Genomic DNA, 54,594 nt, shown 5'->3' with positions numbered 1-54,594 from the left:
GGCCGTTCCGGACCGGACGATGAACGAGGCTCGTGCGCCATGGCCCTGACCGTCGCGGTTCAGATGGACCCGATCCGGGCGATCAAGATCGCCGGTGACACCACCTTCGCCCTGCTCCTCGAAGCGCAGGCGCGAGGGCACGACCTCCTGTTCTACACGCCCGACCGGCTCTCCATGCAGGGGCAGGTGGTGACGGCGCGGGTCGAGCCCCTCCGGGTCCAGGACGTGGAGGGCGCTCACGCGACGCTCGGCCCCGTGGAGCGGGTGGACCTCGCCGATGTCGACGTGGTGCTGATGCGTCAGGACCCGCCCTTCGACATGGCCTACATCACCGCGACCCACATGCTGGAGCGGATCCATCCGCGCACGCTCGTAGTGAACAACCCGGCCGAGGTGCGCAACGCGCCGGAGAAGCTGTTCGTCCTCGATTTTCCGAAGCTCATGCCGCCGACCCTGATCACCCGCGACAAGGCGGAGATCGAGGCGTTCCGGGCCGAGCACGGCGCCATCGTGATGAAGCCGCTCCACGGCCACGGCGGTGCGGCGGTGTTCCGGGTGCTGCCGGAAGACGCCAATTTCGGCTCGATGTTCGACCTGTTCTCGGTGACGTTCCGCGAGCCGTGGGTGGTCCAGCGCTTCCTGCCCAAGATCACCGAGGGCGACAAGCGCATCATCCTCGTGGACGGCGAGCCGCTCGGCGCCATCAACCGGGTGCCGGCCCTCAACGACATCCGCTCCAACATGGTTCGCGGCGGGGCCGCCTCGGCTTCCGATCTCACCGAGCGCGAGCGCGAGATCTGCGCCACGATCGGTCCGGAACTCCGCCGCCGCGGCCTGATCCTCGTCGGCATCGACGTGATCGACGGCAATCTCACCGAGATCAACGTCACCTCTCCCACGGGCATCCGCGCGATCAAGCGGCTCGGGGGGCCGGACCTCGCCGTGTCCGTCTGGGATGCGATCGAGGGACGGCTCGCCGCCTCGGCCCGACGGGATTAAGCCGCCTTTAAGCGCGGGCGCCTAACCATCGGGGCCGGTATCCTCATCCGCCAGCCCGGTCGGTTCATCCCATGACGCAGAGTCTGCATTCCGGCCGGACGTGCGGATTCCGTCGGTGACGACCCCGAGCCTGACGATGCGGCTGGCGCGGATGATCCTGGTCGGAGGGATCGCGACCCTGCTCTATGCCGGGTCGAGCCTGGCGATGACGACGCTCGCCGGCCTGCCCCTCACCCTGGCCTCGCCCCTGTCCTACGGGCTCGCCTCGATCTGGTCCTATGCCGGACATCGCTGGCTGACCTTCGGCGACAGGCAGCCCGCGCCTCGTTCGGCCCTGCGGTTCTCCGCGCTGACGATGGCCGGGTACGGCGCGGCCGCGGCGATTCCCGCCCTCGTGACCGACACCTTCGGCGGACCGCCCTGGCTCTCCATCCTCGTCGTCTGCATCGCCATCCCGGCGGCGAATTACATGATCTTGAGCCGGCACATCTTCTCCGGCTCCTCGCCGGCAACGCAGGCGGGAATGGGGCAGCCGGGATGAGGTCCGACGTGGTGTCCTTCTCGGCCGAACCGCAGCCGGATTCCCTCCCGTCGCGGGCGTTGCCGCTGGGATCGAGGGCGGCTTCCTCGATCCTCGTCTTCCTCGTGCTGGTCTTCGCTCTCGCGACCCGGGCCGGGCAGCTTCTCAACGATCCCGACAGCCAATGGCACATGGCGGTCGGCCGCTGGATCGTCGCCCATCGGGCGGTGCCGTGGACGGACCTGTTCTCGCACACCTTCGCCGGCGCGCCCTGGATCGCCAAGGAATGGGCCTCGCAGGTCCTGCTCTACGGCGCCTATGCCGGCGCCGGCTGGTGGGGGGTCTGCATGCTGACCATCCTGGTCATCGCCGCCTCGCTCGCCGGCCTGCATCTGTGGCTGGCGCGCCGGATCTCCGCCACGGCCGCCCTCATGGTCGTGACGGCCGCCTTCATCGTCCTCGGCCCCCATCTCCTCGCCCGGCCGCACGTCTTCACGGTGCCGATCCTCCTCGTCTGGACAATGGGCCTCGTGACGGCACTGGAGCGGGGGAGGACGCCGTCACTCTGGCTCGCCCTGGCGATGGCGGCCTGGGCCAACCTGCACGGCAGCTACCCGATCGGCCTCGTCATCGCCGGTAGTCTCGCGGGGGAAGGCGTCTTCTCCGGCCCTCGTCCGGAATGGATCGGCAGGGCGGTGCGCTGGGCCGGCTTCCTGGCGCTCGCCACGGCGGCATCCTCCCTGACGCCCTACGGCTATGCCCCGTTCCTGGTGAATCTCGGCCTCTTCAACAGCGGCGAATCCCTGCCCTTCATCTCGGAATGGCAACCGCTCGGCCTCGACGGCGCGGGTGTGATCGCGGGTGCGATGCTCATCGGCGGCATCGTCATCCTGTCGGCTGCGCCGCGACGGAACCTGTTCCGGCTCGGTCTGATCGCGCTCCTCGGCGTGATGATGATTCGCCACTCCCGGTTCGCGGACCTGTTCGTCCTGGCCGCGCCGATCCTGGTGGTGGGTCCCGCTCTCGCGCGCTTCCCGAGGCTGCGCGCCGAGCCGGCGCGTGCCGTCTCGATGCGCTGGGGCCTCATGATCTTGGCAGGTGCCCTCACCGCGTTCACCACGGCGCTGCTGGTCTCGCCGCGCCTGAGCGCCGAGATGACTCCGCTCGCCGCCCTCGATGCGGCGCGGTCGAAGGGGCTCACCGGGCCGGTCTACAACGACTACGATTTCGGCGGCTTCCTGATCCGGTCCGGCGTGCCGACCTTCATCGACGGGCGCAGCGACCAGCTCTTCCTCGGCGGCTTCATGAACGGCCTCCACCAGGCCCTCGACGCACCTGGGAACGAGAGATTCGCCGCCCTGCTGGCGCGCCACGGCGTCACCTGGGCCCTGGTCCGGAGGGAGGGCCTGAGCGCCGATCACCTGCGTCGCCTGGAAGGCTGGCGCCTGCTCCATCAGGACGAGGTCGCGGCGGTCTATTACGATGCCGGCCCCGCACCGACCCAGCCGTGAGTTTCCCTGCGTCCCCGCATCGTATCGTGGAGGCTGCCCGATCGGGTGGGGTTCCACCGCACCCGTCCGAGACAGCAGGGCGAGGTTGAAGAGGGCGAGCCCGGCCGATCAGCCCTTCGACGCGCTCACCGCCAGTTCCGGCTTGTGGTTCAGGGTCTGGAACACGACGCAATAGCGCTCGGTGAGCTTGAGCAGCTGGTCGAGCTTCTCCTGCGGCGCGTCGGTGTCGAGGGCGAAGTTCAGGCGGATCGCGCGGAAGCCCACGGGCGCTTCCTTGTCGACGCCGAGGGTGCCGCGGAAGTCGAGGTCGCCCTCGGCGCTCACGGTACCGGCGCGCAGCTCGATCTCGAGGGCGGTCGCCACCGCCTTGATGGTCACGCCGGCGCAGGCGACCAGCGCTTCGAGCAGCATGTCGCCCGAGCAGAGTTCGAGGCCCGACCCGCCGGTGGCGGGGTGGAGGCCGGCGACGGCGAGGGCCCGGCCGGTCTCGACCTTGCAGGCGATGGACGTGTCGTCGAGGGTGCCCCTGGCCTTGAGAGTGATGACCGCCGATTCGGGCGTGTTGCGGTACTGGTCCTTCAGCGGGGCCTGGAGCGAGCGCAGGGTGGTGGCGTCCATCGGGTGTTTCCTCGATCGTCTTGGTGCGATGATCTCGGCGTCTAACGTGGGATGCGCGCGGACGCCAGAGAAGCCCTCACCACCATTGCGCCGCCTCGGTGGGAGCGGCGGCCTGGGCCGGTTTCAGGGACCGGTCGAGGGCGGCGAGGATGCGGCGGGTCGCGGCCTCGCTATGGGGCGAGGCCGGATCGCGGGGCCGGGCGAGCGCGAGGGGAATCGCATCGTCGAGGCGGCCGGGTTTCGGGCGCATCACCACCGCCCGGTCGGCGAGCGCAACCGCCTCGCCGACATCGTGGGTGACGATGAGGATCGTCGGCTTCGTCTCCTGCCACAAGGCGAGGAGGTGGCGGTGCAGATCCTTGCGGGTGAAGGCGTCGAGCGCCGAGAACGGCTCGTCGAGGAGGAGCACGCGCGGGTTCGCCACGAAGGCGCGGGCGATCGAGACGCGCTGCTGCTGCCCGCCCGAGAGCTCGCGAGGCCATCTGCGGCCATGTTCGGCGAGCCCCACCATGTCCAGGGCGTGGGCGATGCGCCCCCGGCGCTCCGCTCTGGCGAGATGGGCGAGGCCGAAACCGACATTGTCCGCCACATCGAGCCAGGGCAGCAGCCTCGGTTCCTGGAAGACCAGCCCGACGCCGGGATGCGGCTCGACGATCGCCTCGCCGTCGAGGACGATGCGGCCCTCGCTCGCCCGGTCGAGCCCGGCGACGAGCCGCAGCAACGTGGTCTTGCCGCAGCCGGACCCGCCGATGAGCGCGACGATCTCGCCCTGCGGCACCGAGAGGTCGATGCGCTCCAGCGCCCGCGTGCCGTCGGAATAGGTCTTGGACAGACTATCGAGGGTCAGCATCGAACTCTTCCAGCATCCGGACGATCACCGGGTGCAGCAACGGCAGGTGCACGGTGGCGATCTCCCACATGTCGCGCGAACGGATGCGGTAGTATTCGTGCCGAAGCAGGTTGCCGATGCGGATGATCGGATCCCAATGAATATCCGGATAGCGGCCGCGCAGATCGGCGGGCAACTCCTTGGCGGCTTCCGAGATGATCTGGACTGCCCGCTCCACCGCCCGCTCATACAAGAAGTTGCCTTGGACCTCGGTGAAATCCTTGTCCTTCGTGGCAGCGACGATGCCATCGATCTGGTCGAGGATGTGCCGAAGGCGGATGTCGGGAGCCTTGGCCGAGCTCATCAGAACACGCGGATCGCGTCGCGCTCGATACGCGCCCGATAGACGGGCACGAGCCCTTCGCGCGTGGAGTAACCGATCTCCACGTCGGGAAGTGCCTCCTCGATAACGTCGTAAGTCTCGCTGTAATCGGTCAGGGAGAAGACGCTGTCGTCAGCGGGATCGATGAACACGTCGATATCCGACCCTGCCGCAGCCTCATCGCGGGCATGGGAGCCGAACAGGTATAGGGCGGCGATGCCGCTCGAGCGAAGCCGCTGCTCAAGGGATGACAAGCGGGCGATGACGTCTTCGCGGGTCACTCGGGGGTCCGATCCTGTGGAAACCGATCCATCTTCGAGCCTACAACGTCTCCCGCGCCGTGTCCTGCCAGCGCGTGAGCGGCCGCGTCACGGCGACAAGGATCGTGTCGGCGAGCTTGCCCAGGGCCGCGAAGGCGATGATCGCCGCGAGGATCTGGTCGGCCTTGCTGAATTGCTGGCCGTCGATGAGGAGGTAGCCGAGCCCTTCCGAAGCGCCCATCAGCTCGGCCGCGACCACGAACAGGAAGCCGAGGCCGAGGCCCGTACGCAAGGCGGTCAGGGTCGCCGGCAGGACGGCGGGGAGCAGGATGCGCCGGGCGAGCTGCAGCGTCGACAGCCGGAAGATGCGGCCGACCTCGATGAGCTTGCGGTCGACGGAGGCGATGGCCCCCGCCACGCCGACATAGACCGGGAAGAACACGCCCACCGCGATCAGCGCCACTTTCGGCGTTTCGAGGATGCCGAGCCAGAGGATGAACAGCGGCACCCAGGCGAGGGACGGGACCGCGCGCAGCGCCTGGAGGGTCGGATCGAGGATGTGGCGGGCGGTGGGAAGCGCCCCGGTGAGGGCGCCGGCCGCGATGCCGGCCAGGGCGCCGAAGGCGAAGCCGAGGGCCACGCGCACCAGCGTCGCCTGGACGTGCATCCACAGATCGCCCGATGCGGCGAGGTCGTAGAGGGTCACGGCGATCCGGCTCGGCGGGGGCATCAGCCGCCCCTGGGCGAGGCCGGTGCGGACGGCGAACTCCCAGCCGATCACCAGGGCCAGGGGCAGGATCAGGCCGAGCGCGGTGCGGCCGCCCCGATCCCATAGCGTCTCTCGCCGAGGCTTCGACGCCGTCTTCGCGTCATCCGCTTCGGGCACGGCTGCATCCATCGGTTCGGTCGCAGCGAAGTCGGCCACGGCTCAGCGGGCGGCGGGCGCGAATTGCGGATCGATCAGCCCGTCCACCGCCGCCTTCACGTCGGTGCCGGCTGGGATGACCCCCGCCTGCTGCAGCGCGATGCCCGCGGCACCGATCGACTCGGCCTGGGCCTTGCCGATGGCGGGCCGGGTCAGGTCGGTCCGTTCGATCTGGCGGGCGATCACCGGCTCCGGCAGCTTGGTCACGGCGACGAGGGCGCTCTTCAGGGCTTCGGGGTTCTTGATCGCGTAGTCGCGCGCGGTCTCGTAGGCCGCGATCACGGTGCGCACGAGATCCGGGTTGGCAGCGGCGAAATCCTCGCGGACGTCGAGGACGCCCCAGGTATTGGCGGCGGCATCCCGATGGAACAGCACGTCGTCGTTCTCGATCTCGCTGGCCGCCATCATCGGGTCGAGGCCGGCCCAGGCATCGACGTCGCCCCGATCGAGGGCGGTGCGCCCGTCCGCGTGCTGGAGCAGGACGAGCTTGGCGTCCTTCTCCGTCAGCCCGGCGCCCTGGAGCGCGCGGATGAGGAAGATGTGCGGATCGGTGCCGCGGGTCACCGCGATGCGCTTGCCCTTGAGATCGGCGGGCTTGGCGATGCCGCTGTCCTTGCGGGTGACGAGGGCGGTCCATTCCGGCCGCGAGAAGACGTAGACCGCCTTGATCGGGTTGCCGTTGATCCGCGCCAGCAAGGCCGCTGCCCCGGCCGAGGAGCCGAAATCGATGGCGCCGCCATTGAGGAATTCCAGCGCCTTGTTGGAGCCCAGAGACTGGGTCCAGCGGACCTTGATGCCGCGCTCCTTCAGTGCTTCTTCCAAGAAACCCTTCTCCTTGAGGACCAGGCTCACCGGATTGTAGGTCGCCCAGTCGAGGCGGATCTCCTTGACGTCCGCCGCCTCACCCTGGCGGGGCATCAGCAGAAGCGACGCGACGCCGCAGATTGCACTGAGGATGGCACGACGGGTCAGAAGCATCGGTCGAAGGATCTCCGTGGTCCCACAGTGACGCGGGGCATCCGAGGTAGCCACGACCGTTCGTTTCGTCAAACGATTTTTCCGCCACAGAGAACGATGTCGAGGCGGCTGCCCATCACATCTACGCCTCTGCCTAGCGTTGTCGCTGGCGTCCCTACGGGAACATGATAACGGGTTTGCGCATGTTCGACGCTGGCGCCGCCCTGAAAACGGTCCTCACCAATCTCGACCGCGATGTGCGCGAGGCGACGCAGCTGCGCGCGCTTCTCGTGCCGGAGCTGCGTCGCATCATCGAGCTCGGTCATGCCGATGCCGAAGCCCGGCTGATGGAGGAGCGCAACGGCACCGCCTGCGCCCAGCGGATCAGCAACCTCACCGATGCGGTGATCCGCACGATCCACGACGCGGTGGTGTGGCGGCTGTACCCGAACGACAATCCCTCCACCGGCGAGCAGCTCGCGGTGGTGGCCACCGGCGGCTACGGCCGGGGCACCATGGCGCCGGGCTCTGACATCGATCTCCTGTTCCTGCTTCCCTACAAGCAGACCGCCTGGTCGGAGAGCGTCGTCGAGGCGATGCTCTACGTCCTGTGGGACCTCAAGCTGAAGGTCGGCCACGCCACCCGCTCGGTGGAGGAATGCCTGCGCGAAGGGCGGGCGGACATGACCATCCGGACCTCCCTCCTCGAAGCGCGCTTCCTGTTCGGGGCGCGGGCGCTGTTCGAGGAACTGGTCACGCGGTTCGATATCGAGCTGGTCATGTGGACGGCGCCGGAATTCGTCGAGGCCAAGCTGCGCGAGCGCGACACGCGCGTCTCGAAATCGGGTGCCTCGCGCTATCTCGTCGAGCCCAACGTCAAGGACGGGAAGGGCGGTCTGCGCGACCTCAACACCCTGTTCTGGATCGCGAAATACACCTACCGCGTCCGTGACCAGAGCGAGCTCGTCCCCGCCGGCCTGTTCACGCCGGAGGAATACCGGGTGTTCGAGCGCTGCGAGGAGCTTCTCTGGCGCGTCCGCTGCCATATGCACTTCGTCACCGGCCGGGCCGAGGAGCGGCTGTCGTTCGGGCTGCAGCCGAGGATCGCCGAGCGGTTCGGCTACGAGCCGCGCGGCGGCCTGTCGGGCGTCGAGCGCTTCATGAAGGCCTATTTCCTGATCGCGAAGGAAGTGGGTGACCTCACCGCTATCGTCTGTGCCGCCCTCGAGGCGCGGCACGCCAAGCGCACGCCGGTCCTCGACCGCTGGATCGGCCGCTTCAGGGACCGTTTCCGCGCCACCGCCATCGAGGCGGAGGATTTCATCGACGATCACGGCCGCATCAACCTGCGCACCGCCGACGCGTTCTCGCGCGATCCGGTGAACCTGATCCGCCTGTTCTGGCTCGCCGACCGCCACAACCTGCCGATCCATCCGGATGCGACGCGGGTCGCCACGCGCTCGCTCCGGCTCATCGGCCATTCGCTGCGCTCCGACACGGAGGCCAACGCCCTGTTCCTCGACGTGCTGACGTCGAAGAATTCGCCGGAGACGATCCTGCGGCTGATGAACGAGGCCGGCGTGCTCGGCCGCTTCATCCCGGATTTCGGCCGCATCGTCGCGCTGATGCAGTTCAACATGTACCACCATTACACGGTGGACGAGCACCTGCTGCGCTCCATCGGCGTCCTGGCATCCATCGATTCCGGGCAGGTGACGGAAGATCACCCCATCGCCTCGCGCCTCATCGAGACGATCAGCCATCGTCGCGCGCTCTACGTCGCGGTGCTCCTGCACGACATCGCCAAGGGGCGCCCGGAAGACCATTCCATCGCCGGCGCGGCCATCGCCGAGAAGATCGGCCCGCGATTCGGGCTCACCCAGGCCGAGACGGAGATCGTGGCCTGGCTCGTCGAGCATCACCTGCTGATGTCGATGACGGCGCAGAGCCGCGATCTCTCGGACCCGAAGACGATCCAGAGATTCGCGTCCGTGGTGCAGACCATGGAGCGGCTGAAGCTGCTGATGATCCTCACCGTTGCGGATATCAAGGCGGTGGGGCCGGGCGTGTGGACGGCCTGGAAGGGAACGCTGCTGCGCACCCTCTACGACGAGACCGAGGTGCTGCTCTCCGGCGGCCATTCCGAGATCGCCCGGACCGACAGGGTCCGTCTGATCCAGATGGGCCTGCGCGAACAGCTGACCGACTGGGACCCGGATTTCTTCGACGCCTATGCCGCGCGCCACAACCAGGCCTACTGGCTGAAGGTCGACGCCGTCCGGCAGTTCAAGAATGCCGGTTTCGTGCGCGGGGTCATGGAGGACGGGCGCACCGTCGCCACCGTCTACGAGACCGACCCGACGCGGGGCGTGACCGAGATCACGGTCTACTCGCCCGACCATCCGCGCCTGCTCGCCATCGTCACCGGCGCCTGCGCGGCCCTGGGCGGCAACATCGTCGACGCGCAGATCTTCACCACCACCGACGGTTTCGCCCTCGATTCGATCTTCATCTCGCGCGCCTTCGAGCGGGACGACGACGAGCTGCGCCGGGCCAAGCGCATCACCACCGCGATCGAGCGGGCGCTCAAGGGCGAGATCCGCATCGCCGACCTCGTGGCCGACCGCCACCCGCCGAGCGCCCGCTCCACCACGTTCCTGATCCCCCCGGACATGGCGATCGACAATGCCCTGTCGAGCCGCGAGACCGTGGTCGAGATCACCGGTCTCGACCGGCCGGGTCTTCTCTACGAACTGACCAGCGCGCTCGGGCGCCTCAGCCTCAACATCACCTCGGCCCATGTGGCGACCTTCGGCGAGCGGGCTGTGGACGTCTTCTACGTCACCGACCTCACCGGCACCCGGGTCACCCAGCCCGACCGGCAGGCCGCGATCCGGCATGCGGTGATGGAGGTCTTCGCCGGGGACGTCGCCGCCCTCAGGGCGGAGGGATTGGAAGCGCTCGTGGAGTCTCCGCCGCCGCGGGAAGCCTGAGCCCCCTGCAGGCTTGAATCTCGCGGGGGGCTGAGGGGGAGGGAAGGCGGATCGGCGCTCGGCTTGATTTCGTCCCGCGCGCGTCTGATATCAACGCCGACCCCGGAGCATGACGCCGAAGCCCCTCTTACGGGTCTCGGCATCGTGGCCCGATCCCTATTCCGATCGCCCCTGTGCCGATCGTCTCCGGCGAACCCGACCGGCGGCAGGCGCGGAGCGAGCAACCTGCGATCGACGAAGAGCGATGATGGCGAACGAGATGGAGCATGACGGGCAGCGCGCCGAAGCGGCGGCCGACACCGACGTGACGTCGGAAGCGCGCGTGACCGAGGCGGCGGAGGCCTTGGCGAGCCTGAGCGCCGAGCGCGACGAACTCAAGGACCGGGTCCTGCGCACGCTGGCCGAGATGGAGAACCTGCGACGCCGCACCGAGCGCGAAGTCGCCGATGCCCGGACCTACGCGGTGACGAACTTCGCGCGCGACATGCTGAACGCGGCCGACAACATCCGCCGGGCCCTGGAAAGCGTGCCGGCCGATGCGGCCTCGGCGGCCGAGGGGCCGTTCAAGGCCCTGATCGACGGGATCGAGCTGACCGAGCGCGACCTCGCCAAGACCCTGGAGCGCCACGGGGTGAAGCTCATCGAGCCGCAGGGCCAGCGCTTCGACCCCAACCGCCACCAGGCGATGTTCGAAGTGCCCAATGCCGAGGTCCCGAACGGCACGGTGGTGCAGGTGATGCAGTCCGGCTACGTCATCGGCGACCGTGTCCTGCGTCCGGCCCTCGTCGGTGTCGCCAAGGGCGGCCCCAAGGCCGCGGCTGCCAATCCGGCCGACGCGGCCTGATCGGGAAGCCCGAAGAGCGAGCGTCGCTCTTCAGGTTCGGGTTTCCCCGATCGACGCGTCGGGGCGGCTACTTCACCTCGACGCTGTCGATGACCTCGCGGAATTTCGACAGCATCGCGCTGCGCTGATCGGCACGCACGACGCCGAGCGCACGGAGATAGCCGTCCGGCGCGAACCGGATGGTCTGCGAGACGACGACCGGCGTGTTCGAGGGCGCATCGACGGCGCGCGCCACGATCTCGTGCCAATCGACGCCGTTCTGCCGATAGGTCTGCGAGCGCTCGACCGCGAAATCCTTCATCGTCTGGTTCGAGTAGAGCGCGGCGCGGGCGAAGGCGTCGCGCTGCTCCGGCTGTGGCGGCTGCTGCACCGCCTGGGCCAGGACCAGGATGGGCTGTTCGAGATTCAGCATCTGGTCCTTTGGCCCTTGCGTCATCAGGACCGAATTGCCCGCGAGCACCCGGACCGGGCGGAACCCGGCTGTCTCGCGGATGCGGAAGGGCAGGGCCTCGACCTGCTGGTCGAGGGTCAGTTCCGGCCGGATCTTCACGCTGGTCAGCATGTTCCGCATGGTCTCGGGCGTCTCGGCGTCGGGTACGCTCTGCCCGATGATGATGCCCGTGACGGTGGTGTCACCGACGAGCAGCAGCCATTTCTTGATGGTCGGGGTGCCGGCCCCTTCCGGCGCCGGCTGCTCTCCGGTGAAGAGCACCGCGTCGACGTCGCCCGCGACCTTGATGGCCTCGCGCGTCGTGACGACGAATCCCTGCGTGCGCAGGTTCTCGTCGGTGAAGCTCTTCTCCAGGTCGACGAAGGCCGTGGACGGCAACTCGACGACGGACAAAGTCGCGCCACCCTCCAGCCGCTCGAAACCGGAGAAGCGCTTGGACAATGCCATGTCCGAAGGGGGCGTGAAGCCGAAGCGCGAGCTCGGCGGAAAGACCGGATCGGCCGCCAGGGCCGCGGAGATGGCGCCTGACGAGAGCCCGGCGATCAGGGCCAGTGCCGCGACCGGACGGACGAGGTTACGCAGACGCATCGGATCGGTTCTCCGCGACGGAGCCCGCTGACGGGGCTTCGGTTCAGGTGTTCGAACGCGAGAATTCTCCGGATAGGGCGAAGGGCTCGCGCGGCCTTCGGGCGGAAGGCTCACCGACGATGGGTCGGCTCACGCCCTCCCGCTGTCAAGCGTTCCGGCGTGCCGACCGCGCGACCGCAGGGCCGCACTCGTGGAATCGGATCGGGCAATGGAGGCCGGCTTTCGGAAAAGCCGTTGCGGTGCGAGACCCCGCCGCGACGTCGCATGGTCCGTCGCCGTGGCGGCACCCGCATTCAGGCGTCGTGGTCGATGTCCCGTTCGAGCACGGCCTTGCTCTCCACCGTGGTGTCGGCCTTGAGCTGGTAGACCAGCGGGATGCCGGTGGCGATCTCGAGGCTCGCGATGGTCTTCGTGGTCATGCCGTCGAGCACCATCACCAGCGCCCGCAGGGAGTTGCCGTGGGCGGCCACGAGGACGCGCTCACCGGCCATCACCCGCGGGAGGATCGTCTGGATGTAGTAGGGCAGCACGCGCGCGGCGGTGTCCTTCAGGCTCTCGCCGCCGGGGGGCGGGATGTCGTAGGAGCGGCGCCATTGATGGACCTGGGCGTCGCCCCAGCGCTCGCGGGCATCGTCCTTGTTGAGGCCCGACAGGTCGCCGTAATCGCGCTCGTTGAGGGCCTCGGAACGGATCGTCTCGAGTCCGCCCTGGCCCATCTCTTCGAGGATCAGGGAGCAGGTGTGCTGCGCCCGCTGCAGGTTGGAGGTGAAGGCGACGTCGAACCCATAGCCCTGCCGCTTGAGCCAGCGGCCGGCGGTCCTGGCCTCCGTGACGCCGAGTTCGGTGAGCTCAGGATCGCGCCAGCCGGTGAAAAGCTTCTTGAGGTTCCACTCGCTTTGGCCGTGGCGAGCGAGGACAAGCAGGCGCTCCATCGGACGTCCATCCTATTTCATGGTGAATGGTGCGGCGCAGCAAAAGTGGCGCCTGCGTGGCTGTTGTACGCGCCAACCTGAATGATCGATGACCAGGCGCTCGTATCAGAGACCGAGTACGTCGGCCATGCCGTAGAGGCCGGGCGGCTTCGCGTGAGCCCACAAGGCCGCGCTTACGGCGCCGCGGGCGAAGATGGCCCGATCCTCGGCATGGTGGCTGATGGTGATGCGCTCGCCGGGGCCGGCGAAGGTCACGCTGTGATCGCCGATCACCGTGCCGCCGCGCAGGGTGGCGAAGCCGATATCGCCCGGCCGCCTCGCGCCGGTATGGCCGTCCCGGGTCGAGACGCGGGTTTCGGCGAGGTCGACCCCCCTTCCTTCCGCCGCCGCCTCGCCGAGGAGGAGCGCCGTGCCCGAGGGGGCATCCACCTTCATCCGATGGTGCATCTCGACGATCTCGATGTCGAAATCCTCACCCAGCGCGGCGGCGACCTTGCGCACCAGGCCGGCGAGCAGGTTCACCCCGAGGGACATGTTGCCCGAGCGCACGATGCGGGCATGGTGCGCTGCGGCGGCGAGCTTGCGGAAATCCGCCTCGGCGAGACCGGTCGTGCCGATCACGTGGACGATGCGGGCCTGGGCGCTCAGTTCGGCGAAGACCGTCGTCGCGGCCGGCGTGGTGAAGTCGAGGACGCCGTCGGTTGCCGCGAAGACCGTCAGCGGATCGTCGGTGACGGTGACGCCGAGGGGCGGGAGGCCGGCCAGCGTCCCCGCATCCTGGCCCAGCGCCGACGACCCTTCGCGTTCCACGGCACCGCTCAGGGTGCATCCCTCGGTCTCCGCGACCGCGCGGATGAGCATCCGCCCCATGCGCCCCTCGGCGCCGACCACTGCGAGCCGCATCCTGTCGCCTTTCCTCGAGAATTCGAGCCTGCGGTACAGGCTCGGCCCGGCGATGCCAAGGCAGGGTGATCGAGGCGAGTGCTGCCTCGATGGACTTCAGCGTCTGCCGGCGGCGAGGATCGGCCCAAGCACGTCGCCGACGCCGTTCACGGTGATCTGCGTGCCGATGCACAGCAGCAGGAAGGCGAAGAGCCGTCCGAGGACCCGCGCGCCCACCGGGCCGATCGCCATCACCACCCTGTCGGCGGAGCCGTAGGCGAACCGCACGAGGATCGCGATGGCGAGGGCCGCCAGGGACATGCCGAGATAGAAGCCGATGCGGTCGGGCCCGGAAGCAGGCCGGTTCGAGCCCAGAGCGATGGCGACCGCGATGGTGCCGGGGCCGGTGGTGAACGGCAGGGTCAGGGGAAAGAAGGCGATGTCGGCGACGCTGTCGGGCGTGTCCTGGGTCGCTTCGGCATGTTTGCGGGCTTCGCGGGCCTCGGGGGCGGTGAGGAGGGTCCAGGCGGAGGCCGCCACCACGAGCCCGCCCGCGATCCGCAAAGCCCCCAGTGAAACGCCGAAGAAGTTGAGGATCGGCGCTCCCGCCCATAGGGCCGAGAGCATGATCAGCGCGGAATAGAAGCCGATGCGCTTGGCGATCTCCACCCGCTCCGGATGGGAGTTCCGCGCGGTGATCTGGAAGAAGATCAGCGCCGAGCCGACCGGATTGACGATCGAGAACAGGCTCGAGAAGGCGAAGACGAAGCTATGGAGCGCCGCCTCCGGGGCGATGAGGCTCAACATGGAGCGGGTGCCTTGACGAGAGGGGCCTGCACGCGGGCGGCCTCGGGGTCAGCCGGGGGAGGGGGCGGGAACGAGCACCCGCGCCGGCGCGAGGCGTGTCGCCCGTTGCACGTGCCGTACCGTCACCGGGCGATAGAGCTGCTTCGTCGCGTCGATGACGTGCAGGCCGGCGAAGGGCAGCGAGAGGCGGGTGCCGAACCGCTCCCAGGCGCCGGCGGTCCTCAGCCAGAGCCGGCTCTGCACCGGCGGCATGTAGAGCGCCTCGGCCCATCCTTCCGGCGAGAACTGGGTGGACCGCATCAGGCGGCTGAGCTGGGAACGGCTGTAGGGCTGGCCGTGGCCGAACGGCGTCGCGTCGCGGCGCGCCCAGACACCGCGCCGGTTGGGTACGACGAGGATCATCCGGCCGCCGGGCGTCAGCACGCGCCAGACGTCCTGGAGCAGCTCCGTCGGGCTCTCGACCGATTCGAGGGCGTGGACCAGGATCACCCTGTCCACCGCCGCTTCCGGCAGGGGCATCATCGTCGGGTCCGCGAGCGCCGAGCAGGAGCGCCCGCTGCCGGGCCAGTTCACCACCCCTTGCGTCGCCGGCATGAAGGCGAGGGTGCGCTCGGCGATCACGTGGACCGGCCCGAGATAGGGCGTCGCGTAGCCGAGGCCGAGGACCCTCAGGCCCGAGACCGAGCCGAGGAAGCCGTGGATCGCGCGCCCGACGATGCGATGCGTCACGCCGCCGAGCGGACTGGCATAGAAGGCGCGCAGATCGGTCACGTCGAGGCGCATGAATCGGCTGGCTCCGGCGCGGCCGGACGTTGTCGAGGTTACAGGGTTCTTTGACGCAGGGCACGGATCGGATCAATGGGGACGAGGCCCGTCGCCCACAGGCCGGAACCGCCGTGAGCCGGAACTCCTCGACGCCGCATCCGGTTTTGCCTCACGCCACCCGCGCCATCGACAGGAACGCCCCGTGACAGCGTCCAGCCCCGAAATCCGCACCTTCCTCTGCCGCAGCGACAATATCGGCGTGCTGATCCGCGATCCCGCCACGGGCGCCTGTGCCTCGATCGACGTGCCCGAGGCCGGTTCCGTGCTGAAGGCGCTCGAAGAGACGGGGTGGACGCTCACCGACATCCTGGTGACCCACCGGCATCTCGACCACGTCGAGGGCATTCCGGAGGTGAAGAAGCGCACGGGGGCTCGGGTGACCGCCCCGCGCAGGGCCGGAGCCCACGTGCCGGAGGTGGATGTGGCCGTCGTCGAGGGCGACCGCGTCCGGGTCGGTGACCTGGAGGCGCAGGTCTGGGAGACGCCGGGCCATTGCAGCGATCACGTCACCTACTGGTTCCGGGAGGCGAAGATCGCCTTTGCGGGCGACACCCTGTTCACCCTCGGCTGCGGGCGCGTGCTGGAGGGACCGCCCGAGACGCTCTGGCATTCGCTGGAGCGGTTCCTCGCCCTGCCCGACGACACGCAGGTATTCAGCGGCCACGATTACGTGCTCTCCAACGGCCGTTTCGCCCTCGCCGCCGATCCCGACAACCAGGCGCTGCAGAATCGCATGACCGAGGCGGAGGCGGCCAAGGAAGCGGGCCGTTTTCTCGTCCCGTCGACGATGAGACAAGAGCGGGAGACCAATCCTTTTCTGCGTTCCACCGAACCCGCACTCGCTAAAGCAGTGAATCTTCCCCCTAATTTACCAGCACAAGCAATCTTCATTGCATTAAGGGCCTGGAAGAACACGTTCTGACCGGGTATGGGCCTCTGGCTGTCTCGGTCTCAGCGGGACAAGCGGTGGCGACGCCGACTCCGGATACGGCCCGCCATCCTTATCAGCGCCGGCTGGAGTATCGATGGAGACGGCAGGTACGTCCTTTGTGGTCGGCTTTGATTTTGCTGGCGGCGACGATGCTACACTCATGACGGGTGTCCGCCCGCCCGATAGGCCCAAGGCCCGACTTGGCCGGGCCAGTCCTGCACCGCTCTCGGTGGATGCGCGCCTTCTCGCGATCGCGACCGAACATCTCGCGCGACTCGGGCACAAACGTGTGACGGTCGTCGCCGTGGCAGCCGAAGCCGGCATGACCCACGCCAACGTCTATCGTTATTTCCCATCGAAGGACGCTCTGCTCGATGCCGTGGCAGGGCGCTGGTTGCGGGAAGTGGAAGGGGAGCTCGCTCGCATCGCCGATGCACCCGACCCCGCCGACGACAAGATCGAGCGCCTGCTGATGGCGCTGGCGAGCGCCCAGCGCGAGGTGCTCGCACGGGAACCCCATCTCTTCGCCGTCCATCTCGATGCCACCGTGGCGGCACGGCCCATCGCCCGGCGGCACCGGGTCCGCCTGCGCAGTCTCGTTGAGCGGGTGGTGGAAGAGGGAATCGCCGCAGGCGCCTTCGTGGCGCGCGACCGGGAGCGGGCGATCGCCTACATCTTCGATGCGAGCTACCGCTTCACCCATCCGCTCGCCATGCAGCACGATTCCGATCTGCCCGCCGACCTGATCCGGGCCCGCTTCGGCGCGGTGATCCAGGCGATCCAGAAAGTGCTGAGAACGGGTGCATTTTAGGCGAAGTGACAATCACCATCGGGTGTCACTTGGACTTTGCCGCCGAACCAACTGACCGTGATCCTTCCTAAATCCTTCGTGGTGCTGAACTTTATCCTGACGGTTCGTCCGGCCGTCGTCCGGAGCCTGGCCTGAACTCTGCATTGCGCCGAGCTTGTCGGGTTGAAGCATGGAGACTTTTCCGCCACACCGGCGCGGCGAAATCAACATGCGATCGTGAGCCCGACACTCGGCCCGTCCCCGGGGACGGAGCATCGCGGATCGGCATCGAATACCGGAGGTTCGTTTTCCATGGCACGTAGCAAGATCGCGCTCATCGGCGCCGGGCAGATCGGCGGAACCCTCGCGCATCTGGCCGGGCTGAAGGAACTCGGCGACGTCGTCCTGTTCGACATCGTCGACGGCGTGCCGCAGGGCAAGTCGCTCGACATCGCCGAATCGGCTCCGGTCGACGGGTTCGATGCGAGCTATACGGGCGCCAGCGACTACTCGGCCATTGCCGGAGCCGACGTGGTGATCGTCACCGCCGGCGTGCCGCGCAAGCCCGGCATGAGCCGCGACGACCTCATCGGAATCAACCTCAAGGTCATGGAAGCCGTGGGTACGGGCATCAAGGAGCACGCTCCGGACGCCTTCGTCATCTGCATCACCAACCCCCTCGACGCGATGGTCTGGGCCCTGCAGAAGTTCTCCGGCCTGCCCACCAACAAGGTCGTCGGCATGGCCGGCGTGCTCGATTCGGCCCGCTTCCGCCACTTCCTCGCCGACGAGTTCAAGGTCTCGGTGGAAGACGTCACCGCCTTCGTGCTCGGCGGCCACGGCGACGACATGGTGCCGCTGGTGCGCTACTCCACGGTCGCCGGCGTGCCGCTCCCCGATCTGGTCAAGCTCGGCTGGACCACCCAGGAGAAGCTCGACGCCATGGTCGAGCGGACCCGCAAGGGCGGCGGCGAGATCGTGAACCTGCTCAAGACCGGCTCCGCCTTCTACGCGCCCGCCGCGTCCGCCATCGCCATGGCCGAGAGCTACCTGCGCGACAAGCGCCGGGTGCTGCCCTGCGCCGCCTATCTGAGCGGCGAGTACGGCATCGACGGGATGTATGTCGGCGTGCCGATCGTGATCGGTGCGGGCGGCGTCGAGCGCGTCCTCGAGGTGGAATTCAACGCCGACGAGAAGGCCATGTTCGACAAGTCGGTCGGCGCCGTGAAGACGCTGATCGAGGCCTGCAAGGGCGTGAATCCGGCCCTGGCTTAACCCTCACGGAGAAGCATCGCATGCCGGCCTCCGCGGCCGGCGTGAACGATGTCGGTGTCGTGTCTTCCAATCCCGCGCCCGGCGTCGGGACGAGGCGAGGAAATTTCCATGAACATCCATGAATATCAGGCCAAGGCGGTGCTGAAGGAGTTCGGCCTGCCCGTCTCCCGCGGCGTCCCGATCTTCAAGCCGGAGGAGGCGGAAGCCGCCGCCAAGGAACTCGGCGGCCCGGTCTGGGTGGTGAAGTCGCAGATCCATGCGGGCGGCCGCGGCAAGGGCACGTTCAAGGGCGCTCCCGCCGGCGCCAAGGGCGGCGTGCGCGTCACCAAGTCCATCGACGAGGTCAAGCAGTTTGCCGGCGAAATGCTGGGTCAGACCCTGGTGACGATCCAGACCGGCGAGGCCGGCAAGCAGGTGAACCGCCTCTACATCGAGGAAGGCGCTCAGATCGCCGCCGAGTTCTACCTCTCGATGCTGGTGGACCGCGAGACCGGGCAGGTCGCCTTCGTCGTGTCGACGGAAGGCGGCATGGACATCGAGACCGTGGCCCATGACACGCCGGAGAAGATCATCACCTTCTCGGTCGATCCGGCCACCGGGATCATGCCGCATCACGGCCGCGCCGTGGCCAAGGCCCTCGGCCTCACCGGCCCGCAGGCGAAGGAAGCCGGCGAGCTCACGGCAAAGCTCTACGAGGCGTTCACCGCCAAGGACATGAGCATGCTGGAGATCAACCCGCTGGTCCTCACCGGCGACGGCCACCTCAAGTGCCTCGACGCCAAGATCTCCTTCGATTCGAACGCCCTCTACCGTCACCCCGACATCGTCGCGCTGCGTGACGAGACCGAGGAGGACGCCAAGGAGATCGAGGCTTCCAAATACGACCTCGCCTACATCGCCCTCGACGGCACCATCGGCTGCATGGTCAACGGCGCCGGCCTCGCCATGGCGACGCTCGACATCATCAAGCTCTACGGCGAGGAGCCGGCGAACTTCCTCGATGTCGGCGGCGGCGCGTCCGAGGAGAAGGTGACGGCGGCGTTCAAGATCATCACCGCCGATCCGCAGGTGAAGGGCATCCTCGTCAACATCTTCGGCGGGATCATGAAATGCGACGTGATCGCCAACGGCGTGATCGCGGCGGTCAAGGCGGTCGGCCTCCAAGTGCCGCTGGTGGTGCGCCTGGAGGGCACCAACGTCGAGAAGGGCAAGGAGATCATCCGGAATTCCGGCCTCAACGTGATCCCCGCCGACGACCTCGACGACGCAGCGCAGAAGATCGTCGCCGCCGTGAAGAAGGGCTGAGAGTACCCATGTCCATCCTGATCGACGCGAACACCAAGGTCATCTGCCAGGGCTTCACCGGCAAGAACGGGACCTTCCATTCCGAGCAGGCCATCGCCTACGGCACCAAGATGGTGGGCGGGACCTCGCCCGGCAAAGGCGGCGCGAGCCATCTCGGCCTGCCGGTCTTCGACACCGTGGCCGAGGCCCGCGAGGCCACGGGCGCCGACGCTTCCGTGGTCTACGTGCCGCCGCCGGGCGCCGCCGATGCCATCTGCGAGGCGATCGCCGCCGAGATCCCGCTCATCGTCTGCATCACCGAGGGGATTCCGGTCCTCGACATGGTGCGGGTGAAGCGCTCGCTCGAAGGATCGAAGTCGCGCCTCATCGGCCCCAACTGCCCCGGCGTCGTCACCGCCGGCGAGTGCAAGATCGGCATCATGCCGGCCAACATCTTCAAGCGCGGCTCGGTGGGCATCGTCTCGCGCTCCGGCACGCTGACCTACGAGGCCGTGTTCCAGACCTCGAATGCCGGCCTCGGCCAGACCACCGCGGTGGGGATCGGCGGCGATCCGGTGAAGGGCACCGAGTTCATCTCCATGCTCGAACTGTTCCTCGCCGACGACAAGACGGAGTCGATCGTGATGATCGGCGAGATCGGCGGTTCGGCCGAGGAAGAGGCGGCGCAGTTCATCGCCGACGAGGCCAGGCGCGGCCGAAGCAAGCCGATGGTTGGTTTCATCGCCGGCCGCACGGCCCCTCCGGGCCGCCGCATGGGCCATGCGGGTGCCATCATCTCGGGTGGCAAGGGCGGCGCCGAGGACAAGATCGCGGCGATGGAAGCCGCCGGAATCCGGGTGTCGCCGTCGCCGGCCCGCCTTGGCAGCACCCTGGTCGACGTCCTCAAGGGTTGAGACGGACGTCGATCTGTCACCATGTTGCGGTGCAAACTCGCACCGCGACACCTAGATAGACGAGGCGGCGCGGCACGATTGCCGCGTCGAAACGGAAAACCTCACCCCACGCCGTCGGCGCGGCGCGGTGGGAGCAGGGGCCGGTCGCAGGGGCGGCTTCCCCCGACAAGCGGTAGGATGATCGACGATGGCACGCCAGGACGCGCTCCTCGAAACCTCGTTCCTCACCGGCGGTAACGCCGCCTATATCGAGGAATTGCAGGCGGCCTATGCCCGCGATCCGCACTCTGTCGATCCGCAATGGCAGGACTTCTTCAAGTCGCTCGGCGACGAGAGCGGCCTCGCCGAGAAGAACGCCGCCGGCGCCTCTTGGGAGAAGCCGAACTGGCCGGTCCATGCGAATGGCGAGATCGTCTCGGCCCTCGACGGCAACTGGGCCGTGGTGGAGAAGGCGGTCGGGGACAAGATCCGGGCGAAATCCGACACGGCCAAGATCGATGGCGCCAAGCTCGCCAACGGCGCTGCGGTCGCCGCCGCCAGCGGCGTGTCAGTGGAGCAGGCGACGAAGGATTCGGTCCGCGCGATCATGCTGATCCGCGCCTACCGCATGCGTGGCCATCTCCATGCCAAGCTCGATCCCCTCGGGCTCGCGCCGCGCGGCGACCATGAGGAGCTGCATCCCCAGCATTACGGCTTCGAGGAGAAGGATTGGGACCGCCCGATCTTCCTCGATAACGTGCTCGGCCTCCAATATTCGACCATCCGCGAGATCGTCGAGATCTTGGAGCGTACCTACTGCCAGACGCTCGGCGTCGAATTCATGCACATCTCCAATCCGGAGGAGAAGGCGTGGATCCAGGAGCGCATCGAAGGCAAGGGCAAGGAGATCTCCTTCACCCCCGAAGGCCGGCGCGCGATTCTGAACAAGCTGGTGGAGGCCGAGGGCTTCGAGAAGTTCCTCGATCTCAAATACACCGGCACCAAGCGCTTCGGCCTCGACGGCTCCGAGTCGATGATCCCGGCGCTCGAGCAGATCATCAAGCGCGGCGGCGCCCTCGGCGCCAAGGAGATCGTCATCGGCATGGCCCATCGTGGCCGGCTGAACGTGCTCTCCAACGTCATGTCGAAGCCGTTCCGGGCGATCTTCAACGAGTTCAAGGGCGGCTCGGCCTCTCCCGCCGAGGTCGAGGGCTCCGGCGACGTGAAGTACCATCTCGGCGCCTCGTCCGATCGCACCTTCGACGACAACAATGTCCACCTCTCGCTGACCGCGAACCCGTCCCATCTCGAGATCGTCGATCCGGTGGTGCTCGGAAAAGTGCGCGCCAAGCAGGACCAGCGCGCCAAGCCGAACGTGCAGCGCACCAGCGTCGTGCCGCTGCTCATCCACGGCGATGCGGCCTTCGCCGGCCAGGGCGTGGTGGCCGAGTGTCTCGGCCTGTCGGGCCTGAAGGGCCACCGCACCGGCGGCTCGATCCACTTCATCATCAACAACCAGATCGGCTTCACCACCGATCCGCGCTTCTCGCGCTCCTCGCCCTATCCGTCCGACGTCGCCAAGATGGTGGAGGCGCCGATCTTCCACTGCAACGGCGACGACCCGGAGGCCGTGACCTTCGCGGCCAAGATCGCCATTGAGTACCGCCAGAAATTCGGCAAGCCCGTCGTCATCGACATGCTGTGCTACCGCCGCTTCGGCCATAACGAGGGCGACGAGCCGGCCTTCACCCAGCCGAAGATGTACCAGCGCATCCGCAAGCACCCGACCGCGCTGGAGACCTACGGCAAGAAGCTCGTCGCCGAGGGCGTGCTGACGCAGGAGCAGTTCGACGCGCGCAAGGCCGAGTTCCGCGCCGTGCTCGACGGGGAGCTGGAAGTCGCCGGCACCTACAAGGCCAACAAGGCCGACTGGCTGGACGGGCGCTGGTCCGGCTTCAAGGCGGTGCGCGAGGACGTGGACGATCCGCGCCGGGGCAAGACCGGCGTTCCGGCCGACATCCTGCGCGAGATCACCCAGCGCATCACCACCCCGCCGCCCGGCTTCCACCTGCACCGGACGATCCAGCGCTTCTTCGATAACCGCGCCAAGGCCGTCGAGACCGGCAAGGGCATCGATTGGGCAACCGCCGAGGCCCTGGCCTTCGGCTCGCTCCTCATCGAAGGGCACCGGGTCCGGCTGTCGGGCCAGGACGTGGAGCGCGGGACCTTCTCCCAGCGCCACGCCGTGGTGATCGATCAGGAGAACGAGCAGCGCTACACCTCGCTGAACTCGATCCGCGAGGGACAGGCGAGTCTGGAGGTCATCAACTCGATGCTCTCCGAGGAGGCCGTGCTCGGTTTCGAATACGGCTACTCTCTGGCCGAGCCCAACTCCCTGGTGCTGTGGGAGGCGCAATTCGGCGACTTCGCCAACGGCGCGCAGGTGGTCATCGACCAGTTCATCTCCTCCGGCGAGCGCAAATGGCTGCGCATGTCGGGCCTGACCCTGCTGCTGCCGCACGGCTACGAGGGCCAGGGGCCGGAGCACTCCTCCGCGCGTCTCGAGCGCTTCCTGCAGATGTGCGCCGAGGACAACATGCAGGTCGCCAACTGCACGACGCCCTCGAACTACTTCCACATCCTGCGCCGGCAGCTGAACCGCGAGTTCCGCAAGCCGCTGGTGCTGATGACGCCGAAGTCGCTGCTGCGCCACAAGCGGGCCGTCTCGACTCTCGACATGCTGGCCGAGGGATCGACCTTCCACCGCGTGCTCTGGGACGATGCCGAGCACGAGGACGACACCATCAAGCTCGTGAAGGACGACAAGATCCGTCGCGTCGTCCTGTGCTCCGGCAAGGTCTATTACGACCTCTACGACGAGCGCGAGAAGCGCGGCGTCAACGACGTCTACCTGATGCGCGTGGAGCAGCTCTACCCGTTCCCGCTCAAGGCACTGGCCAACGAGATGGCGCGGTTCCGCAACGCCGAGGTGGTGTGGTGCCAGGAAGAGCCCAAGAATATGGGCGCCTGGTCCTTCGTCGACCCGTATCTCGAATGGGTGCTCGGCCAGGCCCAGTCGCAGGTGAAGCGCGCCCGCTATGTCGGCCGCCCCGCCTCGGCCTCGACGGCGGTGGGCCTGCTCTCCAAGCACCAGGCCCAGCTCCAGGCCTTCCTCAACGAAGCGCTGGCGGTCTGACGATCCCGGCATTCCCCTCATCCGACGCGACCAAATCATTCGGGCGGACAGAACACCATGGCAACCGATATCCTCGTCCCCACGCTGGGCGAATCCGTGAGCGAGGCCACCATCGGCCGCTGGTTCAAGAAGCCGGGCGACGCGGTGGCGGCGGACGAGCCCCTGGTGGAACTGGAGACCGACAAGGTCACCCTCGAAGTCAACGCGCCTGCGGCTGGTGAACTCGGCGAGATCCTGGTGAAGGACGGCGAGACTGTGGAACCCGGCGCGCTGCTCGGCTCCATCGTCGAGGCCGGTGCCGGTGGTGGCGCCAAGCCCGCCGCCGCGAAGAAGACCGAGACCAAAGCCGAGACCCGCTCGGAAGAGCCGTCAGCGGCGAAATCGGACGGGGCCGAGAAGGCGCCCGCCGAGGAATCCTCGGCCGCCTACGGCAATCACGGCGACGCCGCCGCCCCGAAATCCGATCGGCCGGCCGGCGATAACGGCCCGGCCGTCGCCAAGATGGCGCGGGAATCCGGCATCGACCCCTCCACGGTGAACGGGTCCGGCAAGGATGGCCGCGTCACCAAGGGCGACATGATCGAGGCGACCTCGAAGGCCCCCTCCGCCCCGGCCCAGGAGCCGGCGAGGCAGGCCAAGCCGCCCTCGGCTCCGCGCCCGGCCTCGAAGCCCGACGATGCCGCGCGCGAAGAGCGCGTGAAGATGACGAAGCTGCGCCAGACCATCGCGCGCCGCCTCAAGGACGCCCAGGACACGGCGGCGATGCTGACGACGTTCAACGACGTCGACATGTCGGCCGTCATGGCCATGCGCGCCCAGTACAAGGACATGTTCGAGAAGAAGCACGGCACCAAGCTCGGCTTCATGGGCTTCTTCACCAAGGCGGTGATCGGCGCCCTCAAGGACGTGCCGGCGGTCAATGCCGAGATCGACGGCACCGATATCGTCTACAAGAACTACTACCATGTCGGCATCGCCGTCGGCACCGATAAGGGTCTCGTCGTGCCGGTGGTGCGCAATGCCGACGACCTCTCCATCGCCGGCATCGAGAAGACCATCGCCGGCTTCGGCAAGAAGGCGCGGGACGGCAAGCTCTCCATCGAGGAGATGCAGGGCGGCACCTTCACCATCACCAATGGCGGCATCTACGGCTCGCTGATGTCGACCCCGATCCTCAACGCGCCGCAATCGGGCATCCTCGGCATGCACCGCATCGAGGAGCGCCCGGTGGTCCGCGCCGGCAAGATCGAGGCGCGGCCGATGATGTATCTCGCGCTGTCCTACGACCACCGCATCGTCGACGGGAAGGAGGCGGTGACCTTCCTGGTGCGCGTGAAGGAGGCGCTGGAGGATCCGGCACGGCTCGTGCTCGACCTCTGAGGAGGCCGGATCGTTGAGAGCTATCCGAGATGCAAACCTGGGTCTTCATTTCGGAGATCGTGCGGAATCTGGGTTTGGCGCTCGCGGCTTTCGGCGGTCTGCTGCTTGCCTGGCGGAAACTGACGCCTGAGAGGACTCAGGCGGGCTCGGCCGCCGCGCAGGCGGAACTTGCGCGTCGCGCTCACGTCACGGAACTCTTCAATCGTGCCGCCGGCCAGCTCGTGGACGATCGGCTCGAAGTTCGACTTGGCGCCATCTACCTGCTTCGTGAGGTCGGGAGAGACTTTCCCGACCTTGCCAATCCAGTCTTCGAACTCCTTCAGGCGCACCTACGGGAGCGTCGGGAGAAATACGGAGATGACGCCCCGCCAACGGATGTGCAGGCTATCATCGACACCTTGCGGATGAGGATCGTCGCAGATGACAATGGGCCAGGATAGAGTCAGGCGCACGCCAGCACTCGATGTGCATGGCGCTTTCATACGGCGCACAAATCTCGACGGAGCGAATCTCCAGGGCGCCGACCTGTCCAGAGCCGACGCGAGCGGCGCGTTCTTTCGCAATGCAGATTTCAAAGGCGCACGCCTCGTAGGAACGATCCTGAAAGGCGCGGATCTAACAGGTGCAGTGAACTTGACCGAGAGGCAGTTGGCCAGCGCTGTACTCGATGAGCAGACGCGTTTGCCCGCCTATATCGATCGCACCAAGCTCTTCACCAGGACGGCATCTGCCGACTAGTTCTCTAACTTCTGCGAGTCTCATGTCCTACGATCTCGTCGTCATCGGCACCGGCCCCGGTGGCTATGTCTGTGCCATCCGCGCCGCCCAGCTCGGCCTGAAGACCGCCGTCGTCGAGAAGCGCAAGGCGCATGGCGGCACCTGCCTCAATGTCGGCTGCATCCCGTCGAAGGCGCTGCTCCACGCCTCCGAGGCGTTCGAGGAGGCGGGCAAGCACTTCGCCGATATGGGCGTGATCGTGAACGCGCCCGAACTCGACCTCAAGAAGATGATGGCGTTCAAGCAGGACGGCGTCGACGGCAACACCAAGGGCGTCGAGTTCCTCCTGAAGAAGAACGGGATCGACGCCTATCACGGCCTTGGCCGCGTCGCCGGGGCGGGTCGCGTCGAGGTGCTGTCAGAGGATGGCGGCAACCAGATGCTGGAGACGAAGAACATCGTCATCGCCACGGGCTCCGACGTGACCAAGCTGCCCGGCGTGACCATCGACGAGACGATCGTCGTCTCCTCCACCGGGGCGCTGGAACTCCAGGCGGTGCCGAAGAAGCTCCTCATCATCGGCGCCGGCGTGATCGGCCTCGAACTCGGTTCGGTGTGGCGCCGCCTCGGCTCGGACGTCACCGTGGTGGAATATCTCGACCGCGTCCTGCCCGGTATGGACGGCGAGGTCGGCAAGCAGTTCCAGCGCATCCTCGGCAAGCAGGGCATCGTCTTCAAGCTGTCCTCGAAGGTCACCGGCGTCGAGGTGAAGGACGGCGCCGCCACGGTCTCGGTGGAGCCGGCCGCCGGCGGCGAGGCCGAGAAGCTCGAGGCCGACGTGGTGCTCGTGGCCATCGGCCGCGTGCCCTATACCGAGAAGCTGGGCCTTGAGACGGTCGGAGTGCAGCTCGACAACAAGGGCCGCATCCAGACCGACAGCCACTACGCCACCAACGTCACCGGCATCTACGCCATCGGCGACGTGATCGCGGGACCGATGCTCGCCCACAAGGCCGAGGACGAGGGCGTCGCCGTCGCCGAGCTGCTGGCCGGCCAGTCGGGCCACGTGAATTACGGCGTGATCCCGAACGTGGTCTACACCTATCCGGAGGTCGCCTCCGTGGGGAAGACCGAGGAGGAGCTGAAGAAGGACGGCATCGCCTACAATGCGGGCAAGTTCCCCTTCACCGCCAATGGCCGCGCCAAGGTGAACCACACCACGGACGGGTTCGTGAAGATCCTGGCGGATGCCACGACCGACCGCGTGCTCGGCGTCCATATCGTCGGTGCGGATGCGGGCAACCTCATCGCGGAAGTCGCGGTCGCCATGGAGTTTGGCGCCAGCGCCGAAGACGTGGCCCGCACCTGCCACGCCCACCCGACGCTCACCGAGGCGGTGAAGGAAGCCGCCCTGGCCGTCGCCAAGCGGGCGATCCATATCTGAGGTCAGAGAGTACCGTTCCCCAACCCACTCACCTCATCCCGAAGTGCGGCGACAGCCGCCTCGAAGGAGGCTTCCAGGTATCGTTGCGCGAACCGGAAGCCTCCTTCGAAGCCTCCGCTTCGCTCCGCCGCCTCAGGATGAGGGGGCCGGGTTGGACCGGGTATCCATCCACCTCCAAAGCCGAGCGGTGAGATGGCCTACGAACTCTATTATTGGCCGGCGATCCAGGGGCGCGGCGAGTTCGTCCGCCTCGCCCTGGAGGAGGCCGGGGCCGATTATGTCGATATCGCCCGGGGGCGTGAGGAAGACGGGCAGGGCCTCGGCGCCATGACCGCCCTGCTGGAAGATCCCTCGATCGTCCGGCCCTCTTACGCGCCGCCCTTTCTCCGCGATGGCGACGTCGTCATCGGACAGACGGCCGCGATCCTGCTGTATCTCGGGCCCCGCCTGGGCCTCGCGCCGTCGGGCGAAGCCGACCGCATCTGGACCCATCAGATCCAGCTGACCATTGCCGACGTCGTGGCCGAGGCCCACGACACCCATCATCCCATCGCGGTGAGCCTCCCCTACGAGGAGCAGAAACCCGAGGCCGCGCGGCGGGCCGGCGATTTCCGGGCGAACCGGATCCCGGAATACCTCGCCTGGTTCGAGCATGTGCTCACCCGCAACGGCGGCACGCATCTCGTCGGCAGCGCCGTGACCTATGCCGACCTCTCGCTGTTCCAGCTGATCGACGGCCTCCTCTACGCCTTTCCGAAGGCGACGGACGCGGCGCTCGCCGAGAATCCCAGCGTCGCCGCGCTCCATGCCGCCATCCGGGGGCTCCCGCGCATCGCCGCCTATCTGGCGAGCCCGCGCCGCATCCCGTTCAACGAGCAGGGGATCTTTCGGCGCTATCCCGAGCTCGACCTGTAGCCGCCGTGCCCGCGCGGGGATGCGCCTGGTCGAACGCCTCCATCAGCCGGGCGGCATCGACCTTGGTGTAGAGCTGCGTCGTCGAGAGGGAGGCGTGGCCGAGCAGTTCCTGGATCGCCCGCAACTCGCCCTTGCGGGCGAGGAGATGGGTGGCGAAGGAATGCCGCAGGGCGTGGGGGGTGGCGCTGTCCGGCAGGCCGAGGGCGCCGCGCAGGGACGCCACCGCATATTGGATGATCCGGGGGGAGAGCTTGGCGCCCTTGGCGCCCACGAAGAGCGGGCCCTCGGGATCGAGGGCATAGGGGCAGGCGGCGAGATAGGCGGCGACCGCCTCCGCCACCACGGGCAGGATCGGCACCATCCTGACCTTGCCGCCCTTGCCCGTCACCGTGACCGAATCCAGGCCCGGCACGGGCGCATCGCGGCGGGCGAGACCGAGCGCTTCGGAGATGCGCAGGCCGGAACCGTAGAGCAGGGCGAGGACCGCCGCGTCCCGCGCCAGGATCCAGGGCTCGCGCGCCTCCCCGGCGCGGGAATCCACGTCGGTGAGGGCGCGCGCGGCAACGATGGGGATCGGGCGCGGCAGGCGCCGTTCGACCTTGGGCGAGCGGATCGCCCCGAGGGCCGAGACGCTGCCATGGCCCTCGCGCTCGAGATGCCGCGCGAAGGAGCGCAGGCCCGCCAGAGCCCGCATCAGCGAGCGGCCGTTCACGCCCTCCGCCCTCCGCGCCGCCATGAAGCCGCGGATGTCGCGCGGCTTGAGGGCGATGAGCCCGGCGATCTCCACCGTGCCGCGGCGCCCCTGAAGGTGGGTGAGAAATTGCCGGAGGTCGCGGGAATAGGCTTCCACCGTGTTCGCCGCCATCCGGCGCTCGCGCATCAGGCTGTCCTGCCAGCCCAGGGCGACCGCCCTGAGCGCTTCGTCGCCCGGATAGGCGATGGCGCAGGCATCCGTCGGAGGGGGAGGCACATGGAGCATCGCGCGGCGACCCTGGGCGGAAAACCCCACTCAACGCCATCGAGGTTGATGGAGCGTTGCCGTCCGGTCGGGAACGCCGCGACGATGACCGGCCTTTTCGCGGAACGGCGCGGCAGCTAAGCGCTTGTCCAACGCGCCTGATCCCGCACCCCATCCTCCCGATCCGAGCCTGCATGCCCGAGACACGCATCGTCTGTATCCGCCACGGCGAATCGACCTTCAACGCCGCCCACCGGCTCACCGGGCGCGATCCCGGCCATATCGATGCCCGGCTGACGGAGAGAGGGCTCGCCCAGGTCGCGGCGGCACGGGAAGGTCTGCGGGACATCCCCTTCGATCTCGTGGTGACCTCGCCGCTCACTCGTGCCATCCAGACCACCGCCGGCCTCTTCGCCGATCATCCGGCCAAGCCCGAGATCCTCGTGGAGGTCCTCCATCGCGAATGTCAGGAAAGTAGCTGCGATGTCGGTCGCGCGGCCTCCATCCTGAAGGCGGAATTCCCGCATCTCGACGTCGATCACCTGCCGGAGATCTGGTGGCATGCCGAAGGCGAGCCGATCGCGGACGGCGTCCATATCGAGCCGCGCCGCCTGTTCGACCAACGGGTGACGGGATTCCACGACTGGCTGACAGAGCGGCGCGAGCGCACCATCGCGGTCGTCGGTCACGGCACTTTCTTCTTCCACCTCACCGGCATCTGGCTCGACAACTGCGAGACCACCGAACTCGATCTCGCCTCTGGCCCGGTCGAGGGGTGAGGCGGACGGCGGGCACTCCGCCGACCTGAGGATCGCCTATCGCCGAACCGGCGCATCGATCGGTGTGATCGCCGTTTCAGGCCGCGGTGATCCTCGCCGCGTCGAGCCGGTCCCGCGCCTGAACGAGATCGATGCCGGGCGCCTGCCGACCGATGGCGAGGGCATTGTCGAGAATGGTCGCCGCGCAGGTCCAGATCCCCTCGGCGAAAGGGGCCGCTCCCTCCGCCACTTCCGCCGCGCAGCGGGCATCCTTGGCCGATTTCACGGCGGCCGCGGCGCAGCGGGCCACCGCCGATGCGAGGGCACCGCGCTTCCAGTCGCCCCGCCGTGACGCTTGCTCCGCAGCGGCTCCGCCGCGCCATTCGGCTGCCCGTGCGGCCGACAGACCGGCATCGAGGTCCCTCGCTTCGTCGCAGCGGGACGCGAGATCGGCGAAGCCCGCGCGGTCGAGGAGGGGCGGCAGGATGCGGCGGATGCTCTCGATGGCCAGAAAGCGGGTGCGCCTCTCCTCGATCTCCGGCGAATCCGCCGAGCCGGACAGCCGCAGGACGAAGGCCATCAATCGGGGCCGCTCGCCATCCGGCATCGCGTCGTTGAGGCCCAGCGCGTAGGCGGCGAGAGGTTTCGAGAAACAGGGCGGACAATCGGCGGAGGAGCGGATCGTCCGGTACGGCAATCCCGCGGCGACGATCGCCGCCTCGTTGATGCAGGTGCCGCCATCGGGACCCGGAAACGGGTGGGACCCGGCCAGCAGGCGCCAGTTGAGGATATGCTCGAAACCCGCTGCCATGCCTGCCAGCTCCCTCCGGTTTCACGGGAAAACCCGCCTCGACCCGGCAGGTGAAGCCGAGCGTGCCATGGAGCGGGCGGTCCTGACGAGGAAAATCTTATCCGCCGGCGCCCACGGCGAGGCCCGAGAGCATGGCGATGCCCAGCACGAGCACGAAGGCGCCCGCGAGGAGTTCGAGACCTCCGACAGCGATGATGCCGGTGGAGCCGCGCCCGCCCGCGAGCCGCAGCGCCACGGCCTTGGCAAAGACTGCCAGGCTCGCCAGCGCGCCGGTGGTGAGAGCGGTTCCGAGTGCCATGGCGAAGGTCGCGGCGATGCCCGCCGCCAGGATGCCCTGCGAGGCCGAGAAGACGAGGATCAGGACCGCGCCGGCGCAGGGACGCGATCCGGCGGCGAGGACCACGCCCGCCCGCTCCCGCCAGGAATCGAGCCGGCCGATGGCGGCCGCGTCGGTGAGGTGGGTGTGTCCGCAGCCGGTCGCGCAGGCCTCGGCACTGCTTCCCTGCATCAGGGCGGCGAGACGGCCGGCCTTCCGCCACGTCACCGCGAGGCCGAGGAGCGCGACGAGCGCGAAGCTCACCGTCTCGATCACGATGCCCGCCCGCGTCATCCCGGCGGACGTCGCGTTGAGGAGCAGGCTGCCGATGCCGACGATGGCGATGGCCACGAGGGCCTGGAGCAGGGCGGCGGCGGCGCTGAGGGAGAACCCGCGGGCCAGTGCCCGCTCGCCGGCGACGATGTAGCCGGCGATCACCGCCTTGCCGTGGCCGGGTCCGGCGGCATGGAACACGCCGTAGCTGAAGCCGATCAGGACCATCGGCCCCCAGCTTCCGCCCTGCTTGATCGCCGAGACGGTGGCTTGCAGGCTGCGCGAGAAGCTCGATTGCATGGCGAGCAGCCAGCCGCCGATCCCGGTGGCGGAGGGCGCCGCCTCGCGAAAGCCGATGCCGAACGGGGAGCGCGGCGGCGGGGGAGCCGCTCCGGAGCCGAGCAGCAGCACCAGTGCTGTGAGGCCGAGGGCGACGATGGCGACCGCCGCGAGGGCGAGGGCCGCCTGCCAGGCGAGCCGGCCGCGTGCGCCGTCGGTGCCGGCGACGGCGGCGCCTACGGACATGCGACGATGATCCGGTTGGCGAACTGGACGCCGTAGTTCGACGCGCTGGTGAGGGCCTCGAAGAACGCTTCCGACATGCCGGGCTTGGCGTCGGCGGTCTTGGGCTGCTCGGTCTTGGGCCGGGTCATGGTGGCGGCGCAACCGGCCGGCGCGCCGACGAGGCGGGCGGCATCCGCATCCTCGGACAGGCTGAACGAGACGAAATAGCTCGGATCGTAGACTTCCAGCGCCGCCACCCCGCGGCCCTGCGCGGCGGGCGTCTTCAACGGAAGCAGGAAGCTGAGGGTGAGCTTGTCGCCCTCCATCACCATCCGCGGCTCGGTCGGGTCGGAGAAGCCCTGCTCCTTGCCGCCGACCTTGAGCTTGGTGAAATAGGCGAATTCCGCGAGATTGGCGGTGTTCTCGGTGGCGAGATTGGCGAGTTCGTCGGGGCTCAGCTTGCCGTCGCCATTGGCGTCGAGGCCCTGCGTTACGAAGGCCGAATAGCTCGCATCGAAGGTCCAGGCGTGACGGATGCCGGTGACCTTGCCGCCCTCGCCGTAAGCGATCTCCGCCTTCGAGGTCACCCAGACATGGGGATGGGCCTCAGCCGGAGCAGCCAGACCCAGGCCGAGGACGAGGGCCACGAGCCAGGGGAAAGCCGAGCCAGGAGAAGTCAGGGCAGGAGAAGTCAGGGCAGGAGAAGCCAGGAAAGGAGCGATCGGCGAAGCCATGCTGGACGCTCGCGATTCAAGGTAAAGAAAATCTAAACGCGCGTTGCGTCATCGGCCGATCGTCCGGCCGCCGCAGACATCTCCTCCGATCTCTCTGGGGCGAAAGCGAGGCGCGGCTCCGGTTCAGGCCGCTCGGACGCCGGTCAGAAACCCCGCGATCCGCGCATCGAGGGCGAGGCTCGCCGCCGCGACGCGACCGGCGACGATCCTCACCGATTCCGCTGCCCGCGCGCTCGAAGCGGCCGCCTCCTCGACGGTCGCGATTCCCCCCGACACCGCATCGGCACTCGCCTCGGCATCGGCGACGCTGTCCGCGACTCGGGCGCTCGCCATCCGTTGGGCGTCGAGGGCGAGAGCCACGGTGACGTCCGCACCTGCCATCTGCTCCATCGTTCCGCCGATCGTCTCCACTGCCCGAAACGTATCCTCCGCAGCAGCGCGGATGGCCTCGATCTGACCCTTGATCGCTTCCGTGGCGCTTGCGGTCTGGGCGGCGAGCGCCTTCACCTCGCCGGCGACCACCGCGAAGCCCCGTCCCGCCTCGCCCGCCCTGGCCGCCTCGATCGTGGCATTGAGAGCGAGGAGATTGGTCTGCGCGGCCACGGTGGCGATGGTCTCGACGACCGTGCCGATCTCGCGCCCGGCCTCGGTGAGGGATGCAGCGGCCCTGCGGGTCGCCGCCACCTCCCGCTGCGCCAGATCGCCGAGCCCGTCGCGGATCCGGGACTGCCGGTCGATCGCCTCGCTGCCCTCGGCGACATCCGCGCTGGCGGCCGCGGCCCGACGCACCTGCTGTCCAGCGCCCGCCGCGCCCTGCGACACGACGACGGTCTGGTCCCGCGTCAGGCGCACGGCCTCGGACACGGCTTCGGCCGCCCCTGCCATGGCGTCGGCGGCGCTCGACAGGTCCTGCGCCACGAGCCGCGCCTCCGCCTCGAAGGTCTGCGCCGCCGATTCCAGGCGTGCGGCCCGCTCGGCTTCGGACGTGGAACGGGCGAGCGCCCGTGCGTCGCCCTCGACCTTCTCGACGATGACCGTTCGCAGCACGGCGATGGAGCGGGCCATGGTCCCGACCTCGTCGCGCCGTCCCGTCAGCGGAATGGGGCGCGCGAGTTCCATGGCGGCGAGACCGTCGATGGCCGCGCCGAGCTGTGCCAGCGGCTGGCGGATTTCCTTGCGGACGAGCCACAGGGCGAGAGCCAGGGTCGAGAGAATCACCCCGCCCGCCGCGGCGAGACTGACGCTGCGCGTATGCCGGATCTCCGCCGCCGCTTCGATCCGCTCGTCGGCCAGACGGACGAGGGTATCCTTGCCGATGCGGGTGATCGACGACACCATCCTGGTGCGGCTGGCCACGGTCGCTTCGTCCGTACCCTGGATGAGGGCCGCCTTCGGGGAAATGGTGAGGCCGAGTTCCGCCGTATCGGTCTGATAGGCCAGGAACTCCTTCAGCATGAGATCGAGCCTCAGCCGCTCGGCATCGGAAACGTGCCCGGCGATCCGGCCCAGAAAGGCCTCCCGCTGCCGGCCGACTTCGGTGAGGGCGCTCTTCAGGGCGTCGAACCGGCCCCTGGCATCCTCGGTATCGTCGGCCGTGTAGACCGCATCCGCCGCGACCACCGTACGTTCGATCGCGAGGGCGAGGCTCTGGGCCGACAGGGCCCGTTCCCAGACCGAATCCATCTCTGCCGCCCGTGCCTGCCGATGCAGGACGACCCGATCGTTGAACAGGGACAGGGCGCAGGCACCGAGGGCGAGGAGCCCCATCACCGCCGCGAGCTTGTTACCGAGGGAGAGGTGCATCGTCTCGATCCGCCATCTGACGCTTTCGCGATGTCGATGACGTGCGGCCCGTTGCCGAGAGCTTAAATCGAGGCGGCTAAACGATTGAAAAACATTGTGAAATATTTGTCGGGCCGCTTTTTCCCGGAGCGGCCTTCAGGATCGATGGCGGTTCCCGGATGGTCCGGGAACCGCCGCTTGTTCCGCTCAGTCGGCGGAGGCGACGTCGACGCGGTCGCCGCTGCGCGAGAAGGCGATCGTGGTCTCGCGCCCGTCGGAGCCGAGGGTGCCGGGCACCGAGAGATGCACCGTCTGATCCGGGTTGAGGGTCGTGACCAGACGGATCACCTGCGGCTGGTCGCTGCCGGAATTGACGCTGGCCAGGGTGGCGACGACGCGGTAGCGGCCGTTCTCCACCGTGTAATAGGCCGAACCGCGATAGGCGCCGAGATCGACGCTGCGGGCACTCGCGGGCTGGAGTTCCGTCGCCATGGAAGCGGTGGCGGAGGCGAGCACGAGCGCGGAGGCGATGAGAGCTTTTGAAGAGATGCGCATGATGAGGGAACCTGTGCGGTTACTGTCCGCCGGGAGTGCCCGTTCGGAGAGCCGGTTGCACCGGGAGACCGACATATGCGGATTTCATGGTGCGCTGCGAAGATGGGAATATTGCAACGCATCAATGTTGCGAGCGCATGGCTGTGCAGTAAAACGCATGCTGCATGTATAAAATGCATGACGATCCGGATGTGAAGACCGAATCCGTCCTCCGAACGCCCCAAACGACTCATGGAACGTCCGCGCCTTCTCCTCTCGATCGAGGCGAAAGGCCGACCTGCTGTCTCGTGGCGGGGATGCGGATCTCAGTCGCGGCGGGTCAGCGCGGCGATCTCGGCCTCTTCGGTGGCGGTCAGCTTGGCCTCGCCCTCGGTCCGGCGGCGGGACAGGCGCCAGATCCCGAAGATGCCGAGGCCGAGGGCCGCCAGCGGCGTCAGCCAGAGCAGCAGCGTATGCAGGGCGAGGACCGGCCGCAGGAGGACGTATTCCCCGTAGCGGCCGACGACGTAGTCCTGGACCTGCTTGTCGTCGTCGCCCGCCTTCAACCGCTCGCGCACGATCAGTCGGAGGTCGCGCGCCAGGGGCGCGTCGGAATCGTCGATGGACTGGTTCTGGCAGACGAGGCAGCGCAGACCGGAGGAAATGTCCCGCGCCCGTGCCTCGAGTTTCGCATCCGGCAGCACCTCGTCCGGCTGGACCGCGAGCACGGTACCGGCGGAGCCGGAGAGGAGCGCCAGGGCGAGCAGCGCGCGGGGGAGACGACCGGCGATCATTCGGCCGCAGCCATATTGCCGGGCAAGGCCTTCGCCTTCTCCTTCGCCCGCGCCGGGGCACCGACCCGCATCCGCCGGTCGGTGAGGGAGACGGCTCCGCCGAGGGCCATGACCACGGAGCCGAGCCAGATCAGCAGCACCAGGGGCTTGTAATAGAGCCGCAGACCGATGGCTCCGCCGGGGACGACCTCGCCGAGGCTGGCATAGACTTGGCTCACGCCGATGGTCAGCAGGCCCGATTCCGTCACCGTCATCTTGCGGCTCGGATAGAAGCGCTTGCCGGTCTCCACCGTACCGACGACGTCGCCGGCCGTGTTGCGGATGGTCAGGAAGGCCGTCGTCTCCTCGTAATTCTGGCCGGCGCGCGGGCCGACCCGGTCGAGGGTCGCGACATACGGGCCGGAGGCGAGGGATTCGCCGGGCTTCACCGTGCTCAACCCTTCCGTGGCCCAGCCCTGCGCGGCGATGCCCAGAACCACGATCCCGACGCCGCCATGGGCCAGGGCCGTGCCCCAGGCAGAGCGGGGCAGGCCGATGGCGCGACGGAACACGGCGTTCGGCGTCCGGGCCCGGCTGTTGCCGTAGCCGCGCGCCCGCGACACGATCTCCATGATCGAGCCGAGGATGAGGTAGGCGCCGAGACCGATGCCGATGGGTGCCAGCATCGGACCGCCCCAGGTCCAGGCCGTCACCGCGAGGCCGACGACGAGGGCGGCGCCCATGGCGGCGAACAGGCGCTGCGAGGCCGCGTGCACGTCGCCGCGCTTCCAGGCCAGCGTCTGGCCGAAGGGCACGATGAGGAGGAGCGGCACCGCCAGGGGAATGAAGGTGTAGTTGAAGAAGGGCGGCCCCACCGAGATCTTCTCGGCGGTCAGGGATTCGAGCAGCAGCGGGTAGAGCGTGCCCACGAAGACGGTGGCGCAGGCGGCGGCGAGGAACAGGTTGTTCATCACCAGGGCGCCCTCGCGCGAGATCGGCGCGAACAGGCCGCCCTGCCGCAGCATCGGCGCGCGCCAGGCGAAGAGGCTGAGCGAGCCGCCGATGAACAGGATCAGGATGGCCAGGATGAAGACGCCGCGGGTCGGGTCGGTGGCGAAGGAATGCACCGAGGTGAGGACGCCGGAGCGCACGATGAAGGTGCCGAGCAGCGACAGCGAGAAGGTGAGGATGGCGAGCAGCACCGTCCAGACCTTGAGCGCGTCGCGCTTCTCCATGACCACGGTGGAATGGAGCAGCGCGGTGCCCGCGAGCCAGGGCATCAGCGAGGCGTTCTCCACCGGGTCCCAGAACCACCAGCCGCCCCAGCCGAGCTCGTAATAGGCCCAGTAGGAGCCCATCGCGATGCCGAGCGTCAGGAAGCTCCAGGCGATCAGGGTCCAGGGCCGCACGGCGCGGGCCCAGACCGCGTCGATCCGCCCGTCGATGAGCGCCGCGATGGCGAAGGCGAAGGTGATCGAGAAGCCGACATAGCCGACGTAGAGCAGCGGCGGATGGATCGCGAGGCCGAAATCCTGCAGCAGCGGGTTGAGGTCGTTGCCCTCCATCGGCGCCGGGCTCACCCGCGTGAACGGGTTCGACGTGGTGATGATGAACAGCACGAAGACGAAGGTGATGAGGCCCTGGACCGCGAGGGTGTTGGCCCGCAGCACCGGCGGCACCGAATTCCGCGACACGGCGACCAGGGCGCCGAACAGGGCGAGGATGAGGACCCAGAGCAGCATCGAGCCCTCGTGGTTCCCCCATACGCCGGAGAGCTTGTAGAGGAAGGGCTTGGCCGTGTGCGAATTCTCGATCACGTTCTGGACCGAGAAGTCCGACGTGGCATGGGCGTAGGTCAGCGCCGCGAACGAGAACAGGATGCAGGCGAAGGCGCCGAGTGCCGCCGGCGTCGCCACGGCCCGCAGGGCTGCGTCGCCCGAGCGGGCGGCCCAGACCGGCATCACCGCCTGGACGAGGGAGAGCGCCAGCGCCAGCGCTAGCGCGAAATGTCCGACCTCGATCAGCACGTCGGAATGTCCTTCCCTAGGGCTCTACGCGTCACAGCCATGCGGATCATCGTTCGCTGCGGCGCCCGAGACCCGGCTCGCCGTCCGCCGTCTTCACGCCGACGGGACTCTCTTTTGAGGCAGCAGCGCCCTTGGCGCCGCCTTCCTGCCACCGTCCCTGCGCCTTGAGGGCGTCGGCGACCTCGCGGGGCATGTAGGATTCGTCGTGCTTGGCGAGGACGGTATCGGCGCGGAAGATGCCGCCCGGCTCCAGCCGCCCCTCGGCGACGATGCCCTGGCCTTCACGGAACAGGTCCGGGAGCAAGCCGCGATACTGGACCTGCACGGTGGCGTTGGTGTCGGTCACGGCGAAGTCGATGTTCTGATCCGGGCCGCGCTGGAGCGAGCCTTCCTTGACCAGCCCGCCGAGGCGGAAGCGCGTGCCGGGAGCCACACCCTGCGCGGTGACCTCGGTGGGCGAACGGAAGAACACGATCGACCCGCTCATGGCGGAGAGGATCAGGCCGAGCGCCAGAGCGAGCACGGCGCCGCAGGCGGCGATCAGGATCAGGCGGCGGCTCTTGCGAGTCACGAGTTTCGTCCCGTTTCGGTTCTGGCGCCTCATGATCGGGCGCTCAGGAAGCTCGGAATGACAGATCCGGTCGTCCCGTCGTTTGGCTTGCCTTGGGTTTCGGCCCCATGGCAGTCCGGGTCAAGGGCCTGGACCGGGGCGGATTGTCAGGGGGCACCGTTCACCGACGGTTGCATCACGGCTTGTCGTTGCCTCCCCGCAGGCCGAGTTCCTGGGCGAGGATGTCGAGCTTCTCCATGGCGCGGGCATCGGGGCTGAGGGCCATGCGCCCGCGATCCAGGGCATGGCTCGCCTGCTGGCGCTCGCCCAATACGCTGTACGAACGGACGAGACGCAGCCAGTCGTCCACCGTACCGCCCTTCGACGCCAGGCGCCGGTCGAGGCCGGCGACCATGCCGCGGATGGCGGCGTCGCGCTCGGGCGCCGGCATCGCCTTCACGGCGGCCACGGCCGCATCCGTCCCGGCCCGCTCGGCCGCGTCCGCGGCGTTGGCCGGGGGTGCCGCAGGGACGGGCGCCGCGGCGAGCTTGAACTCGCGTGCGAGTTCGTCGAGCCGGCTCGTCGCCTCCGCATCGTTCCCGAGCGCGGCCCGGGCCCGGTCGAGGGCCGCCTTCATCTTCTCGCGATCGCCGAGCACGCCGTAGGAGCGCACGAGGCGGACCCATTCGTCGGCGCTTCCGCCCTTGTCCGACAGGCGCTGGTCGAGACCCTCCACCATGCCGCGGATCGCGGCATCGCGGCCGGCCGCCGGCATCGCCTGCAGCGCGGCCGCAGGTCCAGCCCCACCCGGCTTGGTCTCACCTGGTCCGGTCTGAGACGCTTCGGTGCCGGATGCGTCGGGCCTGGCCGTTCCGGGCGTCTCGCCCCTGAGGCGGGTCAGGGTCTCCTGCACCAGCGGCAGCCAGGGCGCATCGGCGGGAGCGCCGTCCACCAGGGCGGTGAGCCGCTGGATCGCGCCGGGGATGTCGCCGTCGAGTTCCGCGGCGCGCGCGAGGTAGAAGCGCGGCTTTGCGACGTTCGCATCGAGGCTCGCGGCGCGTTCGAAGATCTCCTTCGCGCGGGGCGTCACGGTCCCGTTGGCGCCGGCGACCAGAGCCTCGCCCCAATCGGAGAGCCGCTGCGGCGTCTCGCCGAGGATTCGGGTCGCCGCCTCGTAGGCATGCGCCGCATCGTCGAAGCGCCCGAGACGGACATAGACCGGCGCGAGGACCGACCAGCCGCGGCCGTCGCTCGGATCGCTGGCGAGACGCGCCTCGATCTGGCCGATGGCCTTGAGCATGTCCTGTCCGCCGGACTGGGCCGCCTGCCGGTCGGCCGCCGTCTGGGACGGCATGTGCGGCGAGCCGTAGAGGCCGTAGGCGATGAGCGCCACGAGGGGGATCGTCGAGAGCGCGAAGGCCGATGCCGCACGGCGCTGGCGCAGGGCGGGTTCGGCCATGCCGTCGGCGGCGGTCTCGGGGCGCTCGCGGCTGGCGCGGAGGAGACGGCGTGCCGCCTCGGTACGGGCGGCCTCCGCCTCGCCGGGCGCGATCAGCCCGCGGGCGAGGTCACGCTCGATCTCGCGGACCTGATCCTCGTAGAATCCGGTCTCGGTGGCGAGCGCTCCGGCCTGCGGCCGAGGGACGGCCTCAGCCCGCCGTGCCTTGGACCAGGGCGACATCGGCCAGAGCAGGGCCAGCACGGTACCCCCCGTCATCGCCGCCAGAATGAACCAGATCGCCGTCATCTTACCCCAGACCCACATCACAGCATGTAAGCGCCGGACGGGCCTGAGCGCAGGGACCGGTCCGGCGACACGGTGTCACGCGAACCTGTGCGGTTTCGGACGGGAACGAACGCCCCCGGCTTCGACGCGTCGTCGTCTGAAGCACCATTCGGAGCATTTCGCAAAGGGCGGCACGGGGCCGCCACCGCCGCGAGACTCATCCGGCGCTGGCATTCGGCGCGTCTCCGGGCACCTCGATCACGGCCCTGACGCCCCCGAGATGGGCCTCTTCCAGGCGGAACCGGCCGCGATAGAGGGCCGCGAGATCGGCGACGATGGAGAGGCCGAGGCCCGAGCCGGGCTTGGTCTCGTCCAGGCGACGACCGCGGCCGAGCACCGCGGCGCGATCCTCCGGCAGCAGGCCCGGCCCGTCATCCTCGATGGAGACCAGAAGGTGGGGATAATGGTGCTCGCTCACCGTTTCCGCGCGGATCGCCACGCGGCTGCGGGCCCATTTCGAGGCGTTGTCCACGAGGTTGCCGATCATCTCCTCGAAATCCTGGCGCTCGCCGCGGAAGCGCAGGCCCGCCGGCACATGGACTTCGTAGGCGATGTCCTTGTCGCGGTAGATCTTGCCGAAGGTGCGCACCAGGCCGGCGAGCGCCGGCTCGACCTCGGTGGAGGTCCCGAGCGTGCCGGCCAGCGCCGCCGCCCGCGCCCGGTCGAGGTGGTAATTGACCTGGTCGCGCATCACCGCCGCCTGCTCGCGGATCTTCGCGGCGAGGTCGTCCGGCGCGTCGCTGGCGCCGACCTCGTTGACGATGATCGACAGCGGCGTCTTCAGGGCATGGGCGAGGTTGCCGACCTGCGTCCGCGCGCGCTCCAGGATCTCGCGGTTGGTCTCGATCAGGAGGTTCACCTCGCCGGCGAGCGGCGCGATGTCGCGCGGATACTCGCCGTCGATGCGGTCGGCCTCGCCCCGGCGGATCGCGCCGAGCGCCGTGCGGAGCTTGGCCAGGGGCGCGAGGCCGAAGCGGATCTGGAGCAGCGTCGTCAGCGCCAGGAACAGGCCGAGCAGGCCGAACGTCACCATCAGCGAGAAGCGGAAGCGGCCGACATCGTTCTCGATCTCGTCGGCCGGGCCGGCGACGCGCACGGTGTAGCGCCCCTCCTCGCCGAGATCGACGTCGCGCTCGATGATGCGCAGGGGGCGGTCGTCCTGGGCCTTGCCGTAGCCCTGGCGGATCTGGCCGATCCCGGCATTGGTGTCCGGGGTACCCGCCGGCTTCAGCGGCACGCCGACGAGGGAGCGCGAGGTGCGGAGATCCCGCGGGCGCGCATCCGGCCGCCCCACCTGCCAGTACCAGCCCGAGAGCGGCAGGTCGAAGCGCGGATCGCTGAGGTTGAAGGAGCGGCTCTCGGGGTCGTTCGGCGAGACGAGGTCGGTGGCGAGGTTGTTGGCGTAGACCAGGAGCCGGCTGTCGAAGGACCGCTCGGTGTTCTCGCGGTAGAGCGTGGTGAGGATCCAGGCCGCGATCAGCAGGATCGCCGCACTGGCGAGCAGAGCGGAGCCCGCCAGCCGCACGGCGATGGAGCGGCGCCGGAACGGCAGCCAGGCGGGGAAGGCGGTCATATGGGGCTATTCCGGGATATTCGAGAGAAGCCGACAACGCGAGCTCCGTAAAGCACAGAGGTGGTGTAGACGGCCTATCAATATTATGTACACGTCTCGTGGAAGGAGAACGGACCATGGCTCTTCATATTCGCGACGAGGAAGCGGATCGCCTCGTGCGGCGTCTCGCCGAGCGCAAGCACATTTCTCTGACGGAAGCCATCAAGCTCGGCGTGGGCAACGAGCTCAAGCGCGAGGACGAAAAGCTCTCCCTGTGGGACCGTATCCGTCCGATCAGGGAACGCATCGCGTCTCGGTCTGATACCGGCCTCAAGGCAGATAAGGCCTTCTATGACGAGATGAGCGGCGATATCTGATGTTTGTCGATGCCTCGGCAATCGTCGCCATCCTGACGGGAGAATCCGATGCGTCGCATCTGAGCATCTGCATCGAGGGCGCGACGACATTGATCACGTCGCCCATCGCCGTCTACGAATCGGTGCTGGGAATCGCACGAACCAAGCAGGGCGGTATCCGTGAAGCTCGGATCGACGTGCAGATGTTCCTCGATGCCGTCCCGATCCGCGTCGTTGATGTAACGGCTCTCGATGCGTCTATCGCTCTCGATGCGTTCGACACATACGGAAAGGGACGAGGGCATCCCGCGCAGCTCAATATGGGCGATTGCTTCGCCTATGCGGTCGCCAAGAACAATGGCGTCCCACTCCTCTTCAAGGGCCAAGACTTCATTCACACGGATATCGCGCAAGCCTCGCCCTGAATACTTGCTGGAGGCCTACACCCGCGAAGGCGGCTGGTTGGGGTCGACGAGGTAGCCGAGGCCGCGCACGGTCTGGATCAGGTCCACCGCGAGCTTCTTTCTGAGGCGCCCGACGAAGACCTCGATCGTGTTGGAATCCCTGTCGAAATCCTGGTCGTAGAGGTGTTCGGTCAGTTCGGCCCGCGAGACCACGCGGCCGGTATGGTGCATCAGATAGGCGAGCAGCCTGTATTCGTGGCTCGTGAGCTTGATCGGGTTGCCGTCGACATAGACGCGGCCCGAGCGGGTATCGAGCACGACCGGCCCGCAGGAGATCTGGCTGGTGGCGTGCCCGGTGGCCCGGCGCAGGAGCGCGCGGACGCGGGCCATCAGCTCCTCCATGTGGAACGGCTTGGTCACGTAATCGTCGGCCCCGGCATCGAAGCCGTCGACCTTGTCCGACCAGCGGTCGCGGGCGGTGAGGATGATGACCGGCGTCTTGATGCCGGCGCGGCGCCATTTCTGCAGCACGGTGACGCCGTCGGCCTTCGGCAGGCCCATATCGAGGATGATCGCGTCGTAGGGCTCGCTCTCGCCGAGATAGGCGCCCTCCTCGCCGTCGAAGGCCTTGTCGGCGACGTAGCCGGCCTCCTCGAGCGCGTTCACCACTTGCCGGTTGATGTCCCGGTCATCCTCGACGACGAGCAGACGCACTGCGATTCACTCCCAAGATGAGGCGGCTGTGAGGCCCCCGTCGCGGAGACGGATGAGGTCCGCCGCCCTCACTGACCGATGACCCGCCCGGTGGTGGCATCCACCAGCACGTGGACGAACTGTCCGTCCCGGCGCAAGGCCGTCAGAAGATAGGCGAGCCCGTCCTCGTGCCGGCACAGCCTGGCCCGCTGGATCTCGGCCCGCGGGATCACGGTCCGCGCCGCGCGGATCGCGGCCACCGGCTCGATCACCCGCTTGTCCGCCACGGCCTCGCGCAGGTCGGCGGGGCTGAGGCAGCTCTCGCTCGGCGGAACCGGGTGGATCGGCGCCGCGATCTCGGCCGTCGCCTTCTCCTCCGCCAGCGTGCGAATCGGCCCCGTCGCGAAGGCCGCGACGGTCAGGCCGATGAACAGCAGGGCGAGGAGGATGCGCATGGGTGACGTCAATGGTCTCCGGGCACTGAATGCGCCCTGAATGCGGGGTCGGTCGGGGCTCGACCGCGGAGGATCGGATGGTGGAGCGAAACGCTGCGAGCGAGCAAGCCGAACCGGGACCGTCCGGTTCCCGACACTCGGCGTCACGAGCCGCCGGCGCCGTGCGAGGCCGGGCGCTGCAGGGTCGCCCGCAACGCCATCCCGAGGAGATGCTGGCGGGCGATATGGTCGAGGGCCGCCTGACGCAGGTCGGTCATCGAGCGCTCGAACCCGGTCTCGGCGGCCTGGAGGCGGCCGCAGGCGGCGCGCAGCCGGGAGGAGGGGTGGAACAGGCGGGCGAGGCGCGTCATCGGACCGGTTCTCCGGAAGGGCGTGGCGTGGGACGTCATCGACCCTCGTGGCGAGGCTCGGACAGGCGGCGCAGGATCTCGTCGAACTTCTCCCGCGCCCGCTCGTCGCTGCGGTCGACGCCGTGGGCGATCTCGCTCGCCAGGCGGGAGAGGTCTTCGAGCACCCGGGTCCGGCTCTCGATGGCGAGCGCCACGGCGGAATTGGCCTGGGACGCCCGCTCCAAGGCCGTGGCATTGACACCGGCATCACCGATCCGGGCTTCCTGAGCCCGCACGGTCTCCCGGTAGAGGTGCAGGCAGGCGAAGCCGAGCAGGACGGCCACGATCCAGCCCGCACCGGCCTCCGAGAACAGGAGGCGGGCGGCTTCGAGGGCGATCCTGTCCATGGGACACCTTTCCCTTCCGCTGCCCGCGAAGCCCCGTTCAGGCCGGCGATCCGAGCTCGCGCCCCGCCTGCAGGGCGTCGAGGGCGAGCGCCAGGGTGTTGCCGGCGGTGGCCTCCGCGTCGAGGGGCAGGCTGCGGAAGACCTTCTCCGCGAGCCCCTCCGTGCCGCCCGCGGCCGCGATCAGCCAGGAGGGTGCCTGGTCGAGCGCCCGCTGGACGGCGCGGGCGATCACCACCGATCCCACCGGCACCGACAGAACCCGCCCCCGCACCGCCCCGGCCACGGCATTGATCGCGTAATCGCCGACATTGCGCACGAGGCGTTCGACGAGGGCGGTCGTGACCAGGACGCGAAGGGGCCCGGCGATCCGTGCGATGGCGGCCGTCGCCGCCGTGATCGCCAGGGGGACCAGGAAGGCGGTGACCGATTGGGCCACCGCGATCACCGCGTCGCCCCAGGGAAGGAGGATCGCCGATTCGGCAGGCGCCACCAGGGGCGAGGCCAGGCAGGGCGAGGCGGCGCAGGAGGCGAGGAGCGCGGCAGGGAACGTGGCAAGCGACCTGGCAAGCGACCTGGCAAGGGACCTGGCAAGGCCGCCGAGGACGAGGCTCGTGCGTGTCATGGCAATCTCCGGGATGAAGCAGGGGGAAGGATCGCGCCGCCCGCTCAGGCGGCGAGGCCGAGGAGCCTGCGGAACGAGGCCTTGAGACGCGCCCAGGCACCGGCGGGCGGAGACGCCGCGTTGCGCCGCGACGGCGCGGGGCGGGTCGAGGGCGTGCGGGGAGTCGAGGACGTGCGGGGAAGGGGGCGGCGGTCGGACGCCACGGCCGGGCCCGGCACGCTTCCCGGCTGGCTCACCTGAGTCTCGATCTGACCGGACGGTGGCGCTGCCGCCGGGCGCGAGACCGGCGCGGGATCGGTGGAGCGGGCTCGCGGCAGAGCCTCTCCGTAGGGTGTCCGGAACTGGTCGTACTCGGCCCTCCGGCGCGGGATCAGGGCGGCGGGCCGGTTCCACAGCAGGATCGCTTTGGCGGCGCCCGCGCGGTCCCCCGCTTTCAGGCGCCGCACCACCGTCGAGCGGCGGAAGGCGCCCTCGCCGATGTTGAAGCAGAGAGAGACCAGGGCATCGAAGGCATGGTCGGGCAGGCCGGCCGGCACCACCTCCCCGACGCTGCGGACGAAGCGCCCCACGTCGCGGGCGAAGACGGCGTCGCATTCCTGCGCCGTCAGCCGCAGGCCCGGCGTCACGACGGGCGGCCCCGCGGCGCTGGTATGACCGACACCGATGGTCCAGATGCCGACGGAATCGCGGTAGGCGTCGAGGCGCCGTCCCTCGCGGGCGACGAGCACGGCACTGCCGATGGCGCTGAGATCCATGGTTCACTCCGGGGAATGGGGGGTCGGACGGGATGGGCGGCCGCGCGAGGTCGGGTGAAATCCCGAAGGGTCAGGGCGTCGCGAGGCCCCAGAACGCGCTGTCGGCGGCGAGGATTCCGCCTGCCGCGCCGGTGAAATGGGCGAAGACCTCCACCGTATCGCCGGCATTCAGGGCGAGGGTCCCGGTGAGGGACAGGGTCGAGACGCCGTCGACGAGGTTGGTCACCGCCGCGCGATGGCGCGGTGCCGCCGCACCGTTGCGGTAGAAGCGCGCCTGAAGGGCGGTGGGCGACGCGCCTCCGCTCTTTCGGAAGGCGAGACCGGCGCCGAACGTGTAGGTGCCGGCCTCCGCCGCGACGAACCGGCTCGTCGCGGTCACGAACGCGCCTTGATCGTTCACCTCGGCGGTATTGAACGCCACCTTGGTCCAGGCGGCGGCGGGGATCGTCGCATCCGCGCTCATCGAGGCGGAGAAACGCGGCAGGTTCGTGAGGCGGGACCAGCGCGTCCCCTGATAGCCCTTGAAGGCGGCGGCCGTGCCATCGAACACGATCTGCCCGGGCGCTAGCCCCAAATCGGGCGTGCCGGCGCGGGCGACGAGTTCGAGAGCGCCGTTTCCCCTGAACTTGACCACCGAGCGACGCGTCACCGTGCCGATCTCCGTCGTCTGGAAATCCACGAGCGTGCCCTGCGCGGTGGCGGTGAAATCCTCCTCGGCGACGCCGTTGAAGGTGACCGCGTTGCCCGAAAATCCCCCTGTCGCCAGGCAGCCACGGCCGAAGAACCCGAAGAACCGGTCTCCGGCGAGAATGCCGGTGGGGGCGGCCGGGGTGCCGCGAGCGATCCGTGCCGTGATGTTGACCACGGCGGACGAGGAGCCGCTGTAATTCTCCAGCTGGAGCAGCGCGCCGGTCATCGAGCCCGACACGAAGATCGGGGCGACAGGAAGCGGACCGCCGGGCGCGGCGGCCGAGCCGAACCCGACATAGCCGTTGTTCGGCAGGACCCTCCAGGCATGGGCCCAGCCGGTGCCGTCGGCCGAGACCTTGGCCGTCAGGCTGTCGTCGCCGAGGAGGCCGATCTCGGCGCGGGCCGAGAACCCCGTCTGCAGGAGCAGCGACAGGACGTTTTCCGTGGCCGCCTTGTTCAGGGCCAATCGCAGGTCGCCGCTGCCGCCCTCGCTCGTGCCGCGCGCGGTCCAGAGCGCCGTGTTGAGCTTGGCCGCGAACGGATTCTCCGCATCCGCCCCCGTCCCGAGGCCGAGGAGGCCGAGATCCTGCAGCGTCGAGAGGGTCCGGGAGAGGGTGCTCCAGGCGGTGCCGTCGAAACGGTAGAAGGCGTCCTCGTCCGCCAGATAGGCGATCCACCCGGCCTTCGGCGCGATCCCGTCCCAGACCCCGTCATGGAAATGGACGATGCGCCCGGCGAGGCCCGTCCAGGCGCCGGTGGGCGACGCGTCGGCGATCAGGTAGCGCGCTCCCTCGACGGGGGAGGGCGGAGGGGCCGTGAGGTCCTTGTCGAGGCAGGCGAGCTGCACGATCGTATCGAGGACCGCCAGGGCCTCGTTGTGGGTGACGTGTTTTCCCGCCTGCGCCGCCGCGATCAGCGGCAGGGCGAGGTTGGCTGTCGTCTCGGACATGGCGGAAGCTCCGGGTCTCGGGTCTCGGGTCTCGGGTCTCGGGTCGTTCAGGCGAAGCGGACGGGCAGGATGGTGCGTCGGCTCGGACCTCGACCGGCGACGGTCCCGACCTGGGCGACGCTCACCTCGATGAGGGTCCGCCGCGTGCCGAAATCGGCGGCCTCGTCGTCGGCGGCGTAGAGGAGGGCCGGCTCGCTCGTCCGGACGCTGCGCAGGATCGCGCCGCCCGGCCCGTGGATCTCGACGAGGTAGGTCTCGCCGGCCTCGTCCTGCGGGATGTCCGCCGCCTCCCAGCCATCCGCGTCCCGCCTCGCCCGGCGGAGCCAGGACAGTCTGATCCCGCCGGCCTCGCGCCGCGCGGCCAGATGCACGGGTGACAGCGGCAGGAGCGGCAGGAGGCCGGCACTCGCCTGCAGTTCCAGGTAGCTCTGATCGCCAGGATCGCGGGCGGCCGGCCCGATCCTGTAGCGGAAGGGCCGGCCGGCCTCGTCGAGCCGGTCCACCAGGGGCACGACCGCCCCGTCGTCGAGACGCACGACGAGGCAGCCGGCCGGATTCTCGCGCGCGGCGAGATCTTCGCTCCCCATGAGGCCGCGCAGCAGCCGGCCGAGGCGATAGGTGCCGGGGCCGATCAGTTCGGCGCTCGCCGCGCCGATGATCTCGACCGCGCCATCCGCATCCCGGAGGGCGAACAGGTTGCCGCCGGCGAGCACGGCGCTCTCCTCGATGGAGGACAGGGCGCCGGCATGGCGCAGGCGCACGTCGAGCCGGGTCCCCCGGTCGAAGCGCCAGAGCGGCCCGGGCGGCAGGAGGCCGAGGGTCTCGCCGAGACAGGCGGGATAATCGACGATGCGGTGCAGGCCGAGGGGGCCGTCCGTGCCGGCCGAGCGCCAGATCGCCGCCTCGCCGGGCCAGGGATCGGCCGAGACGGCGAGGTATTGCAGGATCGTCGGGCTGCCCCTGTCGACGGGCAGGTCGAGGACGCAGGCGAAGGGCCGCCCGGCCATGGAGGGCGGCGGCCTGTATCCCCTGTCGTCGCGGCCGCGAGAGGCGCCCGGCCGGGAACCGTGGACCGGGACGGCGCGCGTTTCGACGCGCCGGCCGCCGGCGCTGTCGGCGATGCGCACGATCCGATGGGGCTGCCGGGCGCCGGGCAGGGACAGGAGGTCGCCGGGCGAGAGGTCGATCCGGCGCGGGCTCAACCGGAAGGTGGCGCTGTCGCGTCCGGCGATCGCGCTGTCGAGGAGCGCTTCGGCGAGGGACTCCGCGCTCTCCCTGCGGGTCACGATGGGGGCGTCGGCACGGCTCTCGCGCCGCCTCAGGCCGGTGGGGCGGATCGCCGATGCGGTGGCGGTCCGGTAATCGGCGCTCTCGCCGTCGCAGAAGGCGAGGGTGAGCGCGCGCGGCAACTCGGATTCCTCGGCGCGGACGAGGCTCAGCGGCGCTTGGCTCCGCTCGGCGAGCACGAGATCGCCGGACGCGAGGGCGACCGGGTTCTCGCGGCGGGGGCCGAGGATATCGAGCCTGCCGCCCACGGCCGAGACGTCGAGCCCGTAGACCTGGGCGAGGGGCTCGAGAGCCGCGCGCGCGGACATCGGCCGGTCGATGACGTAGCCGTCGAGCCAGGCATCGGCGATGATCCGGGCGGGCGCGGCGATGCCGAGATCGGCCAGGATCGCCCGGATCAGCCGGTCGAGCTCCAGGCCCTCGATCCGTCCTGTGATCCAATGACCCAGGGACCAGTTCTCGGCATCGGCCCAGACGGTGTCGAAATCCGGGAAGGCCGGGAAGGGCCGCGCGTCCCAGCACCACACGAAGATCGAGGACGGGGCCACCATCGGGCCGCCATAGAGGGGCGAGACCGGGTTATGAGCCGGCTCGTGACCGGGCAGGGCGTTATCGAAGCGGGTGAGGATGGCGGTGAGGCCGCGCGCCTGGATCAGATCATCGCGAAAATTGCCGGAGAAGGGCGGGGCCGCGTTCTCCGAGGATTTCGGGTCGGGGAACACGTTCGGCCCGTTGGTTCCCCGGTCCACGGCCGGGACGCCGATCTCGGTGAGCCAGATCGGCTTCGATCGGGGAATCCACGCCGTCGTGCCGGTCTCGATCCCGTCGTCGCGCTCCCGATGCGGGTTCGACCACCACGAGACGAGGTCCTTGGCCCGGTAGATCCAGGGCTTGGCCGCGGCGCCGTCGGTGATGGGGGTTCGCACCTGCGCCCGCCGTTCGGCGTCGCCGGCATAGTACCAGTCGAACGCCTCACCGGCGCCGAGGCGGCGTTTCAGATAGGCCGTGTCGTAGAGGCTGTCGGTCTCGGCGAGGTCGGCATGGCTCGCGCCGTCGCGCCAGTCGCTGATCGGCGGGTAGTAATCGATGCCGACCGCCGCGATGGCCGGATCGGCGAACAGCGCGTCGAGGGGAAACCGCACGGTCGCGCCGCCGTCGCGGACATGGGCGCCGTACTCGGTCCAGTCGGCCGCGTAGACCAGGGCCACGCCGGCCCCGAGGCGGGCGCGCACCTCCTGCGCCAGGGATCGGAACGCCTCCACCGCCGGATAGCGCCCGTCCCCGCCCCGCACGCGGGTGAGGCTCGGGAACTCGCTGCCGATGATGAAGCCGGAGAGCGGATGTCCCTCGGCCGCCCATCCGGCGGCGAGGTCGGCGTAATGCAGGAGGAAGCGGCGGTAGCCGTCAGGGCCCTCGAAGAAGGCCGCGATCTGCGCAGCCGCGGCGGCGGTTCCGTCCGGGCTGCCCGGCTGGCCGGGGGCCGGCATGCAGGTGATGCGTCCGCGCCAGGGATAGGGCGGCTGGCGGCTGGCGCCCGCATCGCGCGGATCGGGCAGGGTGTTGCCGGCGGGCACGTCCATCATCACGAACGGATAGAGCACGACCTCGAGACCGCGCCGGCGCAGCTCGGCGACGAGGCGGCCGAGCCCCGTATCGGAGGGCGTGCCGCCATAGGCGGCGCCCCCGGCCGGCGCCGTCGAGACCGTCTCCACCCGATCGCGGGTCAATCCGGCGACGCTCCAGGTATCGCCGAGGGTCGTCTTCTTCGGCTGGTCGACCTTGGGGGTGACCGTGCACTGGCCGGCGCGCAGGTCGCTGCCGAACCAGCTCGCCACCACCGACACGCGGGTGAGGCGCGGGCACAGGGCCTGGAGGGCGTCGAGGGAGGCGGTGACGTCGCTCGCACCCTGGAACTGGAACCGGTTGGCCGCCCGCGTGGTCCCGAACCCCGCATCCTCGGTGACGGTGCGGGGATCGAGGCCGAACTCGGTGGAGCCGGGGATGAGGCAGACCGCACGGATCATGCCCGCGAGCCCCTCCACGGGGCGGATCACCTCGAAGGCGAGCTGCGGCACCCGGTTGCCGAAATCGGCCAGCGCCAGACGCTCGAACACCACGTAGGCGAGGCCGCGATAGGCCGGTGCCCTGTCCGCTCCCTCCTTGGCGACGATCAGCGGATCGGGCGCCTGGTCGGCGCCGCCCCGGTGCAGGCGAACGTTCAGGGTGGTGAGGTCGATCTCGCGCCCATCCGCCCAGACCCGGCGGATATGCGCCACCTCGCCCGCGCACAGGCCCACCGCGAGATCGACGAAATAGGCATAGGTCGTGGTCACGGTCTTCTGACCGGAGCCGCCCTTGCCCCCGGACGCGGCGCGCTGGACGCTGGTATTGGCCACTTCCAGGGGGCGCGTCGCCCAGATCAGCGTGCCGCCGACCCTGGCGCGGCCATAGACCCGCTTGATCGGCTCGCCCTCGGTGGAGGCGAGCCCGGCGATGTCGGTGAGGCGCGGGCCTTCGACGAAGCGCGGCCCGGCGCGCGAACCGAACAGGGCGCTGTCGATCGCCCCGCCGGCCATGGCGCCGAGCGTGCTGAGCACGGCCCCGCCGATGGGGCCGCCGAGCGCGGTCCCGAGAGCCGCCCCGGCCGTCTGCAGGATGAGCGTGGCCATGCGGAAGGGCTCCGAGAGGGAGGGGGATGTTTCTTCGAGGCGAGGATGGCGCGAGGCGGACCGTGCCGCGGGCTTGAGAGTTCGTATCCGACTGGATACAAGTTCGTATGCCGACGATCCTGCTTTCGGACCGATTCAAGGTTTGGCTGAAGGGCCTGCGCGACGAGCGCGCGAAGGCCCGAATTGCTGCCCGCCTACGATCGGCGAGCTATGACAATTTTGGAGATACCAGGTCTGTCGGGAGCGGTGTCTTCGAGATGCGCATCCATTACGGTCCGGGCTACCGGATCTATTATGCGCGCCGAGGCGAGACCGTTTACCTGCTGCTTAAAGGCGGCGACAAGGCGAGCCAGTCTCGGGATATTCAAGACGCCATCACAATGCTCTCCATGCTTGATCGGAGCACGCCATGACGGAGTTCACGCCCTTCGATGCTTCGGAGTATCTCGGCACCGACGAGGCGATCGCCGAGTATCTCGCCGCCGCCCTCGAAGATCCGGATCCTCAAGTGTTTCTGGCGGCTCTCGGCGATGTGGCCAAGGCGCGGGGCATGACGCAGATCGCCAAGGATTCCGGGCTTGGCCGGGAGAGTCTCTACAAGGCGTTCTCGCCCGGCTCGAAGCTCCGCTACGAGACCGTCCGCAAGGTCATGGATGGGCTCGGCGTGAAGCTCACGGTCCTGCCGCACTCCTGAACCGGGACATCCGGAAACCGGAACACATGCACCATGTGCCGGCGCCACCACCGCGTCACGGCGACCTCCGTCACCGCCGCGCCGTCATGGGCGTGGATCATCGTCCCGCCGCCGCAGGCGATGGCGCAATGCTTTGCCGGCAAATGCAGGCGGAAGGCGAACAGCAGGACCTCGCCCGCCGCCGGCTCGTAGATCTCCGAAAGAGCCGGCATGGCGACGAGGTGGCGCCGGGCCGCTTCCGCCATCGGGTCGGCGCCATGGGCCGCCGATTCCGCCCAGGACGCCGAATAGGGCGGAGCGGTTTCGGGCTCAGGCCCCAGGAACTCGCGCCAGACCCCGCGCACGAGGCCGAGACAGTCGCAGCCGACGCCCTTGAGCGAGGCCTGATGCCGGTAGGGCGTGCCGATCCAGCCCCGCGCCTCGGCGACGATGTGCTGCAAATCCAGCATCGCGACCTCCTTTGGTCGGCTCAACGGAACAGGCTGCCGCCGTCGAGGGGCGCACCCGAGCCGCCGATGCTGCGGATGACGAAGTCGTTGCCCGGCATGTGCGGGAAGCCCTGGAAGTTGGGGGCGTTGGCGAAGGTGCCGGCGCAGGTGGAGAAGCGCTTGTCGCAGCCCGCCTTCAGGCCGAACGCGTCCCCTGCGGCGATGGCGCGGGGCGGCTCCTGCCAGAGCGCGATCCGGGTGCCGCCGTCGCCCGGCCGCTGGGCCCGGATGTCGTTGGCGAACCCGGCATTGGCCCCTGTAATCCAAGTGAGGCGCCCGCCGGTGAAGGTGCCGTCCGCGAAGGCGCCCGCCAGGGCCGCCAGCATCTCCCCCGGCGCGGTCGGCGCGAGGACGGTCCCGGTGGTGCGGTAGCGCGGATCGGTGAGGTCGACGCGGCAGCGCGCGTCGCCGAGATCGGCATCGCAGGTGGCGCGAAAGGTCCGGCCGCGCTCCTCGTCGAGGTGGTCCATCAATCCGCGCAGCTCCGCGACGAAGGCGCTGCCGGCCCGGCGGACCTCGCCGATCGTGCCGATATCGAGGAGGAGGCGGGTCGCCGGATCGGTCCAGTCGACGAGCCAGGTCTCGACGGTGGCGGCATCGTAGAGCCCGCCCGCCACGTCCTCTTCCGCGATGCCGAGGGAGGTCAGCGCCCCGGCCACCTCGCCGCCGCCCACCGCGAAGCCGAGCTCCGCGCTCGCCTCGGCGGCCTCCAGCCCCGAGCGGGCGGCGAAGCCGATGCCGGAGAAGGTGAGGTCGCGGTCATGGTCGGTGAAGCCGAGGGTGAGGCCGTCGCGCCGGGTCAGCGACCAGCAATGGCACAGGGTGGTGGACCCGCCGGCGAGATGCGCGGCGAGGGCGGGCGGGATGTCGCGCATGCGTCCAGGCTCCGGTCAGGGTACGATCTCGATGAGGGGCACGGTCGGGATCTCGCCCGCCGTGAAGGCCGAGAGGTCCACGCTGAGGTCGTCGGTATCGAAGCGGACGGGAACGTCGAACCAGAACCCCGCCGTCACCGCCGCCCCGATGGCGGGCGCCACCGCGAGGGTGACGAGGCCGGTAGTGCCGTCGCAGGCGAAGGCCGCGGGCGGAAGCTCCGCACCCGCCACCGCCACGCGTACGGTCTCGGCCACCGGCTTGGCGATGGGCCGGCGGTAGGGCAGCGGCCCGGTGCCGTAGGTCTTGGCCAGCGGAAACACCCGCGTCGTGCCGTCGCCGAGGCCGAGAAGCTGGTCCCCCGGCCCGACAGCCTGGGACGGAGGCCCGGAGCGATGGTCGATCCTGTCGCGGTAGCGAAAGCCGTAGAGGCGCCCGCGCCGCTCCTCGAAGAAGGCGAGCACCGCATGCAGGGCGTCGAGGGTGCGGATGCCGAAACCCGCATCGTAGCGCCGGCGCGAATCCGCCCAGCGGCTGTTGCGGTGCTCGCGCCCGGAGGCGAGCGTCACGATCTCGGTGAGCCGGCTCGGCCCGCCGCTGCCGCGCAGGGCCACGTCGAGGGGAAAGCGGACCTCGTGGAAATCGCCGGCCATCGCGGGCCTCCTTGAATGGTGGTCAGGACGCGCGGCGGCCGCGGGACACGGCCCGGGCGAGGGCGGCGGCCACCTGCGCCTCCGAGCGGCGGAAGCTCTCCGCATCCGGCGTCGCGATGTTCACGGTGACGGAGACCGGCCGCCCCGAGGCACCCCCCGCGACGCCGAGCCGGCCGTCGCTGCCGCGTGCCAGCGGCAGGATCGCCTCCGGCCCGGCCTCGCCCATCAGGCCCGTCCCGTCGCGCATGGGGAAGTAGGTGGGCGCGGCCACCACGCCGCCGCCGGCGAAGGGGCGCACCCGGCCGCCGGAGAACACGCCGCCCTTGGCGAAGGTCGCGCTCGATGCGCCGGAACCGATCAGGCTCCTCACCAGGGAGTCGATCCCGCCCTTCACCGGGTCGAACAGGGCCTTGCCCGCCATGCCGGCGAGCTTGGACACGAGGGAGCTCAGCGCCCCTTCGAGCTGCTTGGCCGCGCCGACATTGCTGGTGAAGGCCTTGCTCAGGCTGTCGCCGAATTTCTGGGCCAGTCGGTCCAGCATGCTCAGCTGACTGGCCCGCGCGGCGGCGGCGCGGTCGATCTCGGTGTCGGCCATGGGGGTCTCCTCGATGATCGGTTCTGCATCCACCCTCCCGAGTCCCCGGACGCCCGGAGCGAAGCGGAGGGCGATCCGGGGTCCATCCGAGGAAGTCGCGAAGCATCCGTGGCACCGCCCGGCACGAGCCGCTTTCGCGGCGCTCGTCGTGCCGGGTCCCGGCTCACCT

Annotated in this window: 55 protein-coding genes; 20 read left to right on the top strand and 35 right to left on the bottom strand. The window is 69.1% G+C overall.

The features are described 5' to 3' along the window. Positions 1–39: 39 nt before the first annotated feature. From gshB to ACFQ4G_RS09650, 3 genes are all read left to right on the top strand, one after another. Positions 40–999, top strand: coding sequence for a glutathione synthase (gene gshB / locus ACFQ4G_RS09660; RefSeq protein WP_238206768.1), 960 nt, complete (start codon positions 40–42; stop codon positions 997–999). 115 nt (positions 1,000–1,114) lie between these two features. Continuing rightward, on the top strand, positions 1,115–1,540 hold the full coding sequence (locus ACFQ4G_RS09655; protein WP_238206766.1) for a GtrA family protein: 426 nt from the start codon (positions 1,115–1,117) through the stop codon (positions 1,538–1,540). 8 nt (positions 1,541–1,548) lie between these two features. Further along, positions 1,549–3,030 (top strand): hypothetical protein, encoded by a 1,482-nt coding sequence (locus tag ACFQ4G_RS09650; protein ID WP_238206764.1) that lies wholly within the window; start codon positions 1,549–1,551, stop codon positions 3,028–3,030. Between the two features lie 108 nt (positions 3,031–3,138). Here the strand turns inward: ACFQ4G_RS09650 and ACFQ4G_RS09645 are convergent, their stop codons facing one another. From ACFQ4G_RS09645 to ACFQ4G_RS09620, 6 genes are all read right to left on the bottom strand, one after another. Next, complete coding sequence (locus ACFQ4G_RS09645; RefSeq protein ID WP_238206762.1) at positions 3,139–3,648, bottom strand: OsmC family protein; 510 nt, start codon at positions 3,646–3,648, stop codon at positions 3,139–3,141. 76 nt (positions 3,649–3,724) lie between these two features. Further along, a complete protein-coding gene (locus ACFQ4G_RS09640; protein WP_238206759.1) occupies positions 3,725–4,498 on the bottom strand; it encodes an ABC transporter ATP-binding protein in 774 nt (257 codons plus the stop codon). Next, positions 4,482–4,841, bottom strand: coding sequence for a HepT-like ribonuclease domain-containing protein (locus ACFQ4G_RS09635; RefSeq protein WP_238206758.1), 360 nt, complete (start codon positions 4,839–4,841; stop codon positions 4,482–4,484). The genes ACFQ4G_RS09640 and ACFQ4G_RS09635 overlap by 17 nt, the downstream gene beginning before the upstream one ends. Beyond that, on the bottom strand, positions 4,841–5,140 hold the full coding sequence (locus ACFQ4G_RS09630; protein ID WP_238206757.1) for a nucleotidyltransferase family protein: 300 nt from the start codon (positions 5,138–5,140) through the stop codon (positions 4,841–4,843). Before ACFQ4G_RS09630 ends, ACFQ4G_RS09635 begins: the two co-directional genes overlap by 1 nt. Before the next feature lie 40 nt (positions 5,141–5,180). After that, positions 5,181–6,017: an ABC transporter permease gene (locus ACFQ4G_RS09625; protein ID WP_238206756.1), complete on the bottom strand. Its 837-nt coding sequence runs from the start codon at positions 6,015–6,017 to the stop codon at positions 5,181–5,183. A gap of 30 nt (positions 6,018–6,047) precedes the next feature. After that, a complete protein-coding gene (locus tag ACFQ4G_RS09620) occupies positions 6,048–7,022 on the bottom strand; it encodes an aliphatic sulfonate ABC transporter substrate-binding protein (RefSeq protein WP_238206755.1) in 975 nt (324 codons plus the stop codon). A gap of 182 nt (positions 7,023–7,204) precedes the next feature. Here ACFQ4G_RS09620 and ACFQ4G_RS09615 point away from each other — a divergent pair, with 182 nt between their 5' ends. Together ACFQ4G_RS09615 and grpE are read left to right on the top strand one after the other, a co-directional pair. Further along, positions 7,205–9,994 carry a [protein-PII] uridylyltransferase gene (locus ACFQ4G_RS09615; protein WP_238206754.1) on the top strand — a complete coding sequence of 930 codons (2,790 nt, stop codon included), beginning with the start codon at positions 7,205–7,207 and terminating at the stop codon, positions 9,992–9,994. A gap of 244 nt (positions 9,995–10,238) precedes the next feature. Beyond that, positions 10,239–10,838 (top strand): nucleotide exchange factor GrpE, encoded by a 600-nt coding sequence (gene grpE, locus ACFQ4G_RS09610; protein ID WP_238206753.1) that lies wholly within the window; start codon positions 10,239–10,241, stop codon positions 10,836–10,838. 67 nt (positions 10,839–10,905) lie between these two features. On the opposite strand, the gene ACFQ4G_RS09605 is transcribed toward grpE, so the two are convergent. The 5 genes from ACFQ4G_RS09605 to ACFQ4G_RS09585 form a co-directional block, all read right to left on the bottom strand. Further along, positions 10,906–11,877: a hypothetical protein gene (locus tag ACFQ4G_RS09605; RefSeq protein ID WP_238206750.1), complete on the bottom strand. Its 972-nt coding sequence runs from the start codon at positions 11,875–11,877 to the stop codon at positions 10,906–10,908. Between the two features lie 293 nt (positions 11,878–12,170). After that, a complete protein-coding gene (locus ACFQ4G_RS09600; RefSeq protein WP_238206748.1) occupies positions 12,171–12,809 on the bottom strand; it encodes a 2,3-bisphosphoglycerate-dependent phosphoglycerate mutase in 639 nt (212 codons plus the stop codon). Between the two features lie 105 nt (positions 12,810–12,914). Beyond that, positions 12,915–13,712 carry a 4-hydroxy-tetrahydrodipicolinate reductase gene (gene dapB / locus ACFQ4G_RS09595; RefSeq protein ID WP_238206746.1) on the bottom strand — a complete coding sequence of 266 codons (798 nt, stop codon included), beginning with the start codon at positions 13,710–13,712 and terminating at the stop codon, positions 12,915–12,917. Between the two features lie 96 nt (positions 13,713–13,808). Next, the gene (locus ACFQ4G_RS09590) at positions 13,809–14,498 is read right to left on the bottom strand and encodes a MarC family protein (RefSeq protein ID WP_238206743.1); all 690 of its coding nucleotides are present in this window, start codon (positions 14,496–14,498) and stop codon (positions 13,809–13,811) included. A 48-nt stretch (positions 14,499–14,546) separates the two neighbouring features. Further along, complete coding sequence (locus ACFQ4G_RS09585) at positions 14,547–15,281, bottom strand: class I SAM-dependent methyltransferase (RefSeq protein ID WP_238206741.1); 735 nt, start codon at positions 15,279–15,281, stop codon at positions 14,547–14,549. A 184-nt stretch (positions 15,282–15,465) separates the two neighbouring features. Between ACFQ4G_RS09585 and gloB the strand changes: the two genes are divergently transcribed. From gloB to odhB, 7 genes are all read left to right on the top strand, one after another. Beyond that, on the top strand, positions 15,466–16,245 hold the full coding sequence (gene gloB / locus ACFQ4G_RS09580) for a hydroxyacylglutathione hydrolase (protein WP_238206739.1): 780 nt from the start codon (positions 15,466–15,468) through the stop codon (positions 16,243–16,245). A 169-nt stretch (positions 16,246–16,414) separates the two neighbouring features. Then, positions 16,415–17,065 (top strand): TetR family transcriptional regulator, encoded by a 651-nt coding sequence (locus ACFQ4G_RS09575; RefSeq protein ID WP_238206738.1) that lies wholly within the window; start codon positions 16,415–16,417, stop codon positions 17,063–17,065. A 291-nt stretch (positions 17,066–17,356) separates the two neighbouring features. After that, positions 17,357–18,319, top strand: a complete 963-nt coding sequence (mdh, locus tag ACFQ4G_RS09570; protein WP_238206737.1) for a malate dehydrogenase — start codon at positions 17,357–17,359, stop codon at positions 18,317–18,319. Positions 18,320–18,427: 108 nt separating this feature from the next. After that, positions 18,428–19,624, top strand: coding sequence for an ADP-forming succinate--CoA ligase subunit beta (gene sucC / locus ACFQ4G_RS09565; RefSeq protein ID WP_238206736.1), 1,197 nt, complete (start codon positions 18,428–18,430; stop codon positions 19,622–19,624). Between the two features lie 8 nt (positions 19,625–19,632). Further along, complete coding sequence (gene sucD, locus ACFQ4G_RS09560; protein ID WP_238206735.1) at positions 19,633–20,517, top strand: succinate--CoA ligase subunit alpha; 885 nt, start codon at positions 19,633–19,635, stop codon at positions 20,515–20,517. A 187-nt stretch (positions 20,518–20,704) separates the two neighbouring features. Further along, positions 20,705–23,692, top strand: coding sequence for a 2-oxoglutarate dehydrogenase E1 component (locus ACFQ4G_RS09555; protein ID WP_238206734.1), 2,988 nt, complete (start codon positions 20,705–20,707; stop codon positions 23,690–23,692). Positions 23,693–23,749: 57 nt separating this feature from the next. Next, positions 23,750–25,072 carry a 2-oxoglutarate dehydrogenase complex dihydrolipoyllysine-residue succinyltransferase gene (gene odhB, locus ACFQ4G_RS09550; protein WP_238206733.1) on the top strand — a complete coding sequence of 441 codons (1,323 nt, stop codon included), beginning with the start codon at positions 23,750–23,752 and terminating at the stop codon, positions 25,070–25,072. Positions 25,073–25,092: 20 nt separating this feature from the next. On the opposite strand, the gene ACFQ4G_RS09545 is transcribed toward odhB, so the two are convergent. Next, positions 25,093–25,401, bottom strand: coding sequence for a hypothetical protein (locus ACFQ4G_RS09545; RefSeq protein WP_238206732.1), 309 nt, complete (start codon positions 25,399–25,401; stop codon positions 25,093–25,095). A gap of 91 nt (positions 25,402–25,492) precedes the next feature. On the opposite strand from ACFQ4G_RS09545, the gene ACFQ4G_RS09540 reads away from it, so the two are divergent. The 3 genes from ACFQ4G_RS09540 to ACFQ4G_RS09530 all read left to right on the top strand — a co-directional run bounded on the left by ACFQ4G_RS09540 (position 25,493) and on the right by ACFQ4G_RS09530 (position 28,148). Next, entirely contained in the window at positions 25,493–25,810 is a 318-nt protein-coding gene (locus ACFQ4G_RS09540; protein WP_238206730.1) for a pentapeptide repeat-containing protein, read from the top strand. Positions 25,811–25,832: 22 nt separating this feature from the next. Further along, positions 25,833–27,233 carry a dihydrolipoyl dehydrogenase gene (gene lpdA / locus ACFQ4G_RS09535; RefSeq protein WP_238206728.1) on the top strand — a complete coding sequence of 467 codons (1,401 nt, stop codon included), beginning with the start codon at positions 25,833–25,835 and terminating at the stop codon, positions 27,231–27,233. A 192-nt stretch (positions 27,234–27,425) separates the two neighbouring features. Further along, the gene (locus ACFQ4G_RS09530) at positions 27,426–28,148 is read left to right on the top strand and encodes a glutathione S-transferase (protein ID WP_238206726.1); all 723 of its coding nucleotides are present in this window, start codon (positions 27,426–27,428) and stop codon (positions 28,146–28,148) included. Here the strand turns inward: ACFQ4G_RS09530 and ACFQ4G_RS09525 are convergent. Continuing rightward, on the bottom strand, positions 28,102–29,127 hold the full coding sequence (locus ACFQ4G_RS09525; RefSeq protein WP_238206723.1) for a tyrosine recombinase XerC: 1,026 nt from the start codon (positions 29,125–29,127) through the stop codon (positions 28,102–28,104). The genes ACFQ4G_RS09530 and ACFQ4G_RS09525 overlap by 47 nt on opposite strands. Positions 29,128–29,300: 173 nt before the next feature. Here ACFQ4G_RS09525 and ACFQ4G_RS09520 point away from each other — a divergent pair, with 173 nt between their 5' ends. Beyond that, a complete protein-coding gene (locus ACFQ4G_RS09520; protein WP_238206721.1) occupies positions 29,301–29,885 on the top strand; it encodes a histidine phosphatase family protein in 585 nt (194 codons plus the stop codon). Between the two features lie 76 nt (positions 29,886–29,961). On the opposite strand, the gene ACFQ4G_RS09515 is transcribed toward ACFQ4G_RS09520, so the two are convergent. The 10 genes from ACFQ4G_RS09515 to ACFQ4G_RS09470 all read right to left on the bottom strand — a co-directional run bounded on the left by ACFQ4G_RS09515 (position 29,962) and on the right by ACFQ4G_RS09470 (position 41,527). Next, positions 29,962–30,675, bottom strand: coding sequence for a hypothetical protein (locus tag ACFQ4G_RS09515; RefSeq protein ID WP_238206719.1), 714 nt, complete (start codon positions 30,673–30,675; stop codon positions 29,962–29,964). Positions 30,676–30,772: 97 nt separating this feature from the next. Continuing rightward, positions 30,773–31,789: a nickel/cobalt transporter gene (locus tag ACFQ4G_RS09510; protein WP_238206717.1), complete on the bottom strand. Its 1,017-nt coding sequence runs from the start codon at positions 31,787–31,789 to the stop codon at positions 30,773–30,775. Beyond that, positions 31,780–32,502 carry a DUF1007 family protein gene (locus ACFQ4G_RS09505; RefSeq protein WP_238206715.1) on the bottom strand — a complete coding sequence of 241 codons (723 nt, stop codon included), beginning with the start codon at positions 32,500–32,502 and terminating at the stop codon, positions 31,780–31,782. The genes ACFQ4G_RS09510 and ACFQ4G_RS09505 overlap by 10 nt, the downstream gene beginning before the upstream one ends. Positions 32,503–32,625: 123 nt before the next feature. Beyond that, positions 32,626–34,305, bottom strand: coding sequence for a methyl-accepting chemotaxis protein (locus tag ACFQ4G_RS09500; protein ID WP_238206712.1), 1,680 nt, complete (start codon positions 34,303–34,305; stop codon positions 32,626–32,628). Positions 34,306–34,491: 186 nt separating this feature from the next. Continuing rightward, complete coding sequence (locus tag ACFQ4G_RS09495) at positions 34,492–34,839, bottom strand: hypothetical protein (protein ID WP_238206710.1); 348 nt, start codon at positions 34,837–34,839, stop codon at positions 34,492–34,494. 305 nt (positions 34,840–35,144) lie between these two features. After that, positions 35,145–35,612, bottom strand: coding sequence for a cytochrome c-type biogenesis protein (locus ACFQ4G_RS09490; RefSeq protein ID WP_238206708.1), 468 nt, complete (start codon positions 35,610–35,612; stop codon positions 35,145–35,147). Beyond that, positions 35,609–37,618, bottom strand: a complete 2,010-nt coding sequence (locus ACFQ4G_RS09485) for a heme lyase CcmF/NrfE family subunit (RefSeq protein WP_238206706.1) — start codon at positions 37,616–37,618, stop codon at positions 35,609–35,611. The genes ACFQ4G_RS09490 and ACFQ4G_RS09485 overlap by 4 nt, the downstream gene beginning before the upstream one ends. 46 nt (positions 37,619–37,664) lie before the next feature. After that, positions 37,665–38,189 (bottom strand): cytochrome c maturation protein CcmE, encoded by a 525-nt coding sequence (gene ccmE / locus ACFQ4G_RS09480; protein ID WP_238206704.1) that lies wholly within the window; start codon positions 38,187–38,189, stop codon positions 37,665–37,667. A gap of 175 nt (positions 38,190–38,364) precedes the next feature. Then, the gene (gene ccmI, locus ACFQ4G_RS09475) at positions 38,365–39,915 is read right to left on the bottom strand and encodes a c-type cytochrome biogenesis protein CcmI (protein ID WP_238206702.1); all 1,551 of its coding nucleotides are present in this window, start codon (positions 39,913–39,915) and stop codon (positions 38,365–38,367) included. A gap of 196 nt (positions 39,916–40,111) precedes the next feature. Further along, positions 40,112–41,527, bottom strand: a complete 1,416-nt coding sequence (locus tag ACFQ4G_RS09470) for a sensor histidine kinase (protein WP_238206700.1) — start codon at positions 41,525–41,527, stop codon at positions 40,112–40,114. Positions 41,528–41,643: 116 nt separating this feature from the next. Between ACFQ4G_RS09470 and ACFQ4G_RS09465 the strand changes: the two genes are divergently transcribed. Both ACFQ4G_RS09465 and ACFQ4G_RS09460 read left to right on the top strand, forming a co-directional pair. Beyond that, entirely contained in the window at positions 41,644–41,883 is a 240-nt protein-coding gene (locus ACFQ4G_RS09465) for a type II toxin-antitoxin system VapB family antitoxin (protein ID WP_238206698.1), read from the top strand. Beyond that, on the top strand, positions 41,883–42,287 hold the full coding sequence (locus ACFQ4G_RS09460; RefSeq protein ID WP_238206696.1) for a type II toxin-antitoxin system VapC family toxin: 405 nt from the start codon (positions 41,883–41,885) through the stop codon (positions 42,285–42,287). Before ACFQ4G_RS09465 ends, ACFQ4G_RS09460 begins: the two co-directional genes overlap by 1 nt. Positions 42,288–42,302: 15 nt before the next feature. On the opposite strand, the gene ACFQ4G_RS09455 is transcribed toward ACFQ4G_RS09460, so the two are convergent. From ACFQ4G_RS09455 to ACFQ4G_RS09420, 8 genes are all read right to left on the bottom strand, one after another. Then, positions 42,303–42,980 carry a response regulator transcription factor gene (locus ACFQ4G_RS09455; RefSeq protein ID WP_238206694.1) on the bottom strand — a complete coding sequence of 226 codons (678 nt, stop codon included), beginning with the start codon at positions 42,978–42,980 and terminating at the stop codon, positions 42,303–42,305. Positions 42,981–43,048: 68 nt separating this feature from the next. Next, a complete protein-coding gene (locus tag ACFQ4G_RS09450) occupies positions 43,049–43,414 on the bottom strand; it encodes a PepSY domain-containing protein (protein WP_238206783.1) in 366 nt (121 codons plus the stop codon). Positions 43,415–43,557: 143 nt separating this feature from the next. Further along, positions 43,558–43,764, bottom strand: a complete 207-nt coding sequence (locus ACFQ4G_RS09445) for a hypothetical protein (RefSeq protein ID WP_238206692.1) — start codon at positions 43,762–43,764, stop codon at positions 43,558–43,560. Between the two features lie 35 nt (positions 43,765–43,799). Continuing rightward, positions 43,800–44,150 (bottom strand): hypothetical protein, encoded by a 351-nt coding sequence (locus ACFQ4G_RS09440; RefSeq protein ID WP_238206690.1) that lies wholly within the window; start codon positions 44,148–44,150, stop codon positions 43,800–43,802. Positions 44,151–44,187: 37 nt separating this feature from the next. Beyond that, positions 44,188–44,772 carry a hypothetical protein gene (locus tag ACFQ4G_RS09435; RefSeq protein WP_238206688.1) on the bottom strand — a complete coding sequence of 195 codons (585 nt, stop codon included), beginning with the start codon at positions 44,770–44,772 and terminating at the stop codon, positions 44,188–44,190. A gap of 44 nt (positions 44,773–44,816) precedes the next feature. Further along, entirely contained in the window at positions 44,817–45,527 is a 711-nt protein-coding gene (locus ACFQ4G_RS09430; protein WP_238206666.1) for a lysozyme, read from the bottom strand. A gap of 70 nt (positions 45,528–45,597) precedes the next feature. Then, on the bottom strand, positions 45,598–47,166 hold the full coding sequence (locus tag ACFQ4G_RS09425) for a DUF2793 domain-containing protein (RefSeq protein WP_238206664.1): 1,569 nt from the start codon (positions 47,164–47,166) through the stop codon (positions 45,598–45,600). A 47-nt stretch (positions 47,167–47,213) separates the two neighbouring features. Beyond that, entirely contained in the window at positions 47,214–51,122 is a 3,909-nt protein-coding gene (locus ACFQ4G_RS09420; RefSeq protein ID WP_238206662.1) for a baseplate multidomain protein megatron, read from the bottom strand. Positions 51,123–51,229: 107 nt separating this feature from the next. On the opposite strand from ACFQ4G_RS09420, the gene ACFQ4G_RS09415 reads away from it, so the two are divergent. Continuing rightward, on the top strand, positions 51,230–51,535 hold the full coding sequence (locus ACFQ4G_RS09415) for a type II toxin-antitoxin system RelE/ParE family toxin (protein ID WP_238206660.1): 306 nt from the start codon (positions 51,230–51,232) through the stop codon (positions 51,533–51,535). Then, positions 51,532–51,816, top strand: a complete 285-nt coding sequence (locus tag ACFQ4G_RS09410) for an addiction module antidote protein (RefSeq protein ID WP_238206658.1) — start codon at positions 51,532–51,534, stop codon at positions 51,814–51,816. The genes ACFQ4G_RS09415 and ACFQ4G_RS09410 overlap by 4 nt, the downstream gene beginning before the upstream one ends. Here ACFQ4G_RS09410 and ACFQ4G_RS09405 read toward each other — a convergent pair. The 4 genes from ACFQ4G_RS09405 to ACFQ4G_RS09390 are packed head-to-tail and all read right to left on the bottom strand — an operon-like array spanning position 51,750 to position 54,425. Further along, entirely contained in the window at positions 51,750–52,265 is a 516-nt protein-coding gene (locus tag ACFQ4G_RS09405) for an NlpC/P60 family protein (protein WP_238206656.1), read from the bottom strand. The two genes, ACFQ4G_RS09410 and ACFQ4G_RS09405, sit on opposite strands and share 67 nt — an antisense overlap. 20 nt (positions 52,266–52,285) lie before the next feature. After that, positions 52,286–53,179 (bottom strand): DUF2163 domain-containing protein, encoded by an 894-nt coding sequence (locus ACFQ4G_RS09400; RefSeq protein ID WP_238206655.1) that lies wholly within the window; start codon positions 53,177–53,179, stop codon positions 52,286–52,288. Between the two features lie 15 nt (positions 53,180–53,194). Continuing rightward, entirely contained in the window at positions 53,195–53,830 is a 636-nt protein-coding gene (locus tag ACFQ4G_RS09395; protein ID WP_238206653.1) for a DUF2460 domain-containing protein, read from the bottom strand. Positions 53,831–53,852: 22 nt separating this feature from the next. After that, complete coding sequence (locus tag ACFQ4G_RS09390) at positions 53,853–54,425, bottom strand: phage tail tape measure protein (RefSeq protein ID WP_238206782.1); 573 nt, start codon at positions 54,423–54,425, stop codon at positions 53,853–53,855. Positions 54,426–54,594 lie beyond the last annotated feature (169 nt).

This window comes from Methylobacterium marchantiae (assembly GCF_042679825.1).
In the GTDB taxonomy this organism is placed as follows: Bacteria; Pseudomonadota; Alphaproteobacteria; order Rhizobiales; family Beijerinckiaceae; genus Methylobacterium; species Methylobacterium marchantiae.
The sequence above is the reverse complement of the archived record's forward strand: the minus strand, read 5'-3'. Positions and strand labels throughout refer to the sequence as shown.

Coding starts and splice junctions, on each gene's coding strand:
- ACFQ4G_RS09620 (WP_238206755.1), bottom strand. CDS start 7,022: ATGCTTCTGACCCGTCGTGCCATCCTCAGTGCAATCTGCGGCGTCGCG.
- ACFQ4G_RS09600 (WP_238206748.1), bottom strand. CDS start 12,809: ATGGAGCGCCTGCTTGTCCTCGCTCGCCACGGCCAAAGCGAGTGGAAC.
- ACFQ4G_RS09525 (WP_238206723.1), bottom strand. CDS start 29,127: ATGCTCCATGTGCCTCCCCCTCCGACGGATGCCTGCGCCATCGCCTAT.
- dapB (WP_238206746.1), bottom strand. CDS start 13,712: ATGCGGCTCGCAGTGGTCGGCGCCGAGGGGCGCATGGGGCGGATGCTC.
- ACFQ4G_RS09625 (WP_238206756.1), bottom strand. CDS start 6,017: ATGGATGCAGCCGTGCCCGAAGCGGATGACGCGAAGACGGCGTCGAAG.
- lpdA (WP_238206728.1), top strand. CDS start 25,833: ATGTCCTACGATCTCGTCGTCATCGGCACCGGCCCCGGTGGCTATGTC.
- ACFQ4G_RS09515 (WP_238206719.1), bottom strand. CDS start 30,675: ATGGCAGCGGGTTTCGAGCATATCCTCAACTGGCGCCTGCTGGCCGGG.
- ACFQ4G_RS09490 (WP_238206708.1), bottom strand. CDS start 35,612: ATGATCGCCGGTCGTCTCCCCCGCGCGCTGCTCGCCCTGGCGCTCCTC.
- ACFQ4G_RS09500 (WP_238206712.1), bottom strand. CDS start 34,305: ATGCACCTCTCCCTCGGTAACAAGCTCGCGGCGGTGATGGGGCTCCTC.
- odhB (WP_238206733.1), top strand. CDS start 23,750: ATGGCAACCGATATCCTCGTCCCCACGCTGGGCGAATCCGTGAGCGAG.
- mdh (WP_238206737.1), top strand. CDS start 17,357: ATGGCACGTAGCAAGATCGCGCTCATCGGCGCCGGGCAGATCGGCGGA.
- ACFQ4G_RS09585 (WP_238206741.1), bottom strand. CDS start 15,281: ATGCGCCTCGACGTGACCGATCTGCGCGCCTTCTATGCCAGTCCGCTC.
- ACFQ4G_RS09505 (WP_238206715.1), bottom strand. CDS start 32,502: ATGGCTTCGCCGATCGCTCCTTTCCTGGCTTCTCCTGCCCTGACTTCT.
- ACFQ4G_RS09395 (WP_238206653.1), bottom strand. CDS start 53,830: ATGGCCGGCGATTTCCACGAGGTCCGCTTTCCCCTCGACGTGGCCCTG.
- ACFQ4G_RS09445 (WP_238206692.1), bottom strand. CDS start 43,764: ATGACGCGCCTCGCCCGCCTGTTCCACCCCTCCTCCCGGCTGCGCGCC.
- ACFQ4G_RS09575 (WP_238206738.1), top strand. CDS start 16,415: ATGACGGGTGTCCGCCCGCCCGATAGGCCCAAGGCCCGACTTGGCCGG.
- ccmI (WP_238206702.1), bottom strand. CDS start 39,915: ATGACGGCGATCTGGTTCATTCTGGCGGCGATGACGGGGGGTACCGTG.
- sucC (WP_238206736.1), top strand. CDS start 18,428: ATGAACATCCATGAATATCAGGCCAAGGCGGTGCTGAAGGAGTTCGGC.
- ACFQ4G_RS09640 (WP_238206759.1), bottom strand. CDS start 4,498: ATGCTGACCCTCGATAGTCTGTCCAAGACCTATTCCGACGGCACGCGG.
- ACFQ4G_RS09605 (WP_238206750.1), bottom strand. CDS start 11,877: ATGCGTCTGCGTAACCTCGTCCGTCCGGTCGCGGCACTGGCCCTGATC.
- ACFQ4G_RS09410 (WP_238206658.1), top strand. CDS start 51,532: ATGACGGAGTTCACGCCCTTCGATGCTTCGGAGTATCTCGGCACCGAC.
- ACFQ4G_RS09450 (WP_238206783.1), bottom strand. CDS start 43,414: ATGCGCATCCTCCTCGCCCTGCTGTTCATCGGCCTGACCGTCGCGGCC.
- ACFQ4G_RS09390 (WP_238206782.1), bottom strand. CDS start 54,425: ATGGCCGACACCGAGATCGACCGCGCCGCCGCCGCGCGGGCCAGTCAG.
- ACFQ4G_RS09645 (WP_238206762.1), bottom strand. CDS start 3,648: ATGGACGCCACCACCCTGCGCTCGCTCCAGGCCCCGCTGAAGGACCAG.
- ACFQ4G_RS09615 (WP_238206754.1), top strand. CDS start 7,205: ATGTTCGACGCTGGCGCCGCCCTGAAAACGGTCCTCACCAATCTCGAC.
- grpE (WP_238206753.1), top strand. CDS start 10,239: ATGATGGCGAACGAGATGGAGCATGACGGGCAGCGCGCCGAAGCGGCG.
- ACFQ4G_RS09495 (WP_238206710.1), bottom strand. CDS start 34,839: ATGCGCATCTCTTCAAAAGCTCTCATCGCCTCCGCGCTCGTGCTCGCC.
- ACFQ4G_RS09530 (WP_238206726.1), top strand. CDS start 27,426: ATGGCCTACGAACTCTATTATTGGCCGGCGATCCAGGGGCGCGGCGAG.
- ACFQ4G_RS09405 (WP_238206656.1), bottom strand. CDS start 52,265: ATGCTGGATTTGCAGCACATCGTCGCCGAGGCGCGGGGCTGGATCGGC.
- ACFQ4G_RS09460 (WP_238206696.1), top strand. CDS start 41,883: ATGTTTGTCGATGCCTCGGCAATCGTCGCCATCCTGACGGGAGAATCC.
- ACFQ4G_RS09555 (WP_238206734.1), top strand. CDS start 20,705: ATGGCACGCCAGGACGCGCTCCTCGAAACCTCGTTCCTCACCGGCGGT.
- ACFQ4G_RS09440 (WP_238206690.1), bottom strand. CDS start 44,150: ATGGACAGGATCGCCCTCGAAGCCGCCCGCCTCCTGTTCTCGGAGGCC.
- ACFQ4G_RS09415 (WP_238206660.1), top strand. CDS start 51,230: ATGCCGACGATCCTGCTTTCGGACCGATTCAAGGTTTGGCTGAAGGGC.
- sucD (WP_238206735.1), top strand. CDS start 19,633: ATGTCCATCCTGATCGACGCGAACACCAAGGTCATCTGCCAGGGCTTC.
- ACFQ4G_RS09400 (WP_238206655.1), bottom strand. CDS start 53,179: ATGCGCGACATCCCGCCCGCCCTCGCCGCGCATCTCGCCGGCGGGTCC.
- ACFQ4G_RS09435 (WP_238206688.1), bottom strand. CDS start 44,772: ATGACACGCACGAGCCTCGTCCTCGGCGGCCTTGCCAGGTCCCTTGCC.
- gshB (WP_238206768.1), top strand. CDS start 40: ATGGCCCTGACCGTCGCGGTTCAGATGGACCCGATCCGGGCGATCAAG.
- ACFQ4G_RS09635 (WP_238206758.1), bottom strand. CDS start 4,841: ATGAGCTCGGCCAAGGCTCCCGACATCCGCCTTCGGCACATCCTCGAC.
- ACFQ4G_RS09540 (WP_238206730.1), top strand. CDS start 25,493: ATGACAATGGGCCAGGATAGAGTCAGGCGCACGCCAGCACTCGATGTG.
- ACFQ4G_RS09430 (WP_238206666.1), bottom strand. CDS start 45,527: ATGGATCTCAGCGCCATCGGCAGTGCCGTGCTCGTCGCCCGCGAGGGA.
- ACFQ4G_RS09510 (WP_238206717.1), bottom strand. CDS start 31,789: ATGTCCGTAGGCGCCGCCGTCGCCGGCACCGACGGCGCACGCGGCCGG.
- ACFQ4G_RS09425 (WP_238206664.1), bottom strand. CDS start 47,166: ATGTCCGAGACGACAGCCAACCTCGCCCTGCCGCTGATCGCGGCGGCG.
- ACFQ4G_RS09520 (WP_238206721.1), top strand. CDS start 29,301: ATGCCCGAGACACGCATCGTCTGTATCCGCCACGGCGAATCGACCTTC.
- ACFQ4G_RS09420 (WP_238206662.1), bottom strand. CDS start 51,122: ATGGCCACGCTCATCCTGCAGACGGCCGGGGCGGCTCTCGGGACCGCG.
- ACFQ4G_RS09465 (WP_238206698.1), top strand. CDS start 41,644: ATGGCTCTTCATATTCGCGACGAGGAAGCGGATCGCCTCGTGCGGCGT.
- ACFQ4G_RS09590 (WP_238206743.1), bottom strand. CDS start 14,498: ATGTTGAGCCTCATCGCCCCGGAGGCGGCGCTCCATAGCTTCGTCTTC.
- ACFQ4G_RS09470 (WP_238206700.1), bottom strand. CDS start 41,527: ATGACCGCCTTCCCCGCCTGGCTGCCGTTCCGGCGCCGCTCCATCGCC.